At 73.1% G+C, this 55822-nt stretch carries 49 protein-coding genes and 1 pseudogene (1 of these 50 cut by a window edge); 17 read left to right on the top strand and 33 right to left on the bottom strand.

Features of this window, described 5'->3' with window-relative positions:
* The first annotated feature begins 25 nt into the window (after positions 1-25).
* The gene (locus tag SMD11_RS19405) at positions 26-673 is read left to right on the top strand and encodes a TetR family transcriptional regulator (RefSeq protein WP_087927647.1); all 648 of its coding nucleotides are present in this window, start codon (positions 26-28) and stop codon (positions 671-673) included.
* A 99-nt stretch (positions 674-772) separates the two neighbouring features.
* Here the strand turns inward: SMD11_RS19405 and SMD11_RS19400 are convergent, their stop codons facing one another.
* Positions 773-1279: a nitroreductase family deazaflavin-dependent oxidoreductase gene (locus SMD11_RS19400; RefSeq protein ID WP_418952458.1), complete on the bottom strand. Its 507-nt coding sequence runs from the start codon at positions 1277-1279 to the stop codon at positions 773-775.
* Positions 1280-1308: 29 nt separating this feature from the next.
* Entirely contained in the window at positions 1309-2541 is a 1233-nt protein-coding gene (locus SMD11_RS19395) for an acyl-CoA dehydrogenase family protein (protein ID WP_087927645.1), read from the bottom strand.
* 84 nt (positions 2542-2625) lie between these two features.
* On the opposite strand from SMD11_RS19395, the gene SMD11_RS19390 reads away from it, so the two are divergent.
* Complete coding sequence (locus SMD11_RS19390; RefSeq protein WP_087927644.1) at positions 2626-3801, top strand: thiolase C-terminal domain-containing protein; 1176 nt, start codon at positions 2626-2628, stop codon at positions 3799-3801.
* A 26-nt stretch (positions 3802-3827) separates the two neighbouring features.
* Here SMD11_RS19390 and SMD11_RS19385 read toward each other — a convergent pair whose 3' ends face one another.
* On the bottom strand, positions 3828-4247 hold the full coding sequence (locus SMD11_RS19385) for a Zn-ribbon domain-containing OB-fold protein (RefSeq protein ID WP_087927643.1): 420 nt from the start codon (positions 4245-4247) through the stop codon (positions 3828-3830).
* Between the two features lie 185 nt (positions 4248-4432).
* Between SMD11_RS19385 and SMD11_RS19380 the strand changes: the two genes are divergently transcribed.
* The 3 genes from SMD11_RS19380 (at position 4433) to SMD11_RS19370 (ending at position 8418) form a co-directional block, all read left to right on the top strand.
* Positions 4433-6658, top strand: coding sequence for an acetate--CoA ligase family protein (locus SMD11_RS19380; protein WP_087927642.1), 2226 nt, complete (start codon positions 4433-4435; stop codon positions 6656-6658).
* A gap of 55 nt (positions 6659-6713) precedes the next feature.
* Complete coding sequence (locus tag SMD11_RS19375) at positions 6714-7598, top strand: enoyl-CoA hydratase/isomerase family protein (RefSeq protein ID WP_087927641.1); 885 nt, start codon at positions 6714-6716, stop codon at positions 7596-7598.
* A 163-nt stretch (positions 7599-7761) separates the two neighbouring features.
* Complete coding sequence (locus SMD11_RS19370) at positions 7762-8418, top strand: flavin reductase family protein (RefSeq protein ID WP_087930604.1); 657 nt, start codon at positions 7762-7764, stop codon at positions 8416-8418.
* Between the two features lie 57 nt (positions 8419-8475).
* On the opposite strand, the gene SMD11_RS19365 is transcribed toward SMD11_RS19370, so the two are convergent.
* Complete coding sequence (locus tag SMD11_RS19365) at positions 8476-9483, bottom strand: hypothetical protein (RefSeq protein WP_087927640.1); 1008 nt, start codon at positions 9481-9483, stop codon at positions 8476-8478.
* A 63-nt stretch (positions 9484-9546) separates the two neighbouring features.
* Positions 9547-10929, bottom strand: coding sequence for an MFS transporter (locus SMD11_RS19360; RefSeq protein WP_087927639.1), 1383 nt, complete (start codon positions 10927-10929; stop codon positions 9547-9549).
* A 150-nt stretch (positions 10930-11079) separates the two neighbouring features.
* Here SMD11_RS19360 and SMD11_RS19355 point away from each other — a divergent pair, with 150 nt between their 5' ends.
* Positions 11080-12117, top strand: coding sequence for a GlxA family transcriptional regulator (locus tag SMD11_RS19355; RefSeq protein ID WP_087927638.1), 1038 nt, complete (start codon positions 11080-11082; stop codon positions 12115-12117).
* Between the two features lie 6 nt (positions 12118-12123).
* Here the strand turns inward: SMD11_RS19355 and SMD11_RS19350 are convergent, their stop codons facing one another.
* The 4 genes from SMD11_RS19350 to SMD11_RS19335 form a co-directional block, all read right to left on the bottom strand.
* Entirely contained in the window at positions 12124-13191 is a 1068-nt protein-coding gene (locus tag SMD11_RS19350) for a Zn-dependent alcohol dehydrogenase (protein ID WP_087927637.1), read from the bottom strand.
* 87 nt (positions 13192-13278) lie between these two features.
* A complete protein-coding gene (locus SMD11_RS19345) occupies positions 13279-14742 on the bottom strand; it encodes an aldehyde dehydrogenase family protein (protein WP_087927636.1) in 1464 nt (487 codons plus the stop codon).
* Positions 14739-15896, bottom strand: a complete 1158-nt coding sequence (locus SMD11_RS19340) for an acyl-CoA dehydrogenase family protein (RefSeq protein WP_087927635.1) — start codon at positions 15894-15896, stop codon at positions 14739-14741. The genes SMD11_RS19345 and SMD11_RS19340 overlap by 4 nt, the downstream gene beginning before the upstream one ends.
* A gap of 21 nt (positions 15897-15917) precedes the next feature.
* Positions 15918-16838: an SDR family NAD(P)-dependent oxidoreductase gene (locus SMD11_RS19335; RefSeq protein ID WP_087927634.1), complete on the bottom strand. Its 921-nt coding sequence runs from the start codon at positions 16836-16838 to the stop codon at positions 15918-15920.
* A 97-nt stretch (positions 16839-16935) separates the two neighbouring features.
* Here SMD11_RS19335 and SMD11_RS19330 point away from each other — a divergent pair, with 97 nt between their 5' ends.
* The gene (locus SMD11_RS19330; RefSeq protein ID WP_087927633.1) at positions 16936-17862 is read left to right on the top strand and encodes a cyclase family protein; all 927 of its coding nucleotides are present in this window, start codon (positions 16936-16938) and stop codon (positions 17860-17862) included.
* 261 nt (positions 17863-18123) lie between these two features.
* On the opposite strand, the gene SMD11_RS19325 is transcribed toward SMD11_RS19330, so the two are convergent.
* The 5 genes from SMD11_RS19325 to SMD11_RS19310 form a co-directional block, all read right to left on the bottom strand.
* The gene (locus SMD11_RS19325) at positions 18124-18597 is read right to left on the bottom strand and encodes an ATP-binding protein (RefSeq protein WP_087927632.1); all 474 of its coding nucleotides are present in this window, start codon (positions 18595-18597) and stop codon (positions 18124-18126) included.
* Between the two features lie 413 nt (positions 18598-19010).
* Positions 19011-19511: an acyl-CoA dehydrogenase family protein gene (locus SMD11_RS37340; RefSeq protein ID WP_418952457.1), complete on the bottom strand. Its 501-nt coding sequence runs from the start codon at positions 19509-19511 to the stop codon at positions 19011-19013.
* A complete protein-coding gene (locus SMD11_RS37335; protein ID WP_418952456.1) occupies positions 19508-20053 on the bottom strand; it encodes an acyl-CoA dehydrogenase family protein in 546 nt (181 codons plus the stop codon). Before SMD11_RS37335 ends, SMD11_RS37340 begins: the two co-directional genes overlap by 4 nt.
* A 2-nt stretch (positions 20054-20055) precedes the next feature.
* Complete coding sequence (locus SMD11_RS19315) at positions 20056-21225, bottom strand: acyl-CoA dehydrogenase family protein (RefSeq protein WP_087927631.1); 1170 nt, start codon at positions 21223-21225, stop codon at positions 20056-20058.
* A gap of 4 nt (positions 21226-21229) precedes the next feature.
* A complete protein-coding gene (locus SMD11_RS19310) occupies positions 21230-22429 on the bottom strand; it encodes an amidohydrolase family protein (RefSeq protein WP_087927630.1) in 1200 nt (399 codons plus the stop codon).
* Between the two features lie 129 nt (positions 22430-22558).
* Between SMD11_RS19310 and SMD11_RS19305 the strand changes: the two genes are divergently transcribed.
* Positions 22559-24145 carry a class I adenylate-forming enzyme family protein gene (locus tag SMD11_RS19305; RefSeq protein WP_087927629.1) on the top strand — a complete coding sequence of 529 codons (1587 nt, stop codon included), beginning with the start codon at positions 22559-22561 and terminating at the stop codon, positions 24143-24145.
* A gap of 1 nt (position 24146) precedes the next feature.
* Here the strand turns inward: SMD11_RS19305 and SMD11_RS19300 are convergent, their stop codons facing one another.
* Positions 24147-27014, bottom strand: coding sequence for a protein kinase (locus SMD11_RS19300; RefSeq protein ID WP_087927628.1), 2868 nt, complete (start codon positions 27012-27014; stop codon positions 24147-24149).
* 196 nt (positions 27015-27210) lie between these two features.
* Positions 27211-28467 (bottom strand): annotated as a pseudogene (locus tag SMD11_RS19295) (protein kinase domain-containing protein); the annotation flags it as partial.
* A gap of 115 nt (positions 28468-28582) precedes the next feature.
* On the opposite strand from SMD11_RS19295, the gene SMD11_RS19290 reads away from it, so the two are divergent.
* Entirely contained in the window at positions 28583-29779 is a 1197-nt protein-coding gene (locus tag SMD11_RS19290) for a serine hydrolase domain-containing protein (protein ID WP_087927626.1), read from the top strand.
* Between the two features lie 62 nt (positions 29780-29841).
* Here SMD11_RS19290 and SMD11_RS19285 read toward each other — a convergent pair whose 3' ends face one another.
* Complete coding sequence (locus SMD11_RS19285) at positions 29842-31548, bottom strand: glycerol-3-phosphate dehydrogenase/oxidase (RefSeq protein ID WP_087927625.1); 1707 nt, start codon at positions 31546-31548, stop codon at positions 29842-29844.
* A gap of 248 nt (positions 31549-31796) precedes the next feature.
* Here SMD11_RS19285 and SMD11_RS19280 point away from each other — a divergent pair, with 248 nt between their 5' ends.
* Positions 31797-33062: a nucleotide sugar dehydrogenase gene (locus SMD11_RS19280; RefSeq protein WP_087927624.1), complete on the top strand. Its 1266-nt coding sequence runs from the start codon at positions 31797-31799 to the stop codon at positions 33060-33062.
* Between the two features lie 183 nt (positions 33063-33245).
* Here the strand turns inward: SMD11_RS19280 and SMD11_RS19275 are convergent, their stop codons facing one another.
* A complete protein-coding gene (locus SMD11_RS19275; RefSeq protein ID WP_087927623.1) occupies positions 33246-34397 on the bottom strand; it encodes a rod shape-determining protein in 1152 nt (383 codons plus the stop codon).
* Positions 34398-34495: 98 nt separating this feature from the next.
* Between SMD11_RS19275 and SMD11_RS19270 the strand changes: the two genes are divergently transcribed.
* The gene (locus SMD11_RS19270) at positions 34496-35107 is read left to right on the top strand and encodes a hypothetical protein (protein WP_087927622.1); all 612 of its coding nucleotides are present in this window, start codon (positions 34496-34498) and stop codon (positions 35105-35107) included.
* An 82-nt stretch (positions 35108-35189) separates the two neighbouring features.
* On the opposite strand, the gene SMD11_RS19265 is transcribed toward SMD11_RS19270, so the two are convergent.
* The 4 genes from SMD11_RS19265 to SMD11_RS19250 form a co-directional block, all read right to left on the bottom strand.
* A complete protein-coding gene (locus SMD11_RS19265) occupies positions 35190-36317 on the bottom strand; it encodes a GuaB3 family IMP dehydrogenase-related protein (protein ID WP_087927621.1) in 1128 nt (375 codons plus the stop codon).
* Positions 36318-36424: 107 nt separating this feature from the next.
* Entirely contained in the window at positions 36425-37927 is a 1503-nt protein-coding gene (gene guaB / locus SMD11_RS19260) for an IMP dehydrogenase (protein ID WP_087927620.1), read from the bottom strand.
* 226 nt (positions 37928-38153) lie between these two features.
* The gene (locus SMD11_RS19255; RefSeq protein WP_087927619.1) at positions 38154-38756 is read right to left on the bottom strand and encodes a sigma-70 family RNA polymerase sigma factor; all 603 of its coding nucleotides are present in this window, start codon (positions 38754-38756) and stop codon (positions 38154-38156) included.
* Positions 38757-39043: 287 nt separating this feature from the next.
* A complete protein-coding gene (locus SMD11_RS19250) occupies positions 39044-39655 on the bottom strand; it encodes a response regulator transcription factor (RefSeq protein WP_003948568.1) in 612 nt (203 codons plus the stop codon).
* Positions 39656-40106: 451 nt separating this feature from the next.
* Here SMD11_RS19250 and SMD11_RS19245 point away from each other — a divergent pair, with 451 nt between their 5' ends.
* Positions 40107-40418 carry a WhiB family transcriptional regulator gene (locus SMD11_RS19245; protein WP_087927618.1) on the top strand — a complete coding sequence of 104 codons (312 nt, stop codon included), beginning with the start codon at positions 40107-40109 and terminating at the stop codon, positions 40416-40418.
* 186 nt (positions 40419-40604) lie between these two features.
* On the opposite strand, the gene SMD11_RS19240 is transcribed toward SMD11_RS19245, so the two are convergent.
* Complete coding sequence (locus SMD11_RS19240) at positions 40605-41516, bottom strand: LysR family transcriptional regulator (RefSeq protein ID WP_087927617.1); 912 nt, start codon at positions 41514-41516, stop codon at positions 40605-40607.
* A gap of 88 nt (positions 41517-41604) precedes the next feature.
* Between SMD11_RS19240 and SMD11_RS19235 the strand changes: the two genes are divergently transcribed.
* Together SMD11_RS19235 and SMD11_RS19230 are read left to right on the top strand one after the other, a co-directional pair.
* Positions 41605-42318 (top strand): MOSC domain-containing protein, encoded by a 714-nt coding sequence (locus tag SMD11_RS19235; RefSeq protein WP_087927616.1) that lies wholly within the window; start codon positions 41605-41607, stop codon positions 42316-42318.
* A 72-nt stretch (positions 42319-42390) separates the two neighbouring features.
* Positions 42391-43164 carry an SDR family NAD(P)-dependent oxidoreductase gene (locus SMD11_RS19230; RefSeq protein ID WP_087927615.1) on the top strand — a complete coding sequence of 258 codons (774 nt, stop codon included), beginning with the start codon at positions 42391-42393 and terminating at the stop codon, positions 43162-43164.
* Positions 43165-43254: 90 nt separating this feature from the next.
* On the opposite strand, the gene groL is transcribed toward SMD11_RS19230, so the two are convergent.
* From groL to SMD11_RS19215, 3 genes are all read right to left on the bottom strand, one after another.
* On the bottom strand, positions 43255-44877 hold the full coding sequence (gene groL / locus SMD11_RS19225; protein WP_087927614.1) for a chaperonin GroEL: 1623 nt from the start codon (positions 44875-44877) through the stop codon (positions 43255-43257).
* Positions 44878-45008: 131 nt separating this feature from the next.
* Positions 45009-45317, bottom strand: a complete 309-nt coding sequence (gene groES / locus SMD11_RS19220) for a co-chaperone GroES (RefSeq protein ID WP_087927613.1) — start codon at positions 45315-45317, stop codon at positions 45009-45011.
* 403 nt (positions 45318-45720) lie between these two features.
* A complete protein-coding gene (locus SMD11_RS19215; RefSeq protein WP_199843909.1) occupies positions 45721-46629 on the bottom strand; it encodes a polysaccharide deacetylase family protein in 909 nt (302 codons plus the stop codon).
* A 74-nt stretch (positions 46630-46703) separates the two neighbouring features.
* Between SMD11_RS19215 and SMD11_RS19210 the strand changes: the two genes are divergently transcribed.
* Both SMD11_RS19210 and SMD11_RS19205 read left to right on the top strand, forming a co-directional pair.
* Positions 46704-47912: a THUMP-like domain-containing protein gene (locus SMD11_RS19210; protein ID WP_087927611.1), complete on the top strand. Its 1209-nt coding sequence runs from the start codon at positions 46704-46706 to the stop codon at positions 47910-47912.
* Positions 47913-48056: 144 nt separating this feature from the next.
* Positions 48057-49673: an MFS transporter gene (locus tag SMD11_RS19205; RefSeq protein WP_087927610.1), complete on the top strand. Its 1617-nt coding sequence runs from the start codon at positions 48057-48059 to the stop codon at positions 49671-49673.
* Positions 49674-49722: 49 nt separating this feature from the next.
* On the opposite strand, the gene SMD11_RS19200 is transcribed toward SMD11_RS19205, so the two are convergent.
* Genes SMD11_RS19200 through tsaB form a run of 4 tightly spaced genes read right to left on the bottom strand, consistent with a single transcriptional unit; the run spans position 49723 to position 52784 of the window.
* Positions 49723-50364: a hypothetical protein gene (locus tag SMD11_RS19200; RefSeq protein ID WP_087927609.1), complete on the bottom strand. Its 642-nt coding sequence runs from the start codon at positions 50362-50364 to the stop codon at positions 49723-49725.
* A complete protein-coding gene (gene tsaD, locus SMD11_RS19195; RefSeq protein ID WP_087927608.1) occupies positions 50361-51488 on the bottom strand; it encodes a tRNA (adenosine(37)-N6)-threonylcarbamoyltransferase complex transferase subunit TsaD in 1128 nt (375 codons plus the stop codon). The genes SMD11_RS19200 and tsaD overlap by 4 nt, the downstream gene beginning before the upstream one ends.
* Positions 51472-52119: a ribosomal protein S18-alanine N-acetyltransferase gene (rimI, locus tag SMD11_RS19190; RefSeq protein WP_087927607.1), complete on the bottom strand. Its 648-nt coding sequence runs from the start codon at positions 52117-52119 to the stop codon at positions 51472-51474. The genes tsaD and rimI overlap by 17 nt, the downstream gene beginning before the upstream one ends.
* The gene (gene tsaB, locus SMD11_RS19185) at positions 52116-52784 is read right to left on the bottom strand and encodes a tRNA (adenosine(37)-N6)-threonylcarbamoyltransferase complex dimerization subunit type 1 TsaB (protein WP_087927606.1); all 669 of its coding nucleotides are present in this window, start codon (positions 52782-52784) and stop codon (positions 52116-52118) included. Before tsaB ends, rimI begins: the two co-directional genes overlap by 4 nt.
* A gap of 129 nt (positions 52785-52913) precedes the next feature.
* Here tsaB and SMD11_RS19180 point away from each other — a divergent pair, with 129 nt between their 5' ends.
* Positions 52914-53489 (top strand): hypothetical protein, encoded by a 576-nt coding sequence (locus SMD11_RS19180; protein WP_087927605.1) that lies wholly within the window; start codon positions 52914-52916, stop codon positions 53487-53489.
* Positions 53490-53758: 269 nt separating this feature from the next.
* Here the strand turns inward: SMD11_RS19180 and SMD11_RS19175 are convergent, their stop codons facing one another.
* From SMD11_RS19175 to SMD11_RS19165, 3 genes are all read right to left on the bottom strand, one after another.
* Complete coding sequence (locus SMD11_RS19175; protein WP_087927604.1) at positions 53759-53965, bottom strand: hypothetical protein; 207 nt, start codon at positions 53963-53965, stop codon at positions 53759-53761.
* A 178-nt stretch (positions 53966-54143) separates the two neighbouring features.
* On the bottom strand, positions 54144-54701 hold the full coding sequence (gene tsaE / locus SMD11_RS19170; protein ID WP_087927603.1) for a tRNA (adenosine(37)-N6)-threonylcarbamoyltransferase complex ATPase subunit type 1 TsaE: 558 nt from the start codon (positions 54699-54701) through the stop codon (positions 54144-54146).
* Positions 54702-54721: 20 nt separating this feature from the next.
* A protein-coding gene (locus tag SMD11_RS19165; RefSeq protein WP_087930603.1) for an alpha/beta fold hydrolase crosses the window boundary here: on the bottom strand, positions 54722-55822 show its 3' portion. Its footprint extends 111 nt past the window's final position; 1101 of the gene's 1212 nt are visible here — the last part of the coding sequence; its start codon lies beyond the right edge, outside the window; it ends in the stop codon at positions 54722-54724.

The following is a 55822-nucleotide window of genomic DNA, read 5'->3' as shown; positions in this document are numbered from 1 at the left end:
GATCACCCCTCGGTAAGCTGACGGCATGACAGGACAAGTACGCACCGTCGACGGCCGCGTGGCCGGCCGACGCGGCCAGGCGACGCGGCAGAAGCTGCTCGACTGCCTCAGCGAAATGCTCAGCTCCTCGCCCTACCGCGACGTGAAGGTCATCGACGTCGCGCGCAAGGCCGGCACCTCCCCCGCCACCTTCTACCAGTACTTCCCCGACGTCGAGGGCGCGGTGCTGGAGATCGCCGAGGAAATGGCGAAGGAAGGCGCAAGCCTGACCGATCTCGTCGCAGGACGTTCCTGGGTCGGCAAGTCCGGCTGGCAGGCGGCCGAGGAGCTGGTCGACGGCTTCCTCGGATTCTGGCGCAAGCACGACGCCATCCTGCGCGTCGTGGACCTCGGGGCGGCCGAGGGCGACAAGCGGTTCTACAAGATCCGCATGAAGATCCTCAACGCCGTCACCAGCTCCCTCACCGACTCCGTCAAGGAGCTCCAGACCAAGGGCAAGGTGGACAAGGACGTCAACCCCGCGGCCGTCGCGGGCTCGCTCGTCGCGATGCTCGCCGCGGTGGCCTCGCACCAGAAGGGCTTCCAGAGCTGGGGCGTCAAGCAGGCCGAGCTGAAGCCGAACCTCGCGCTCCTCGTCCACCTCGGCATCACCGGCAAGAAGCCCACCAGGTAGCGCCTCGGCGCCTCGCACGTCCTGTCATCGCAGCGGCGGGCCGCACCGGCTCGGGCCGGAGCGGCCCGCCGCAGTGACATCCACGCCCGGCGACCGGGCTCAGCGATCAGGGCCCTCCCCCGAAGCCCCCGTGGCCCCTGCGGCCCCCGGATCCTCCGAATCCCTCGGCACCAGCCTGAAGAGCCGGATCTCCCGCTCCACCCGCGCCTGATAGCGCGCGTACGGAGGCCAGAACCTCACCACCGCCGCCCAGGCGGCGTCCCGCTCCGCCCCTCGCAGCAGCCGCGCCCTGACGGGGATGTCCCGTCCCTTCCAGCTGATCTCCACATCCGGGTGCGCCAGCAGATTCCCCGTCCAGGCGGGGTGCCCCGGCCTGCCGAAGTTGCTGCCGACCACCACCCAGGCGCTCGCCGGATCGCCCTCCCGCATGCACGCGAGCGGTGTCCGACGAAGCTGCCCGCTCTTCGCGCCTCTCGCCGTAAGGACAAGACTCGGCAGCAGTTTCCCGCTGAGCAGCCTCCTGCCGTGCGTCAGTCTGTGCACGGCACGGTCGAGTGCCGGTACGAAGTGCGGTGCGACCCTCGCGAACGTACGGGTCGAGGACACTCTTCTCACGATGCGCTCCACAGCGGTCGTCACAGGGCCACCGCTTCCCTGGCCACCCGGCCGGCAAACAGCCCGGCCTCGTCCGCCGCTCGGGCTCTCAGCCGGTGGACGGGACCGAACAACAGCTCGTCCGACGCTGCCCGTTTGAAGTACAGCTGCACTTCGTGCTCCCACGTCACCCCTATGCCGCCGTGCAGTTGCACGGCCTCCCCCGCGACCTTGCGCAGCGCCTCCAGGGCCTGCGCGAGCGCGAGCCCGCCGACCGGCCCGTCGTCCGCGGCGCCTCCGCCGGCGGCCCACGCCGCGTAGTACGCGGCCGAACGCGCCGCCTGCACCGCCACGTACAGATCGGCCAGCCTGTGCTTGACCGCCTGGAAGGACCCGATCGGCCTGCCGAACTGCACCCGGGAGCGGGCGTGGCCGACCGTCCGCTCCAGGGCCCGGTCCGCCGCGCCGACCGCCTCCGCGGCGAGGACGGCGGCCACGGACCGGCCCAGCCGTGCCAGCTCGCCCGGCACCTCGGCCCCCGCGTCGCCCAGGAGGGCGGCCTCCGCGTCCCGCAGCTCGACGCGGGCCTGCGGGCGCGTCTCGTCCAGGGCGGTCTGCCGGGTGCGGGTCACGCCGCGCGCTCCGGCGGGGCGCAGGACGAACAGCAGCGTCCGGCCCCGGACGTAGCCCCCGGTGCGGGCCGCCACCAGCAGCAGGTCCGCGCTGTGCCCGCCGAGCACCTGGGAGGCCTCCCCGTAGAGCCGCCAGCCGGACCCGTCCGGGGCCTGCCCGTCCGGGCCGGGCCGGGCCTGCACGCCACCGGCGCGGCCGCCTCCGGACCATTCCCCGTCGTTGGGCGCCGTCAGCCCGAGCGCGGCCGGCAACGCCCCGCCAGGCACCGCGAAGGCGCACGTCAGCTCGCCGGAGGAGATTCCCGGCAGCAGCTCGGCGCGCTGCGCCTCCGTACCCAGCGCGGCGATCAGGGGCGCCACCAGCCCGGCGGTGCCCAGCAGCGGGGACGGCAGCAGCACCCGGCCGGTCTCCTCGCAGGCCAGCGCCAGTTCCGTGGGGCCGCAGCCGGCACCGCCGTAGCGGGCCGGAACGGCCAGTCCCGCCAGCCCGACCCGGCCGGCGAGCAGGCCCCACAGCTCCTCGTCGTAGCCGGCCTCCGTGCGGACCGCGGCCCTGACCTCGCCCGGGCCGCAGCGTTCGCGCAGCACGTCGCGCAGGGTGCGGCGGATCCTCTCCTGTTCCTCGCTGGGTGCGGCGTCCACGACAGACCTCCCATGCTGACGGATCGTCATATTAAGTTCGCCGACGCCACTTTCACAGCCCTGAGCTGATGTACCGTCAGATTCATGAGTCCAGGCAGCACCCGCAAGGTGGCCGTCGTCGGCGTCGCCCTCTCGGACTGCGGAAGGATCGACCACGCCACCTCCTTCGCCCTGCACGCGCAGGCCGCCCGGCGCGCCCTCGCCGACTCCGGCCTCGGCAAGGGCCTCGTCGACGGCCTCGCCTCCGCCGGGGTCGGCACCCTCGCCCCCATCGAGATCGCCGACTACCTGGGCCTGCGGCCCACCTGGGTCGACTCCACCACGGTCGGCGGCTCCACCTGGGAGGTCATGGCCGCCCACGCGGCCGACGCCATCGCCGCGCGCCACGCGAACGCCGTCCTCCTCGTCTACGGCTCCACCGCCCGCGCCGACCTCAAGGCCGGGCGCCGCACCGCCACCCTCTCCCTGGGCGCGCACGGCCCCGCGCAATTCGAGGCGCCTTACGGTCACACCCTCGTCGCCAAGTACGCCATGGCCGCACGCCGCCACATGCACCAGTACGGGACGACGCTGGAGCAGTTCGCCGACATCGCCGTCCAGACCCGCGCCAACGCCCTGCACAACCCGCACGCCATGTACCGCGCCCCGATCACGGTCGACGACGTCCTCGGCGGGCCGGTGATCGCCGACCCGTTCACCAAGCTCCACTGCTGCGTACGCTCCGACGGCGGCTGTGCCGTGCTGCTGGCCGGGGAGGAGTACGTGGCGGACGCGGTGAAACCACCCGTATGGGTGCTGGGCTCCGGCACCGCCGTCTCGCACGCGACGATGTCGGAGTGGGAGGACTTCACGGTCTCCCCCGCCGCGGTCTCGGGGGCCCGGGCCTTTCGCCGCGCGGGCGTCACGCCCCAGGACATCGAGGTGGCGGAGCTGTACGACGCCTTCACGTACATGCCCCTGGTGGCGCTGGAGGACCTCGGATTCTGCGCGAAGGGCGAGGGCGGCGCGTTCGTGGCGGACGGCAGGCTGACGATCGGCGGAGAGCTGCCCGTGAACACGGACGGTGGCGGGCTGTCGGCTTGCCATCCCGGCATGCGCGGCCTCTTCCTGCTGGTCGAGGCCGTGCGGCAGCTGCGGGGCGAGGCGGAGGAGGGCCGGCAGGTGCGGGGCCGCGACGGCGGGCCGCCACGGCTCGCGCTCGCGTCGGGTACGGGCGGCTGGTTCTGCTCCTCGGGGACGCTGGTGCTGGGCCGCGACTGAGCGCCGGGCGGGGCCAGGAACCCGGCTCACTCCGGACCGAACACCGGTGCTCTCAACGACGTTTCGGGTATCGGCCGGAAGCGGACCCGCAGCTCCATCCCTACCCGCAGGGCGCTCTCCGGGCAGTCCACGATCTCGGTCATCATGCGCGGCCCCTCCTCGAGGTCCACGACGGCGGCGACATAGGGCAGGCGCGCGCCGAAGGGCGGCAGGTCGTTCATGTGGACGACCGACCAGGTGTAGAGCGTGGCCCGGCCGCTCGCCTCGGTCCAGACGACGTCCTCGCCCCAGCAGCGCGGACAGAACTCGCGCGGATAGTGGTGGACCGCACCGCACCTCTCATCCCGGCACCGGCGCAGCAGGAGCCGCCCCTGGGCGGCGGCGTCCCAGTAAGGGCGGGTGAAGTCGTCGACCCCGGGCACGTCGAAGCGGGCGGACACGGTCATGGCGGCAGCCTCCCAGCACCGTCGGGGCATCCGACTCCCGTCCGTCCAGGGCCACTCGGGACGGGGCATGGAACCAGCCGATTCACGCCACCGCCCTGAGCCCGCACCATTCCTGACGTGACGTCAGATCGGTAGCCTGACTATACGTCAGCGTATCGGCCATTGAGCAGGAGTGGACGAGAACGATGCTTGGATCGACTCACGGCACCCTCACCACCACCTCCCGTCCGGCCCGCGTGGTGGCCTGCGGCGAGCGTCCGGGCCCCGCCGTCCACGGCCTGGCCACCGACATCGCCGACGTCGACGTCAGCGGCCGCCCGCTGCACTCGGACGTCCCCGACCTCGACCGGCTCTTCCGCCCCGAGACCGTCGCCGTCATCGGCGCCTCGGACGCCGAGGGCCGTCCCAACACCGGCATCACCCGTCAGCTCCTCGCCTGGTGCGAGCGGGTCGGCGCCCGCCTCCACCCCGTCCACCCCACCCGGAGGACCGTCTTCGGCCTCCCTTGCCATCCTTCCGTCGCGGATCTCCCCGAGCGGGTCGACCTCGCCGTCCTCCTCGTGGGCGACCCCCTGCCTGTCATGGCCGAACTCGGCGGCTCCAAGGCGGCGTTCGCCGTCGCCTTCGCCTCCGGGTTCGCGGAGACGGGCCCGGAGGGGGCCGCCGCCCAGGACCGGCTCGCCGCCGCGGCCCGCGCGGCCGGGGTCCGGCTCCTCGGACCGAACACCAACCTCAACGCCTTCGAACGCTTCCGTGACGACCTCGAAGGACCGGCCATCGCGCTGATCACCCAGTCAGGCCACCAGGGCCGGCCCGTCTTCGCCCTCCAGGAGCTGGGCATCCGGCTCTCCCACTGGGCGCCGACGGGCAACGAGGCGGACCTGGAGTGCGCGGACTTCCTCTCCTACTTCGCCACGCGCCCCGAGGTCGGCGCCATCGCCGCGTATGTGGAAGGGCTCAAGGACGGCCGCTCCTTCCTGCTCGCCGCGGACCGCGCGGCACGGCACAAGGTGCCGGTCGTCGCCGTCAAGGTCGGCCGGACCGAGGCCGGCGCCCGCACGGCCGCCTCCCACACCGGCAAGCTCACCGGCGCGGACGAGGTCGTGGACGCGGCCATGCGGCAGTTCGGCGTGATCCGGGTGGACGGGCTGGACGAGCTCCAGGACACCGCGGCCCTGCTCGCCCGCGCCCGGCCGCCACGGGCCGACGGCGTCGCCGTCTATTCGATCTCCGGTGGCACGGGGGCCCACTTCGCGGACCTGGCCGCGGCGGCCGGCCTTCCCCTCCCCACCCTCTCCGCCGCCAAGCAGCACGAGCTGCACCAGTGGATACCGGAGGACCTGAGCGTCGAGAACCCCGTCGACAGCGGTGGGCACCCCGTCGGCGACGAGCGCGGGCGAAGGATCATCGACGCCCTGCTCGCCGACCCCGCCGTCGGCGTACTCGTCTGCCCGGTCACCGGCCCCTTCCCGCCCATGAGCGACCGGCTCGTGCGCGACCTCGTGGCCGCCGCGGAGGAGACGGACAAGCTGGTCTGCGTGGTGTGGGGATCGCCCGTCGGCACGGAGGACGCCTATCGCACCACCCTCCTCGGCTCCTCGCGCGTGGCCACCTTCCGGACCTTCTCCAACTGTGTGACCGCCGTGAGCGCCTATCTCCGCCACCACCGCTTCACCGCCGGCTACCGCTCCCCCTTCGACGAGGCGCCGCGCGTCCTCTCCCCCTCCGCGCGCAAGGCCCAGGAGCTGATACGCCCAGGCGAGCAGCTGAGCGAGCACGCGGCCAAGCAGCTGCTGCGCGCCTACGGCATCCGCGTGCCCCGGGAGCAGCTGGTGACCAGCGCCGCCGCGGCCGTACGCGCGGCGGGACTGGTCGGCTACCCCGTCGTCATGAAGGCGTCCGGCCCCCGGCTGGCCCACAAGACCGAGCTCGGGCTGGTCAAGGTCGGGCTGACCTCGGCCAGCCAGGTCCGGGACGCCTATCGCGAGCTCACCGACATCGCGCGCTACGAGGGGCTGCCCCTGGACGGCGTGCTGGTCTGCCAGCTCGTCGGGCGGGGGGTGGAGATGGTCGTCGGGGTCTCCCCCGACCCGCTCTTCGGTCCCACCGTGACGGTGGGCCTGGGCGGGGCGCTGGTGGAGGTGCTGCGCGACACCGCCGTGGGCGTCCCGCCGTTCGGCGAGGACCACGCGCGCACGATGCTCACCGAGCTGCGCGGGCGCGCCCTGCTCGACGGTGTGCGGGGCGCGCCCCCGGCCGATGTGGACGCGCTCGTCGAGACCGTCCTGCGCGTCCAGCGGATGTCGCTGGAGCTGGCCGGCGACCTCGCCGAGCTGGACATCAACCCTCTCGTGGTGCTGCCGCGCGGCCAGGGCGCGGTGGCCCTGGACGCCTTGGCCTACTGCCGCTGAACCGCGCGCGACGCCCCGTGGCACCGCTACGGCCCGTAGAACCAGGAGCTCCCCCATGCCCGTATCCCCCCGTGCGAACCCCGTCGGCCCCACCGGTCCCGAGGACGCGGCGCGGCCCGTCGAGCCCGTGGGGCCCGATGACTCAGTGATACTCCACACCACTGACAACGGCGTCTCGTGGATCACTCTCAACCGGCCCCGGGCGAGCAACGCCCTCACCCCTGACCAGCGGGAACGCCTGATTTCACGGCTACTTGAGGACTCCGCCGACCCGGCCGTGCGAGCCGTGGTCCTCACGGCCACGGGCCGGGCGTTCTGCGCCGGGGCCGATCTGCGCGTGGCGGCCGCGCACCGTCCCGGCCCGCCCGCCGAGCGCGCCGCGGGCGATGTGGCCCGGGTGATCCGGCGCGGCGCCCAGCGCCTGATCGGCGCGGTCCTGGACTGCGAGAAGCCCGTGATCGCCGCCGTGAACGGCACCGCGGCGGGACTCGGCGCCCATCTGGCCCTCGCCTGCGATCTCGTCATCGCGACCGAACACGCCACGTTCGTCGAGGTGTTCGCCCGCCGGGGGCTGGTCCCCGACGGCGGAGGCACCTACCTCCTGCCCCGGCTGGTCGGGCCGCGCCGGGCGAAGGAGCTGATGTTCTTCGGGGACGCGCTCACGGCCGCCGAGGCGGAGCGGCTGGGGCTGGTGAACCGCGTGGTGCCGGAGGCGGAGCTGGCGGGCGCGGCCCGCTCCTGGTCCGACCGCCTCGCGGCCGGCCCGACCCGGGCGTTCGCCCTGACGAAACAGCTGGTCAACACCTCGCTTGAGATGGACCGTGCGGCCGCCTTCGCCGCCGAGGCGGCCGCGCAGGAGATCAATATGACGACGGAGGACGCACGGGAGGGCGTGGCGAGCTTCGTGGAGCGCCGCACCCCGACGTACCGCGGGCGCTGAATCGATGCACCGTCGCCAGCGCCTTCCTGACCCGCGCCTTTCGTCCCGCACCCCCTCGCCCGGCGCCTTCCGTCCCACGCGCTCCATCCCACACCTTCCTGTGCCGCACCTTCCGAATTGACGGTTCGTCAGATTCAATGGAGGCATGATGGGACACGCGGGGATGGCGGCCGTCGCCGTGCGCTATCTGCGGTCGTCCGGCGCGCCGACCGCCGCGGCACCCCGCCACGGGCCGGGACCGGCCCGGGTGGTCCGGGCGCTCCGGACGGACGAGCGGCCCCCACCGGCCCCGGAGGACTTCCGGCGCGTGCTCGGGCACTTCGCCAGCGGCGTCACCGTCGTCACGGCCCCCGGCACGGACCTGCCCGGAGCCCCGGAGCCGCCCGCCGGTTTCGCCTGCCAGTCCTTCGCCGCGCTCTCCCTCGACCCGCCGCTGGTCGTCTTCATGGTGGCCCGGACGTCCACCAGCTGGCCGCGCATCGCCCGCGCCGGGGTCTTCTGCGTCAATGTGCTCGCCGTCGGCCAGGAGGCGCTGTGCCGCGCCTTCGCGGTCAGCGGCGCGCGGACGGCGGACAAGTTCGCGGGCGTGCCGTACGCGCCCGCGCCCGTCACCGGCTCACCCCTGCTCACCGGGGTGCCCGCCTGGGTCGACTGCGCGGTCCACGCCGTGCACACGGGCGGGGACCACCTCATCGTCGTCGGGCGGGTCGAGGCACTGGGGGCGGACGAGGCCGCGGCGCGACCGCTGCTCTTCCACCGGGGCGCGTTCGGGGCGCTCGCCCCTGAGGGGCTGCCCGGCTCCGAGGGTGCCCGGCCCTGACGGCCCCGCACCGAGGCCCGCCCTGAGGGGCCACCCGCTCCCCGGTGGCCCGCCCCCCTACTCCTCGCGCTCGGAGCCCTTCACGAGCACGTAGCGCTTCCCGGAGCCGGGCTTGCCGACCTCGTGGAAGATCCGCGGCTCCTTCGCCGTACCGCCGACGTTCCAGTTCCGGGCGAGCTCGCAGCCGGCGATGGTCAGGGACACGCCCTCGACCTTGCCGTCCCGCTTGATCGGCGCCCACTTGCCGGAGCCGTCGCACTCCTTGGGCTTGGCGTTGCCCGTTCCGTCCCACACGTAGTTGTCGAGGCCCTTGGCGACCGCGGCGCCGTCGGAGGTCAGCTCGACCTTGCCGCCGTGCCCGTCGCTCCAGACGCCCGCGAGGTCCTCCCTCTCCAGCCGGGGCGGCTCGTAGACCTTCACCAGGCCGGTGCCGTACGCCCCGGCGCCCAGCGCGCCGACCGCGAGCCAGGCGAGCAGTCCGTCGCGCACCACCCTGCGGGCCATGCGTACGGGGCGGCCGTCGCGGACCCGGCGGCCCGCCGCTCCGGCGACCAGGGAGGCAGGCAGCAGTGCGGCCGTAAGGGCGCCCCACCACAGCGGGTACGTCAGGGGCGGGGACAGGGCGAGGCTGCCGAGAGCGACCACACCGCCGAACACCACCACCGCCGCGGCGGCCACCACCGGCACCGCGGCCAGGGTCCACCACCCGCGCTCGGCCCGTCCGGCACGCCGCGCGGCCCGGCGGGCGAGGGCCAGAGCGGGCATCACCGCGACGGCCGTGACGAAACCACTGACAAGTACTGCGAGAAGCGCGACGCCGACGACCACCCCGACGATCATGATGAGGTTGCCCGGCAGGCTGTCGTGCTCGCGCGAGAGCATCACCAGGAGGGCGCCCGTCCCGCCGATGACCGCCTCGGCGCACAGGGCGGCCATGGACGCGCAGAAGGCCGCCCCGAAGCCGTCCGCGTGCACCACGCGCCGCGGCGCCCGAGGGGTCTCCTCGGGCGCGGCGTCCTTCTCGTCGTCGGCCGGAGTCGCGTCCGGCTCGGCGTGCTGTGTCATGACCAGCCCCTCTCCCCCTGAAGGATTCCCCCGGGGGCCGCAGGGTTGCCTGGGCGAGGGGGATCACACAGTGACCGCCGCGCCGGCCGGGGCCGGGGTGGCGGCGGACCGCCTGCGGATGACCAGTGCCATCAGCGCCGCCACCGCGCACAGCGCCCCGGAGGCGTACCAGACCAGGTCGTAGGAGCCGAGCGCGTCCCGCGCCACGCCGCCGAGGAAGGCGACCAGGGCCGCGCCCACCTGGTGGGAGGCGAGCACCCAGCCGAAGACGATCGCGCTGTCGTCGCCGTAGTGCTCCCGGCACAGCGCGATGGTGGGCGGCACGGTGGCGACCCAGTCCAGGCCGTAGAAGACGATGAAGAAGATCATCGGCGGGTGGACGGTCGGCGCCATCAGCATCGGCAGGAACATCAGGGAGACGCCGCGCAGCGCGTAGTAGACGGCCAGCAGCCTGCGGGCCTCGAACCGGTCGGTGAACCAGCCGGAGGCGATCGTCCCGACGACGTCGAAGACGCCGATCACCGCGAGCAGGCCGGCGGCGGCCGTGATCGGCATGCCGTGGTCGTGGGCCGCCGGCACGAAATGCGTCTTGACCAGGCCGTTGGTGGAGGCCCCGCAGATCGCGAAGGTGCCGGCGAGCAGCCAGAAGGGCCCGGTGCGGGCCGCGTCGGCCAGGGCCTTGAGCGCGCGTCGTGCCGCGCCCGGCGAGGGCGGCGGCTTGGGGGCGTACGTCTCGGCGCCGTACGCCTTGAGGCCGACGTCCGCCGGGTGGTCGCGCAGCAGCAGCCAGACGAAGGGGACGACGACCAGGGCGGCCACGGAGACGGTCACCGCGGCGGGCCGCCAGTCGTGGTGCTCGACGATCCAGGAGAGCAGCGGCAGGAAGACGAGCTGCCCGGAGGCTCCGGCGGCGGTGAGGATGCCGGTGACCAGGCCGCGCCGGGCGACGAACCAGCGGTTGGTCACGGTGGCGGCGAAGGCCAAGGCCATCGAGCCGCTGCCGAGGCCGACGAGGACGCCCCAGCACAGGACGAGCTGCCAGCTCTCGGTCATGAAGACGGTGAGACCGGAGCCGATCGCGATGACGGTCAGGGCGAAGGCGACGACCTTACGGATGCCGAAACGGTCCATGAGGGCGGCCGCGAAGGGCGCGGTGAGCCCGTAGAGGGCGAGGTTCACGGAGGCGGCGAGGCCGATCGTGCCCCGGGACCAGCCGAACTCCGTGTGCAGGGGTTCGATCAGCAGTCCCGGCAGGGAGGCGAAGCCCGCCGCGCCGATGATCGTCACGAAGGTGACGGCGGCGACGGACCAGGCACGATGGACACGGCGTCGCCGACCGGCGGGCGCCGGTCCGCGTGCGGAGAGAGCGGGAGGTCGGGTCGTCTGGGTCACACGGTCAGCATCGGGCGGGCCGCTCCGGGCATCGAGTGGCCCGAAGGACAGCATTCGTCAGGATCGGGCCACGGCGGTTTCGGCGGTGCGGTAGCGGGACCCCTGGGATCGCGGTCGCGGGCTCCCGGGAATGCACCGCTCCGGGGCAGCCTTGTCAGACACAGGCCGACAGGCATCGGGTATCGCTTGAGGGGGCGTACACACATGTCGCAGTCCATCGGGGCCCGGCGGAGCGAGCAGCATCCCGACGCGCCGCCGCACCGCGTCGTCGTTCTCGCCCTGCCCGGTGTCATCCCGTTCGAGCTGAGCATCCCGTACCGCATCTTCGGCAAGGCCACGACCTCCGCCGGGGACCCGCTGTACGAGGTGGTCACGTGCGGGCTGGCGCCGGGCAGCGTCCGTACGGACGCGGACTTCGACATCACCGTCGACCGGGGGCCGGAGGCCATGGCCGAGGCGGACACCGTCGTCGTGCCGGCCTCGTACGAGCTCGGCCCGGCGTTCTCGGAGGGGCGGCTGGACGAGGATCAGGCCGCCGCGCTGGCCTGGATACGCCCCGGCACCCGCATGGTGTCGATCTGCACCGGCTCGTTCGTGCTCGCGGCGGCGGGGCTCCTGGACGGGCGCCCGGCGACCACGCACTGGAGCAGCACGGACCACTTCCAGCGGCTGTACCCGTCGGTCCGGGTGGACGCCGATGTGCTGTTCGTCGACGACGGCGATCTCCTGACGTCGGCGGGGGTGGCCTCCGGCATCGACCTGTGCGTGCACATCGTGCGGCGCGACCACGGTTCGGCGGTGGCCAACGAGGTGGCCCGGCGCAGTGTCGTGCCGCCGCACCGCGACGGCGGCCAGGCCCAGTACATCCAGCGCCCGGTTCCGGAGCCGCAGGTGGCGACGACCACGGCGGCGCGGGCCTGGGCGCTGGGACGGCTGCACGAGCCGATCCAGCTGCGCGACATGGCGGAGCGGGAGGCGATGAGCGTACGGACCTTCACCCGCCGCTTCCGTGAGGAGGTGGGCATCAGCCCCGGGCAGTGGCTGACCCAGCAGCGGGTGGAGCGCGCGCGTCATCTGCTGGAGGACACCGACCTGTCCGTGGACCAGGTGGCGCAGGACGCGGGCTTCGGGACGGCGGCGTCGATGCGGCAGCACCTCCAGGCGGCGCTCGGGGTGTCGCCGACGGCGTACCGGCGTACGTTCCGCGCGGTGCCCGCGCCCCCGGCGCACGCGCGGCGCTGAGCGCGCCTAGAGGAAGGTGAGGACGGCGCGGGCCACCCGGCCGTGGTGCACGTCCTCGGCGGCCTTGGCGAAGTCCTCGACGGGGTAGGTCCGGGTGACGAGCTCGTCCAGCAGGAGCCGTCCTTCGCGGTAGAGGCGCGTGTACAGGGCGATGTCGTGCTGCGGGCGCGACGATCCGTAACGGCAGCCGAGGATCGATTTGTCGAGGTAGAGCGAGGAGACGAGGAAGGACGCCCGCGCGTCGGCGGGCGGTACGCCGAGGAGGACCGCCTGGCCGTGCCGGCCGAGGAGGTCGACGGCCTGCTGGATGAGGGCGGTGCGCCCGACGCACTCGAAGGTGTGGTCGGCGCCGTCGGGCAGGATCGCGCGGACGGCGGCCAGGGTGCCGGGGGCCGTGGCGTCGACGAAGTGGGTGGCTCCGAACCGCCGCGCCGTGGTCTCCTTCGCGGGGTTCGCGTCGACGGCGACGACGGTGGAGGCCCCGGCGATCCGGGCGCCTTGCAGGACGTTGAGGCCGATGCCGCCGGCCCCGATGACCACCACCGTCTCGCCGTGCCGGACGCGGGCGCGGTTGAGGACCGCGCCGACGCCGGTCAGCACGCCGCAGCCGATGACGGCGGCCGAGGTCAGGGGCACCTCGGCCGGGATCGGGACGGCTTGGACGGCCTTGACGACGGTGCGTTCGGCGAAGGCGGAGTTGGCCGCGAACTGGTGGAGCGGGGTGCCCCGCCGGGAGAAGGGCCGGCCGGGCCGGCCGATCGACAGGCGGCACATGGTCGGGCGGCCGCGGTCGCATTCGCCGCAGGTCCCGCAGTTGGCGAGGGTCGACAGCGCGACGTGGTCACCGGGGGCGACGTGCGTGACGCCCGGCCCGGTCTCCGCCACCACTCCGGCGCCCTCGTGGCCGAGTACGGCGGGCAGGGGGTAGGGGATGGTGCCGTCGACGACCGAGAGATCGCTGTGGCAGAGCCCGGCGGCGGCGATCGCGACGAGGACCTCGCCGGGGCCGGGCGGGCGGACCTCCAGATCGTCGACGACCTGCGGTCGCTCGCCGTCGAAGATGACGCCTCTCATGGCGGTTCCGCCTCTCATCCGGTCAAGAACGGTCTCGTGCCGCAAGGTTCCGATCCGACGCCCAGCTCCTGCTGAACGTGTTCGGGCTCAGGAGGGCCAGACGAGGGACTGGAGTTCGCTGTAGGCGTGCAGGCCGAAGGAGCCGCCGTCGCGGCCGATCCCGCTCTCCTTGAATCCGCCGAACGGCGTCTCCGGATGCCGCTGGACCGTGTTGACGCCGACGTTTCCGCTGCGCAGGCGGGCGGCGAAGGCCCAGGCGTGGGCGGTGTCCGCGCTGAAGACGTAGTCGTGGAGGCCGTACGAGGTGCCGTTGGCGATCCGTACGGCCTCGTCCTCGTCGTCGAACGGGAGGGCGACGACGACGGGACCGAAGAGTTCCTCGCGGGCGACGGCCATGTCCGGGGTGGCGTCGGTGATGAGCGTGGGCGCGACGTAGAAGCCCGGTGCGATCTCGGGGCGGGTGCCGCCGACGGCGATACGGGCGCCCTCCGCGCGGGCTCCGGCGATGTACGCCTCGACGCGGTCGCGTTGGGCGGCGGAGATCAACGGGCCGACGACCGTGGAGTTATCCACAGGGTCCCCGACCTTCAGCGCCCGGGCGTAGTGTGTGAGGCCGGTGACGACCTTCTCGTACAGCGATCGATGAACGAGGACCCGGGTCGGCGCCGTGCAGATCTGTCCGCTGTGGAAGGACCAGACCGAACCGACCGCCCCGATCGCCGACTTGACCGTCTTCTCGTCGGCGTCCCCCAGGACGATGGCCGCGCCCTTGCCGCCCAGCTCCATCAGGGTGCGCTTCATCGACCTCCCCGCGGTCTCGGCGATCTGTTTTCCGACAGCGGTGGACCCGGTGAAGCTGATCATGTCGACGCCGGGGTGTTCCACGAGCGCTCGGCCCGCGTCGGGGCCCGATCCCGTGACGATGTTGAAGACGCCGTCCGGCAGGCCCGCCTCGCGGAGCAGCGGGCCGAGCGCGAGTGCGCAGAGGGGATCCTGCGGGGCCGGTTTGGCGACGACGGTGTTCCCCATGGCCAGAGCGGGGGCGACCTTGCCCGCGAGGTTGACGATCGGGAAGTTGTAGGAGGTGATGCAACCGACGACGCCCACGGGGCGCCGGACCGCGGCGGCGCCGATGAGGCCGCCCGGAGCGAGCGGACTGCTCTGAACGGTGCGTGGCGCGAGCGGGATGACGGCCGGCTCGAGGGCGCCCTGTGCGTAGCGGCGGAAGCGGTCCGCCGCCACGGGCACCTGAACGGTGGAGGTCAGGCGCAGCGTCGCGCCCGTCTCGGCCTGGAGCAGGGGTATGAGCTCGGATTCGTGTGCGTTGATCAGATCCGCCATCCGGTCCAGCACGGCCGCGCGCTCGCGTGGTGAGGTGCGGGACCAGCCGTCCTGAGCGGCCCGCGCGGCGGTCACGGCCAAGGCGACTTCGGCGGGAGTCGCCTCCGGGGCCTCCCCGACGACCTTCTCGGTCGCCGGATTGACAACTGGATAGTGCCCTTTCTCCGGCGAGTGCCAGGAGCCGTCGATCCAGTGTCCGTACGTGGTCATGGGCGCGGCTCCTTCGGCAGGCCGAGCACGCGCTCGGCGATGATGGTGCGCTGGATCTCGTCCGACCCGCCGTAGATGGTGTCGGCGCGCGAGAAGAGGAACCGGCCTTGCAGGGAATCGAGTTCATACGGCAGGTCCGCGCTCCAGTCGTACGGGCCCAGGGCGGCGCCCGGGCCGCGGACCTGCATGGCCAGCTCGCCGAGCCGCTGGTGCCAGCCGCCCCAGAGCAGCTTGGCGACGCTGGGCGCTCCGGGGTCCCCCGCCGTCCCGAGGGTCCGCAGGGCGTTCCAGCGCATCGTGCGCAGCTCGGCCCATTGCCGTACGAGCCGGTCGCGGGTCACCGGCTCCTCTGCGGCACCCGTCTCCAGGGCCAGCCGGAGCACCCTGGAGAGTTCGGCCGCGAAGCCGATCTGCTGGGCGAGGGTGGAGACGCCCCGCTCCCGTCCGAGGAGGTCCATGGCGACCTGCCAGCCGTTGCCCTCGCCGCCGACGAGGTGCTCGGCCCGGGCTTCCGCGCCGTCGAGGAAGACCTCGTTGAAGTCGGCGGTTCCCGACATCTGGCGTATGGGCCGGACCTCGATCCGGCCGGGCTGGTCCATCGGCACGAGCAGGAAGGAGAGCCCGTGGTGCCGGTGCGAGCCCTTGGTGGTGCGGGCCAGCAGGAAGCACCAGTCGGCCTCGTGGGCGTGCGAGGTCCAGATCTTCTGCCCGGTGATCCGGTAGGCGCCGCGTCCGTCCGGCACCGCCATGGTCCGCAGGGAGGCGAGGTCGGAGCCCGCGCCGGGCTCGCTGTACCCCTGGCACCAGAGCTCCTCGCCGCGGGCGATCGCGGGCAGGAAGCGGGTGCGCTGGGCCGCGTCGCCGTGGGCCAGGAGGGTGGGGGCGAGGAGTTGCTCGCCCATGTGACCGAGGCGGGCGGGGGCCTGCGCCCGGGCGTATTCCTCGGCCCAGACGACCTGGCCGGTCAGGGTGGTGGTGCGGTTGCCGTAGGTGCCGTGGGCGGGGTCCCAGCCGAGGCCGATCCAGCCGTCGGCGCCGAGCCGGCGCTCCCAGGCGCGGCGGTCGGGGGCGGGGTCGGAGGCGAGGTGGCGGGTGAGCCAGTCGCGGGCCTCTTCCCGGAGCGCCTCGTCCTGTGGCCCGAATGCGAAGTCCACGCGCTTCTCGCTCTCTGCCCGTCAGGCGTCGGTGCGCTCTCCGGACGGTTTGGACTCGTTCGGCCCGGTCGCGGCCTGCGGGCGGGTGAGCAGGGGCATCGGGTCGGTGCCGACGGTGCCGGGCAGGAGCTCGGCGATCCGTTCGGGTGTCCAGGCGCCGTCCGCGTAGGCGGCACGGAGTTCGCGGGGCTGCGCCCAGACGGCGATCTTGGGTCCGGCGACGGTGTAGACCTGTCCGGTGACGCCGTCGGCGTGGGCCCGGTCGCTCAGCAGATAGACGACCAGCGGCGCGACGTCCTCCGGTTCGCCGATCTCGGTCAGCTCCATGGGCACATTGGCGGACATACGGGTACGGGCGACGGGGGCGACGCAGTTGGCGGTGACGCCGTACTTGGCGAGGCCCAGGGCCGCGCTGCGGACGAGGGAGATCACGCCGCCTTTGGCGGCGGCGTAGTTGGCCTGGGAGAAGCTGCCCTGGTGGCTTCCGCTGGTGAAGCCGATGAGGGTGCCGTGCCGCTGTTGCCTCATGGCGGCGGAGGCGGCCCGGAAGACGGTGAAGGTGCCCTTGAGGTGGGTGGCGATGACGGGGTCCCACTCCTCCTCGGTCATGTTGAAGAGCATGCGTTCCCGGAGGATGCCGGCGACGCACACGACTCCGTCGAGCCGTCCGTAGCGGGTGAGGGCCGTCTCGACGACGCGCCGGCCTCCGGCCATCGTCGAGATGTCGTCCGCGAGTGCCACGGCGGTGCCGCCGGCGGCCTCGATCTCCTTGGCCACGGCCGTGGCGATGTCGCTCGTCGGTTCTCCGCCGTCGAGGGAGACCCCGTAGTCGTTGACGACGACCCGCGCGCCTTCCGCCGCGCAGGCGAGGGCCACCGCGCGTCCGATGCCCCGGCCCGCCCCCGTGACGGCGACGACCTTGCCGGCCAAGAAGTTCCCCACGCGGCACCCCTCCCCATCATCTGACGGACCGTTAGATTTTTGAGCAGAGTGGGCGCGGGCACAAGACCCGCACGACTCCTGATCCGGAAGGGATCACATGACGCTGCCGCCGGAATTCCACGAGATCGCCAAACGAGTAAACAACTGGGGCCGTTGGGGCGATGCCGATGAGATCGGCACGCTCAACCTCATCACCGGCGCGGTCGTCCGCGACGCCGCCGCGACGGTACGGACCGGTCGCCGCGTCCCTCTGGCGGTGCCCTTACGGCAGGACGGGGTGCAGACGGGGCTGATCCCCGGGAGAGTGAACCCTCTGCACACCATGATCGCGGTCAATCAGGAGATGTTCGGACCGGACACGGTCGCCACGAGCGACGACGCCGTGACGATGGGGCTCCAGGCAGGCACCCACTGGGACGCCCTGCCGCATGTCTCGCACGGCGGGCGGATCTACAACGGCCGCCCGGCGGACTCGGTCACCGTGCACGGCCGGGCCGGCCGCAGCGGGATCCAGACGGTCCGGCACCTCGTCTCACGCGGCGTGCTCCTCGACGTGGCGCGCGTCCGGGGGGTCGAGCGGCTGGACGCGGGCCATGTCGTCACCCCCGAGGATCTCGACGCCGCGGAGGAACTGGCCGGGACCACCATCCGGTCCGGCGACATCACGCTCGTCAGGACCGGTCAGATCCAGCGGTATCTGGCGGGCGACAGGGAGGCGTACGGCTATCCGTCGCCCGGGCTGTCGATCCGTACGCCGGAGTGGTTCCACGCCCGCGACGTCGCCGCGGTCGCGACCGACACGCTGACCTTCGAGATCGTCCCGCCCGAGATCGACGGGCTCTGGCTCCCGGTGCACGCCCTCCACCTGGTCGAGATGGGGATGCTCCAGGGTCAGAACTGGGATCTGGAGGAGCTGTCGGCGGCCTGCGCCGAGGAAGGACACCACGCCTTCCTGCTGACCGCCACACCCGAGCCCTTCGTGGGCGGCGTGGGATCCCCGGTCGCGCCGGTCGCGATCCTCTGACCGGAACAGGCCGGGCCCTCGGAGCCGGCCGACCCATGACAGGACGGGCAGGCGGCGACGCGCCGATGCGCACCCCGAGCACGGCACCGCACGTCGCCGCCGGCTCCGGCGCTGTAACCCTGTACGCGCCGGACCGCGACCCGCACTCGCCAAGGCAGCCCAATACGAACGGGCCTCTCGACGTCCCCTCGCAACGAATCGCTGCGTCCAAGGGTGATCACGTGGACACTTCACGTCAACACCTGGTCTGGACTTTGTCGACTAAGCCCTATTTGTCACGGCGCGCGGAGCCTCGAAAGCGCCGACCCAGGAGGCGGCGCCGCGGTCGACCTCACACCAGATGCGCTTGCCGTTGCCCTCGGGCTGCCAGCCCCAGCGGTCGGCCAGACCGTCCACCAGCTCCAGGCCCCGGCCGCCGGTGTCATCACCCTCGGCACGCCGTCGGCGGGGCGGGCGTGAGCTGATGTCGGCGACCTCGACCCGGACCGTCCCCGCGCAGCACTCGGCGGCACCGGCGGGCCCCACGTCCGGGAAGAGCATGCGCAGGACGGCGGGACAGCCGGTGTGCACCACGGCGTTGGTGACCAGCTCGGAGATCAGCAGGATCAGCGTCTCCGCGAGGGGCTCGTCGACACCTATCCCGGAACCCGCGAGGCGCGACCTCGCCCACTTGCGGGCCCGCCCCACCTCCGCGGGGTCGGCCCGGACCTCCATCTGCATCTGAAGCACCTGCACCGCTCACACCATCCGAACCGGCGGACACAACGCCTCGCGTCTCCGAGGGGTCACGGAACGTGATCCCTTTCCGAGACAGCATGGTTGACGCTCAGTCACCTCAACAAGCGCTTCGGGCATATTCCGGCGCAAAGGAGTATGCGTACTGCATACTGTGCGACGCGCGCTGCGGAGACTCGAACATCGGGGGACCACGGGCCCCGTTCCGACACGAGTGCCAGACATTTTCCCGCCCGACGTCGCCACATGGACAACACCTGGCTCGCTGCGCCTCTGAACCACTCGCATCCAAGGGAGAGTACCGGAGGGCGAGGCCGACTCCACCCAGTAACGAGTAACGCGCAGGACACAGCCTGATATCGACGGCCTGTGATGGGTTATGTATGACATGCCCGGCATTTCACCCATGCCGATTACAGGCCGACATTGTCTCCATCCAAACCTCCGGCCAAAACATCCGAGGGGGTTTCCGAGAGACCACTCATGAGCAGGCTGTTCGCCAGGAATTCCTCGCCTTCGGCAACCGATTTCCACTGACCCGCGTGAATCCAGGCGCGTTTGAGATGCAGATGGACGTCGACTTCCCAGGTGAAGCCCAGGCCCCCATACACTTGCAGACAGTCACGGGCGTTGCGGATAGCAGCACTGTCCGCAAGCAGCTTGGCGCCGGCGATCTCGGCCGGATCCGCGGTGAGCGAGGCCGCATAGACGCTCACGCGAGCGAGTTCCGCGCGTACGTGCATATCGGCACAGAGGTGTTGGACGGCCTGGAAGGCTCCGACGGGGCGCCCGAACTGGAAACGGTGCCGGGCGTGCGCGACGGCCGACTCGACGGTGCGGCGGGCGCTGCCCAGTTGCTGTGCGGCGGTCAGCAAAGTCGCTTCCCGGTGCAGCCGGGCCGCGTCGGCGGTCACTTCAAGTGAGCTTCCCCCCAAGGGCGGAGGGAGGTGCCGCACCCGGTGCAGCGGCGTCGCCGGGTCCACGGACCGGAGGGGGATCGCGCCCAGGGCGTCCGGGCCGTTCCCCTCCCCGGGGTCAGCACGCGGGCGGTGGTGCCGTCGAGCAGCAGCACGGCGTCGGCCCGGGCGAGGTGGGGGACGGCGCCGGGGCGGTCCAGGGCCGTGACGAACCGACGGCCCTCGGCGGCGCCGGGCACCAGGCCCGCCGCGAGGTGCGTGGCGGCCAGCGGGCCGGGCACCAGGGCCCGCCCCAGCTCCTCGAAGAGGAGCACGGCCTCCGGCAGCCCGAGACCCGCCCCGCCGTCGCCCCCGGGCAGCCGCAGGGCGAACAGCCCGGCGTCCCCGAGCGCCCGCCACAGCTCGCGGTCGGGCCGGGCCGCGGCCCGCGGGTCGCCGTCCACCAGGGCGCGCAGCCGCTCGCGGGGGAATCGCGCGGCGAGGAGCTCGCGCATTCCCGCCCGGAGCGCGCGCTGGTCCTCGGTCAGCCGGAAGTCCATGGTCACCGCGCCTTGGGGAGGCCGAGGACGCGCTCGGCGACGATGTTCCGCTGGATCTGCGAGGTCCCGGCCGCGATCGTGTACGAGAGCGACGAGAGGCGGTCCACGGTCCACTCGTGACCGCCGTCGAGGGAGTCGGGGCCGAGGACCTCGGCGGCGGCCTCGTAGAGCTCCTGGCGGGCGTGGGAGTAGCGCAGCTTGAAGACGGAGCCCGCGGCGCCCGGCACACCTCCGCGGCCGCCGGGCGGGGCGTGCTCGGCCTCGCTCACGTTCCACTGGGTCAGCCGCCACAGCGCCGAGAACTCGGCGTTCAGCAGGCCGAGGCGGCGGCGCAGGACGGCGTCGTCCCAGCGGCCGTTCTCCCGGGCCGTGCGGGCGAGGCGGGCCAGTGTGCGGCGGCAGGCGACGACCTCGCCGACGAAGGCGGTGCCGCGCTCGAAGGACAGGGTGACCATGGTGACCCGCCAGCCGTCGTTCTCGGCGCCCAGGCGGTGGGTGACGGGCACCCGCACGTCGTCGAGGAAGACCTCGGCGAATTCCGCGGAGCCCGCGAGGGTCCGCAGCGGGCGGACGGTGACGCCGGGGGCGTCCATGGGCAGGGCGAGCCAGGACAGGCCCCGGTGCCGGGGGGCCGAGGGGTCCGTGCGGACGAGGAGTTCGCACCAGTCGGCGACCTCGGCGTGCGAGGTCCACAGCTTGCTGCCGGTGACGACGTAGGAGTCGCCGTCGCGGACGGCCCGGGTGCGGAGGGCGGCGAGGTCGGAGCCGGCCTCGGGTTCGGAGAAGCCCTGGCACCAGATCTCCTCGCCGCGCAGGATCGGCGGCAGCCAGCGGGCCCGCTGCCCGGCGGTGCCCTCCGCCGCGATGGTGGGGCCCGCGTGGAGCAGTCCGACGAAGTTGGCGCCGACGTAGGGCGCGCCCGCCCGCTCCGTCTCCTCCAGGAAGATCAGGTGCTGGGTGGGGGTGGCGCCCCGGCCGCCGACGTCGGCGGGCCAGTGCAGTCCGGCGTATCCGGCGTCGTGGAGGGCGCGCTGCCAGGCGCAGTCGTAGGCCCGCCGGCCGGGCCAGTTGGTGGCGGCCGGTTCGGGCGGCAGCGTGGGGAGTATTTCCCTCAGCCAGGCGCGGAGCCGGTGCCGGAATTCCTCCTCCTCGCGGGTCTCGGAAAGGTCCATGGCGTCAGGCGGCCGTCCGGTCGAGGTCCAGGCCGAGCATGCGGATCGCGTTGCCCCGCATGAGTTTGTGGACGGTCTCGTCGTCGAGTCCCCGCACATGGTCGAGTGCCACTTCCCGGGTGTGCGGGAAGGTCGAGTCGACATGGGGATAGTCGGTCTCGAAGGTGGCGTTGTCGCGTCCCACGACGTCCAGTGAGGCGACCCCGTGTTTGTCCCGGAAGAAGCAGCAGAAGATCTGCCGGTAGTAGTAGGTGGAGGGAGGTTCGGGGATCAGATCGCGCACTCCGCCCCAGGCGCGGTGTTCCCGCCATACGTCATCGGCGCGTTCGAGCGCGTAGGGAATCCACCCCATCTGCCCTTCGCTGTAGGCGAGTTTGAGGTGGGGGAAGCGCACCAGGACCCCGCTGAAAAGGAAATCGGCCATCGAGGCCATGGCGTTGTTGAAGGACAGCGTCGCCTGCACGGCCACCGGGGCGTCCGGGGAGGCGGCGGGCATCTGCGAGGACGACCCTATGTGCATGTTGACGACGGTGGCCGTCTCCTGGCAGGCGGCGAAGAAGGGGTCCCAGTAGCCGGAGTGGATGCTGGGCAGGCCCAGGTGGGTGGGGATCTCGCTGAAGGTCACGGCCCGGACGCCCCGGGCGGCGTTGCGCCGGATCTCGGCGACGGCGAGGTCCACGTCCCACAGGGGGATGAGGCAGAGGGGGATGAGCCGGCCGCCGCTGTCACCGCACCATTCCTCGACCATCCAGTCGTTGTACGCGCGCACGCAGGCGAGCGCGACGTCCTTGTCCCGTGCCTCCGCGAAGGTCTGGCCGCAGAAGCGGGGGAAGGTGGGAAAGCACAGGGACGCCTCCACGTGATTGAGGTCCATGTCCTTCAGCCGCTCCACGGGGTCCCAGCAGCCGGGCCGCATCTCGGCACGGGTGATGCCCTCCAGGGTCATCTCGTCGCGGTCGAAGCCGACGGCGGCGATGTTGCGCTTGTACGGGAAGGCGAGGTCCTCGTAGACCCACCAGTCGGCGGGCGGACCGTCGGGGTCCATGGCGGTGACGTACTTCCCCCCGGTGTAGCGGAGTTCACCGATCCCGGTGGTCAGCGCGCGGGGTCCGTGGTCGCGGTAGCGGGCGGGGAGCCAGGTGGCGAAGAGGTGGGCAGGCTCGATCACATGGTCGTCGACGCTGACGATGCGCGGAAGTTCCACGGCGCCCCTCCCAGGAATCTGACACTACGTCAGAACTGAGGCTAGACCCGGCCCCCTGGACCGACAAGGCGCGGCGCCCTACGCTTCCCGCCCACCCTGACACCCAGTCAGGTCAAGTCGGGAGCCCTCATGACCGGTACCGCCGACGACCTCGCCGCCTCCCGGACCCTGTGGGAGCTGCTCGACCGCCGCGCCGCCCGCACCCCCGGCGCCCTCGCGCTCGTCCAGGCCGACGACCCCGGGCCCGGCGGCGCCGACCGGAGCCTGACCTTCGGCGCCCTGCGGGACCGCGCGGAGCGGGTCGCGGCGGGCCTGCACGGGCTCGGGGTGCGGCCCGGATCCCGGGTCGCCTGGCAGCTGCCGACCCGCCTGGAAACGGTCGTCCTGACCTTCGCGCTGGCCCGGCTCGGGGCCGTGCAGACACCGCTCATCCCCTATTACCGCGACCGGGAGGCCGGTCACGCGCTCCGGGCCACCGGGGCCGGGTTCTTCGCCGTGCCCGGGGTGTGGCGGGGCTTCGACCACACGGCGATGGCCTTCCGGCTCGCCCTGTCCCTCCCGGCCCCACCCCTGGTGTTCACCGCCTACGACACCCTCCCCGAGGGTGACCCGGCGGTCCTCCCGGCCCCGCCCGCCGACGGAACCTCCGTGCGCTGGGTCTACTGGACCTCCGGCACCACCTCGGACCCCAAGGGCACCCTCCACACCGACCGCGGGCTCATCGCCGCCGGCGCCTGCCTCGCCCGCGCCCTGCGCCTCACCCCGGACGACGTCGGTTCCATGGCCTTCCCCTACGCGCACGTCGCCGGGCCCGACTACACGGTGATGCTGCTCCTGTGCGGCTTCCCGGCCGTGCTCCTGGAGCACTTCGCGCTCCCCGGTTCCCTCGACGCCTACCGGCGCCACGAGGTGACCGTCGCGGGCGGCTCCACCGCCTTCTACGCGATGTTCCTCGCCGAACAGCGCAAGGCCCCCGGCCGGCCGCTGCTCCCGGCCCTCCGGCTGATGGCGGGCGGCGGCGCCCCCAAGCCGCCCGAGCTGTACCACCAGGTCGTCCGGGAGCTGGGCTGCCGGCTCGTCCACGGCTACGGGATGACCGAGGCCCCGATGATCACCATGGGCGATCCGGACGACACCGACGCGCACCTGGCGGGCACCGAGGGACGGCCGCCGGAGGGCATGGAGATCCGCGTGGTCGACGGGGCCGGCCTGCCCGTGCCGGCCGGGACGGACGGGCACGTCCGGCTGCGCGGCGAGGCGGTCTGCCGCGGCTACCTCGACCCGGAACAGCACGCCGGGGCCTTCGACGACGACGGCTTCCTGATCACCGGGGACCTCGGCCGTCTCACCGACGACGGGTACCTCGTCCTCACCGGGCGCGCGAAGGACATCATCATCCGTAAGGGCGAGAACATCTCCGCGCAGGAGGTCGAGCGGCTGCTCCACGGGCACCCCGGCGTGGCGGACGTCGCCGTCATCGGCCTCCCCGACGAGGTGCGCGGCGAGCGGGTCTGCGCGGTCGTCCAGCAGCCGGCCGGAGCCCCGCCGCTCACCCTTACGGACGTCGCCGCCTTCCTCCGGGAGGCCGGTCTGTCCGTGCACAAGGTGCCCGAGCAACTGGAGCTGGTCGACGCCCTGCCCCGTAACGAGACACTCCGCAAGGTCCTCAAGCACAAGCTGCGGGAGCGCTACGGGCCCGAGGGCGCGGCCCGCTGAGTCAGCGGAACCGGTAGGTGGCAAGGGCCTTGTCGAAATAGCCGTCCACCGTGCGCTGTTCGTTCATCGGGCCGATGACCTGGAGGACATGGTAGGCGCCTTCCAGGAGCATCGCGGAATTGCGCACGTAGACCTGACGCCCGCTGCTGTCGTTCCAGTTGAAGGCGCCCTCCGCGGCCGCCGTCCGGCCGACGTCGCTGCGGCTCAGGCCGGAGGCGCCCGACCAGGAGGAGGTGCGGTAGGCCTCCAGCTCCGGCTCCCTGTCCTGCTGGTAGGCCATCGGGTCGGTGCCGAACTCCGCGGCCTTGTCCCGGCCGGGCACGACGATCAGCTGGATGTCGCCGCCGGCGTAGACGACCTGGCCGCGGTCGTTCTCCCCGCGGCGCTGCCAGTCCTTGGCGACGGCCAGGGTGAAGCCCTTGGGGTCCTGGCGCAGGACGAAGCCCTTCGCCACCTCGGCCGTCCCGGCCGCCGGCGCCTCGGCCGGCCCGGCGGGCGAGGGCCGGCCCGCTCTCCCGGAGGTGGCGGGCGCGCTGGGCGCCGCGCTCAGCACCCCGGCCGCACCGGTGCGCTCGGCGGACTCGCCGCCGGCGCTCTCGTCCGCGCCCGGCATGAACAGCAGGGCATAGAGCACCGCGCCGATCAGGAGGAGCAGGATCAGCCCGAGCATCAGCCTGCCCAGGCTGCGGGAGCCCCGCCGGGTGCGGATGTGCTGCTCCTGGAGGTGCCCTGTCGTATGGGCCCGGACGCGCGGCTGCACCTGGTCCTTGGCGGACTTCTTGTGCCGGCCGTGCGCGGACGCCGTCCCGGAGGGGTCCGCCGGAGCGGTCGTACGGGGCCGTCTGCGGCGCACCAGTTCGCCCTTACGGCGGACGATGGGCAGCCGGTGCTGGTCGGCGGGCGCGCTCGGCCCGATCGAGGGCACGGTGACGGTGCGGCTGCCGATCTCCGGCTCCGGAGCCGACCGGATCAGGGACCGCAGCCAGCCGCGGAGCTCCTCGAACTCGGGGCGCTCGGCGGGGTCCTTGCGCATCAGCGACTCGACGACCGGCCGCAGCGCACCGCACTCCTCGGCGTACGCGGGCGGCTCGGCGCACACGACCTGGACGAGCTCGGCGACGCTCTCCTCCGGGTACGGGGCGTGGCCCTGCACCACGCGGAAGAGCAGGGCGCCGAGCGCCCAGAGGTCGGCGGCGGGGCCGACGGGCGGCGCCAGCTGCCAGCTCTCCCGCACCGGCCAGGCCTGCTCCGGCGCCCATCGCTCGGTGACGGCCCCGACGACGGCCATGCGCGCCTGCCGGGCCCGCTCGGCGGCGAGCCCGCCCGCCGGCTGACCGTCACCACCCCAGCGGGCGGACGGGCCGGGCGGACCGGCAGCCCCGCCCGGCGCCGGCGGGCCGGGCTGTCCCGTCCGGGCGTTCGGACCGGAGGGGGTGGCGGGGGCGGGAACGTCGACGGAGACGTGGCCGGTGTACGAGGCAGGGGCCGCGCCGCCCTGAGGGGCCGGGGCGGTACCGGGCCCCGTGGGAGCACCGGGCCTCGGGGGCTTCTGGGGGCTCTGGCGGCTCTGCGGGGCCGGCACCTTCTGCGGGTTCGGGGAGCGGTGGGCGCGGGACGGCGGGGGCATCGTCCAGGGGGAGGGCGCGGGCGCGGTGCCGCTGGCGGCGCTGCCGCCGCCCCAGGTGGAGGCTCCCGTGGACGTGGCCGGGGCACCCTCCACGGCCGCCCGTGCGGCGGCGCGGGCCCCCGCGCGATACGCGGCGATGGCACCGGCCCGGGCGGCGCGCGGGTCCTGCGTGCCGTCCCGCCCGTCGGTCCCCGCGCGGGGCGGGCGGCTTCCGGACGGCGCGCCGGGCGCGGCCGGGAATCCGCCGGCGGCGCCCTGGTCCCGGTAGCCGGGCGTGCCGGACGCCCCTCGCGGGGCCGTGCCCGGCCCGGGCGGTGGAGCTCCGGGCCCTCCGGGCGGGGTCCGCCCCGGCCCGCGGACCGGGGCGCCCTGCGGCGCGCCCGTCCCCGGCGGCACGGTGCCACCCGGCGGACGGCCCGCACCGCCCTGCGGCGGCGCGCCCGCGCCCCGCTGCCCCGGAAACCCGGCCCCGGGCGGTCTGCCGGCTCCCCCGGCCCCCGGCCCGGCCGCCGTACGCGCGCCCGGCACCGATCCCGGCGCACCCGACGCCGACGCACCGGATCCCGCCGTACCCGTACCCGGCCCCGGCACAGGCGTGCCCGGCGTCAGGGACATGCCTTCCGGCACAGGGTCGTAGCCGCAGAGCGCCTCCTCGGCGGCGCCGGCCGCCAGGCCGGTCAGTATGGCGCGCCCGTCGTCACAGATGAGGACCGTGCGGGTGGTGATGTTCCGGTGCGTCCAGCCATGGGCGTGCAGGGCCCTGAGCGCGGTGAGGACGTCGGCGGCGACCTCGGCGGCGCGGTGGGGCGAGAGGGCCCGCTCCGCGAGGAGCGCGGCGAGCGGACGGGCCGAGACCAGCTCGCTGACGATCCACAGGCTGCCCGACTCGGCGAAGACGTGGAAGACCTGGTCGAGCCGGGGGTGATCGGGGATCCGCGCGGCGGCCGTCGCGGCCGCGAGCGCGCGCCGCACGGCGGGGTCGGCGGCCCCCTGCCCGGCCCGGCCCGGGCCTCCGGCACCGCCCGTCGCGCGCGCCCCGGCGGCAGACCCGGCCACGCCCGGCGCGCCGTCAGGGCCGACGACCTCCGCCTCGACCACCTCGGGCAGGGGCACCTGCCGGACGATGACCTCCTGGCCGCTGTAGGTGTCGAACGCCCGTGTCTCCACGAGCTCGAAGACATCGGACGGCGGCAGCGGAAGGCGGTAGCGGTCGGCGAGCACCCGTCCCGCGTAGTCGTCCACGACGCCTCCCCAAGCGCGCGATCCACCCCATCGCCCGAACACCCGTCAGCGCCGGTCGCCGTTCCGTCGCGCACCTATGGCGCTGTCGGCGGCTCTTGTTGCGGCGCTTCTCCCGGCTGCGCACGGTCCACGACAACTCACGATACGTGGCGAACCCACCCCTACGGGCCCGTACGGCTCAGTACGTCTCGGCTCAGTCCCCGCCGCCCAGGACGAACGCGAGGACGACGGCGACGACGATCAGCAGCACGACGAGCGCCGCGATCACCTTGGTGCGGCGCGGGACGACCTCCATGACCGAGGCCCGCTCCCACGTCACCCGGTGGATGCCGGGCACGGCGGACGGCTCGCCCAGCGCGGGGCCGTGGGTGGAGTGTGTGGCGGCGGAAGCGCCGCCGCCCTGCGCGGGCTTGGCCGACGACGGGCCCGACGTGCCGGGACCGCCGGCGCCCTTGGCCGCCGGCTTCGAGGAGGAGTGCGAGGAGGCGGCCGGTCTCGCGGGGGAGCCCGACGGCTTCCTGGGCGCCGGGCGCTCCGGGATCACCGGCACCGCTATGGCCTGCGTCGCGTCCAGGTCCGGCGCCGGGGCCGGGGGCTTCGGCAGGCGCTCGTCGGGGGCGTTGACCGCGCCGTTCAGCAGGGCGCGGGCGCCCGCTTCGTTCAGCCGCTTCTCGGGGTCCTTCGCCAGCAGCCCGTACATGACCTCGGCCAGCGGGCCCGCGTTCTTCGGCGGGCCCAGCGGCTCCGTCATCACGGCCGTGAGGGTGGCTATGGCCGACCCCTTGTCGTACGGCGGGGCGCCCTCGACGGCCGCGTAGAGCAGGCCGCCCAGCGACCACAGGTCCGCCGGGGGGCCGGGCTTGTGGCCGCGCGCCCGCTCCGGGGATATGTACGAGGGGGCGCCCACCAGCATGCCGGTCGAGGTGACCGAGGGGTCGCCCTCCACCTGCGCGATGCCGAAGTCGGTGAGGACGACCCGGCCGTCCTCGGCGATGAGGACGTTGGACGGCTTCACGTCCCGGTGCAGGATCCCCTGACGGTGCGCCGCGCCCAGCACGTCGAGCACGGCCAGCCCGACCTCGGCGGCCCGCCGCCACTTGAGCGGTCCGTCCTCGCGGATGACGTCGGCGAGCGAGCGGCCCTCGATGAGCTCCATGACGATCCACGGCCGGTCGTCCTCGTGCACCACGTCGTAGACGGTCACGGCGCCGGCGCTGCGGATCCGGGCGATGGCCTTCGCCTCGCGCAGCGTCCGGGTGATGAGACGGCGCTTTTCGTCCTCGTCGATGTTGGCCGGGAATCGCAGTTCCTTCACCGCGACCGTACGGCCCAGGGTCTCGTCGGTCGCCCGCCAGACCGTGCCCATGCCGCCCCGGCCGAGGACGTCCCCGAGGCGGTACCGCCCGGCCAGGAGGCGCCCTGCCGTGCCCTGCGTCTGCTCCGCCTCCGACATGCGTCCCCTCTGGCAATCAGCTCTGCGACCAACCCACCCTGGCAGAGCCACCATTGTCTCTCATCCGCGGACCGGTGGAAGGCCAGGGTCCGTGGCACCCGTGGATGATGAGCCCATGTCCACGCATACCGCCGCCCCGCGCCGGGCTCCGGCCACCGTCGCGCTGGCCTGGCTGACCTGCGCCGTCCTGGCGCTGACCGGGACGGCGTGCGGCAGCGGCGACGGAGGCGCGCCGGTCCGCTCTCCAGTACAGGACCTGGTTTCGCGCGGGACGGTTCCCGGCGCGGCGAAGCTGTCACAGGACGCTCATGGGGTGGCCGGATTCCGCACGGCGGGCGTCGCCGACGTCCGCACCGGGCGCCGCATCGGCCTCACGGACCGCTTCCGCGTCGGCAGCATCACCAAGACGGTCGTCGCCACCGTCGTGCTCCAACTCGTGGCCGAGCACCGGCTGGGCCTGGACGACCCGGCCGCCGGCCACCTGCCCGCGAGGACCGCCGCGCTGCTGCGCGGCAACGGCGAAAACGGTCACGAGCGCGGCCCGGCCTCCGTGGGCGACACCGCCCGAAACGCCGATAAAAGCGGCATCACCGTCCGTCAACTCCTGGACCACACCAGCGGTCTGTTCTCGTACACCGACGACCGCGCCTTCCACCGAGACTTCTTCGGCACGGGGTTCGCCGCGCACCGCTTCGAGAGTCACGATCCCGGCGCACTGGTACGAACCGCCCTCGCCCACCCGCCGTACGCCCCGCCGGGCACCCGCTACCGCTACTCCAACACCGACTACCTGCTCCTCGGCATGGTCATCCGTCAGGTGACCGGACACTCGTACGCCACGGAGGCCCGACGGCGCGTCATCGAACCGCTGCACCTCACCGGCACCAGCTTCCCCGGCACCCGCACCGGGCTGCCCACGCCGCACGGGCGCGCGTACACGGGCTCCCGGGACGTCACCGAGCTCAATCCGTCCGCCGCGGGCGCGGCCGGCGAGATGATCTCGACCCTGCCCGACCTCAACCGTCTCTTCGGCGCGCTGCTGCGGGGTGAGCTGCTGCCGGCGCGGGAGCTCCGCCTGATGCGGGACACGACGGCTTCCCGGGGGCGGTACGGGATGGGGCTGTATCCCGTACGGCTGCCGTGCCGGCGCACGGTGTGGGGACACGACGGGGTGATCAACGGGTCCTACGTGCGGGTGCTGGGGACGGCGGACGGGGGGCGGGTGGTCAGCTACCGGGTGAACGGGGACGCGGGGGTGCCGGCCGGGGGCGAGCGGCGGCTGGTGCGGGCGGAGTTCTGCGCGGGGCGGTAGCGCCCCGCCGAAGGGGCCTCACCCTGCCCTTCCCTCACCGGGGCCCCACGTCCCACGCCGCGCTACAGCGGCTGGATGTCCGGCGCACCCAGCCGGGCCGCGTCCGCCGTCAGGTCGTCCGGCTGACGCTGCGACTCCCGTTCCGCCTCCACCCGCTTCTCGTAGTGCTGAACCTCCTTCTCGATCTGCGCCTCGTCCCAGCCCAGGACGGGCGCCATCAGCCCGGCGGCCTCCCGCGCGCTGCGCGTGCCCCGGTCGAAGGTCTCGATCGAGATCCGGGTCCGGCGGGTGAGGACGTCGTCCAGGTGACGCGCGCCCTCGTGCGAGGCGGCGTAGACGACCTCCGCCCGCAGATAGTCCTCGGCGCCCGTGAGCGGCTCGCCCAGGGAGGGGTCGTCGGTGACGAGGGCCAGCAGCTCGTCGACCATCGAGCCGTAGCGGTTGAGCAGGTGCTCGACGCGGGCCACGTGCAGGCCCGTGCGCTGGGCGATCTGGGCGCGCCCGTTCCACAGCGCCTTGTACCCCTCGGCGCCCACCAGCGGCACGTCCTCCGTGACGCAGTCCGCGACCCGCTGCGCGAGCCCGTGCACCGCCTCGTCCACCGCGTCCTTCGCCATCACCCGGTACGTCGTGTACTTGCCGCCCGCCACGACCACCAGGCCGGGCACGGGGTGCGCCACGGTGTGCTCGCGCGAGAGCTTGCTCGTCGCGTCCGACTCCCCGGCCAGGAGGGGGCGCAGCCCCGCGTACACCCCCTGGACGTCGTCGCGGGTGAGGGGCACCGCGAGCACCTCGTTGACGTGCTCCAGCAGATAGTCGATGTCCGCGCTGGAGGCGGCCGGGTGCGCCTTGTCCAGGTCCCAGTCGGTGTCCGTGGTGCCGATGATCCAGTGCCTGCCCCAGGGGATCACGAAGAGCACGCTCTTCTCCGTGCGCAGGATCAGCCCGGTGGTGGAGTGGATGCGGTCCTTCGGCACGACCAGGTGGATGCCCTTGGAGGCCCGTACGTGGAACTGGCCGCGCTCGGCGATGAGCTTCTGGGTGTCGTCGGTCCACACTCCCGTGGCGTTGACGATCTGCCGGGCGCGGATCTCGAACTCGCCGCCCTGCTCGACGTCCAGGACGCGGGCGCCGACCACCCGTTCACCCTCCCGGAGGAAGCCGACCACGCGCGCCCGGTTCGCGGCGTCCGCGCCGTAGGCGGCGGCGGTGCGCACGAGGGTCGTCACATAGCGGGCGTCGTCCATCTGGGCGTCGTAGTACTGGAGCGCGCCGATCAGGGCGTCCTTGCGCAGGCAGGGCGCGACCCGCAGCGCGCGCTTGCGGGAGAGGTGCCGGTGGGTGGGCAGCCCGCGCCCGTGCCCGGAGGAGACCGACATGGCGTCGTAGAGGGCGACGCCCGAGCCGGCGTAGACGCGCTCCCAGGCGCGGTGCTGGAGGGGGTAGAGGAAGGGCACGGGCTTCACCAGGTGCGGTGCCAGCCGCTCCAGCAGCAGCCCGCGCTCCTTGAGCGCCTCGCGTACGAGCGCGAAGTCGAGCATCTCCAGATAGCGCAGCCCGCCGTGGATCAGCTTGCTGGACCGGCTGGAGGTGCCCGCCGCCCAGTCCCGCGCCTCGACGAGCCCGGTCGTGAGCCCCCGGGTGGCCGCGTCGAGCGCGGTACCCGCGCCGACGACGCCGGCGCCGACCACCAGGATGTCCAGTTCCCGCTCCGCCATCCGGGCGAGCGCCGCACCGCGCTCCGCCGGACCGAGTGTCGCCGTCCTCATCGCTGCCTCCCGCTTGACCGCTCTCGCTGCCGTCCACGAAGACGCTGATCGCCGCCGCTGTCGCCACTGCCCGTGCCACGGGCAGGCACACGTTCCCCTTCGATGCTGCCCCAGATCGGCCACTTTGGCCGCGCCGGCGACAGGTGTTCGCGAGCCACGCCGCGACAATCCCGAATAACAGTCATATATCCCCTTAACCTGAAGTAACTCGTCCAGGGATCGGCTCTCCGGGGAAGGACCGGCACGCCATGCCCGCAGATCTCGCCGTCATCGGACTGGGGCGGCTCGGTCTTCCCCTCGCCCAGGCCGCCACCGCCGCCGGCATCGACACCATCGGCTACGACCCCGACCCGCACACCGTCGCCGAGCTCCGCGCCGGCCGCCTGCCCTCGGAGGGCGCCGGCCTCACCGCCGCCGACGTCCGCCGCATGCTCGCGGCGGGCTTCCGCCCCACGACCGCGGACGCCGAGCTCGGCCGGGTCCGCACGGCCGTGATCTGCGTGCCCACCCGGCTCGGCGAGGACCGGGCCCTGGACCTGAGCGCGGTCGCCGCCGCGGCCGGGGCGCTCGCACGGCGGCTGCGCCCGCACACCACGGTGCTGCTGGAGTCCGCCGTCTACCCCGGCGCCACCGAGGAATACCTGCGTCCGCTGCTGGAGACCGGCTCCGGCCTCTGCGCCGGGCGCGACTTCCACCTCGCCTACTCCCCCAGCCGCGTCGACCCCGGCGACCGCCGGCACGGCTACGCCACCATCCCCAAGGTCATCGGAGGCCTCACCCCGGCCTGCACGGAGGCCGCCGCCACGTTCTACGGACGGATCTGCGAGAAGGTCGTACGCGCCCGGGGGCCGCGCGAGGCCGAGGCCGTCCGGGTCCTGGAGAGCAACTACCGGCACGTCAACATCGCCCTCGCCAACGAGATGGCGGTCTTCTGCCACGACATCGGCGTCGACCTGTGGGACGTCGTGCGCTGCGCCGAGACCAAGCCCTTCGGCTTCCAGGCGTTCCGCCCCGGGCCCGGCGTCGGCGGCCACGGCGTGCCCGTGGACCCCAATTACCTCTCCTACAAGGGCCGCAGCCTCGGCTACCCGCTGCGCATGGTCGAGCTCGCGCAGGAGGTCAACGGACGGATGCCGCGCTACGTCACCCAGCGCTGCGCCAAGCTCCTCAACGAGCACGGCAAGTCGGCGCGCGGCGCCCGCGTGCTCCTGCTCGGCGTCAGCTACAAGGCCGACACGGGCGACCAGGAGGGCTCACCCGCCCGCGAGATCGCCTCCCGGCTGATGGAGCTCGGCGCGCAGCTCAGCTACCACGACCCGTACGTGGCGCAGTGGAACCTGCTCGGGCGGCCGGTGCCGCGGGCGGACAGCCTCTACGAGGCGGCCGCGGCGGCGGATCTGACGGTGCTGCTCCAGCACCACCGGACGTACGACTTGCAGGGGCTGGCGGTGAAGGCGCAGCTGCTGCTGGACACGCGGGGGGCTACGCCGGCGGGGGCGGCGCATCGGTTGTGACGTGAGGGGCGGGCCAGGTGGGGTGCCGCCGCGCGGGGCCTTTTCCCCTACCCGCCCCTTCCCGCCGCATCCGATGTGCGGCTCCGCCGCGTGGCGGGGCTCCGCCCCGGACCCCGGTCCTCAAACGCCGGACGGGCTGAAGACCAGCCCGTCCGGTGAAAGCGGCTGCGGTCCGCCCGTCGCCTACAGCCTGCCCGTCCCCAGCAGACGGCTCGGCTGGGCGTCCAGGACCGTCTTCAGGGACGCGAAGTCCTCCACGCAACGGCCCGTGCCGATGGCGACGCAGTCCAGGGGTTCGTCCGCGATGATGACCGGGATGTCGAGCTCCTTGCTCAGCCGGACGTCCAGGCCGCGCAGGAGCGCGCCGCCGCCGGTGAGGACGATGCCGCGGTCCATGATGTCGCCGGCGAGCTCCGGCGGGGTCTCGTCCAGGGTCTGGCGGACCGCCATGACGATGGCGTCGACCGGCTCCGTCAGCGCGTGCCGGATCTCGTCCGCCGTCAGCTCCAGCGTCTTGGGCAGACCGCTGACCTGGTCGCGGCCACGGATCGTGAAGCGGTCCGGGGGCAGCAGGCCCTGGGTCTCCTCGGGGTCGCCCGCGTCCTCCAGGCCGTCGTTCTTCTCCAGCTGCTTGGCGAGCGCGGTGAGACCGGCCGCCGTCCAGGAGCCCGTCGGGGAGGCCGATCCGATGCTCATCTTGATCTCCTCGGCGGTGCGTTCACCGATCGCGAGGGAGAACTTCTTCTTCACGTAAGAGGTGATCGCCGCGTCCATCGCGTCCCCGGCGGTGCGCACCGAGCGCGCCGTGACGATGCCGCCCAGCGAGATCACCGCGACCTCGGTGGTGCCGCCGCCGACGTCGACGACCATGCAGCCGGTCGGCTCGCTGACCGGCAGCCCCGCGCCGATGGCCGCCGCCATGGGCTCCTCGACGAGGTGCACCTGACGTGCCCCGGCCTGGGACGCCGCCTCGATGACGGCTCGCCGCTCGACGCCCGTGATGCCCGAGGGCACGCACACGACGACGCGCGGGCGGGAGAAACGGCGGTTGCCCTGGACCTTCTTGATGAAGTGCCGCATCATGCGTTCGGCGATCTCGAAGTCGGCTATGACGCCGTCGCGCAGCGGGCGGACCGCGACGATGTTCGAAGGGGTGCGGCCGATCGTCTCCTTGGCCTCGAAACCCACCGACAGCACACTGCCGTCCTCGGCGTTGACGGCGACAACCGATGGCTCGTTGAGCACTACCCCCTTACCCCGGACGTACACCAGCGTGTTCGCCGTGCCGAGGTCGATCCCCATGTCCCTGCCGCTGAACGACTTGCTTTGCGCCATAAGTTGCCATTATTCCTTACGGTCGAACTTTTATACGGAGTTCACACCGGCGTGCTCGCTGTCGGTGACACCGCACCACCTATCCCGGGGGAACCCACATGAGCCAGCCCTGGCAGCAGCCGCAGCAGCCGAACCCGTACGGCCAGCAGCCGCCGCAGCAGCCTTACGGACAGCAGCCCGGCCCTCAGCAGCCGTACGCGCAGCCCCAGCCGCAGCCCTACGCCCAGCCCCAGCCGCCTTACGGCGCACCCCAGGCCCCCTACGGCGCCCCCGGCGGCTTCCCGCCGCCGCCCGCCCCCGTCCGCCGGGGCAACCCGGGCCTCGCCGTCGTCCTCGCGATCGTCGCGATGCTGGTCGGCTCGGGCGTGTACGGCGCCGTCCTGAAGGCGACCGACGGCGGCCAGATCGGTTACATGGCCGTGGTGACCGGTGCCCTCATCGGCCTGGCCCTCGGCAAGGTCGGCGGCCGGGCGCCCGCGCTGCCCGCCGTCGGCGCGGTCCTCGGCGCGGCCGGCGTCTACCTCGGGCAGGTCTTCGGCATCTCGCTGGCCCTCTCCGACGCCGCGAACATCCCGCTGATGGACGTGCTCGTCGACCACTTCGACGTCGTGAACCGGGCGTGGAAGGAGAACCTGGAGCCCATCGACGCGCTCTTCTACTTCCTCGGCGGCGCGGGCGCCTTCCAGGTGACCCGCAAGCTCGCCGGCTGAGCCCCGCTGTCCCGGCGGCCGCCGGGACAGCGCGAAGGGCCCGGACCGCGATGCGGTCCGGGCCCTTCGTGTCGCTACGGGATCAGCGGTTGTCGTGCTGCGACGGTGCGACCGTCACCTCGACCCGCTGGAACTCCTTGAGCTCGCTGTAGCCCGTGGTCGCCATGGCGCGGCGCAGGGCGCCGAACATGTTCATCGACCCGTCGGGGGTGTGCGAGGGACCGGTGAGGATCTCCTCGGTGGAGCCGACCGTGCCCAGGTTCATGCGCTTGCCGCGCGGCACGTCCTCGTGGACGGCCTCCATGCCCCAGTGGTAGCCGCGGCCCGGCGCGTCGGTGGCGCGGGCGAGCGGGGAGCCCATCATCACGGCGTCGGCACCGCAGGCGATGGCCTTCGGCAGGTCGCCGGACCAGCCCACGCCGCCGTCGGCGATGACGTGGACGTAGCGGCCGCCGGACTCGTCCATGTAGTCCCGGCGGGCGGCGGCCACGTCGGCGACGGCGGTCGCCATCGGGACCTGGATGCCCAGGACGTTACGGGTGGTGTGGGCGGCGCCGCCGCCGAAGCCGACGAGGACACCCGCGGCGCCGGTGCGCATCAGGTGCAGCGCGGCGGTGTACGTGGCGCAGCCGCCGACGATCACCGGGACGTCGAGCTCGTAGATGAACTGCTTCAGGTTCAGCGGCTCGGCGGCGCCGGAGACGTGCTCGGCGGAGACCGTGGTGCCGCGGATCACGAAGATGTCCACGCCGGCGTCCACGACGGCCTTGGAGAACTGCGCGGTGCGCTGCGGGGAGAGCGCGGCGGCGGTCACGACACCGGAGTCGCGGACCTCCTTGATGCGCTGCCCGATCAGCTCCTCCTTGATCGGAGCCGCGTAGATCTCCTGGAGGCGCTTGGTGGCCGCGGTCTCGTCCAGCTCGGCGATCTCCGCGAGCAGCGGCTCGGGGTCCTCGTAGCGGGTCCAGAGGCCCTCGAGGTTGAGCACGCCCAGGCCGCCCAGCTCGCCGATGCGGATGGCGGTCTCGGGCGAGACGACCGAGTCCATCGGGGCGGCCAGGAACGGCAGCTCGAAGCGGTAGGCGTCGATCTGCCAGGCGATCGAGACCTCCTTGGGGTCGCGGGTACGGCGACTCGGGACGACGGCGATGTCGTCGAACGCGTACGCCCGGCGGCCGCGCTTGCCGCGCCCGATCTCGATCTCAGTCACGTGTGTGGCCTTTCCTTCTACGTCCTGCCGCATCCAGTATCCCCGACGCGGCGGAGCCCGCGGCCTGAGCGGTCGCGGGCTCCGTAAAGCGCTTGAAACGCGGACTACTACCGGCGGGAGTAGTTCGGCGCCTCGGTGGTCATCTGGATGTCGTGCGGGTGGCTCTCCTTGAGGCCGGCCGCGGTGATCCGGACGAAGGTGCCCTTGTCCTTGAGCTCCTGGACGTTCGCCGAGCCGACGTAGCCCATGGAGGCGCGGAGGCCGCCGATGAGCTGGTGGGCGACGGACGCCAGCGGGCCGCGGTACGGGACCTGGCCCTCGATGCCCTCGGGGACGAGCTTGTCCTCGGAGAGGACGTTGTCCTGGAAGTAGCGGTCCTTGGAGAACGAGCGGGCCTGGCCGCGGGACTGCATCGCGCCCAGCGAGCCCATGCCGCGGTAGGACTTGAACTGCTTGCCGCTGATGAAGACCATCTCGCCCGGCGACTCCTCGCAGCCCGCGAGCAGCGAGCCGAGCATCACCGTGTCGGCACCGGCGGCGATCGCCTTGGCGATGTCGCCGGAGTACTGGAGACCGCCGTCGCCGATGAGCGGCACACCGGCCGCGTGGCACGCCTGGGCGGCCTCGTAGATCGCGGTGACCTGCGGGACGCCGATGCCGGCGACGACGCGGGTGGTGCAGATCGAGCCCGGGCCGACGCCGACCTTGACGCCGTCGCAGCCGGCGTCGATCAGCGCCTGGGCGCCGTCGCGGGTGGCGACGTTGCCGCCGATGACGTCGACGGCGATGTTGGACTTGACCTTGGCGATCATGTCGAGGATGCCGCGGCTGTGGCCGTGGGCGCTGTCCACGACCAGGAAGTCGGCCCCGGCCTCCACGAGCGCCTGGGCGCGCTCGTAGGCCTCGGCACCGACGCCCACGGCGGCACCGACGACCAGGCGGCCCTCGGAGTCCTTGGCGGCGTTCGGGTACTTCTCGGCCTTGACGAAGTCCTTGACCGTGATGAGGCCCTTGAGCACACCGGCGTCGTCGACCAGCGGAAGCTTCTCGATCTTGTGCCGGCGGAGCAGCTCGATGGCGTCCTCGCCGGAGATCCCGACCTTGCCCGTGACCAGCGGCATCGGCGTCATGACCTCGCGCACCTGGCGGCCGCGGTCCAGCTCGAAGGCCATGTCGCGGTTGGTGACGATGCCGAGCAGCTTGCCCGCGGGGTCGGTGACCGGGACACCGCTGATGCGGAACTTCGCGCACAGCGCGTCCGCCTCGGCGAGCGTGGCGTCCGGGCGGACCGTGATCGGGTCCGTGACCATGCCGGACTCGGAGCGCTTGACCAGGTCGACCTGGTTGGCCTGGTCCTCGATGGAGAGATTGCGGTGCAGCACGCCGGCGCCACCCTGGCGGGCCATGGCGATCGCCATGCGCGCCTCGGTGACCTTGTCCATCGCCGCGGAGAGCAGCGGGATGTTCACCCGGACGTTGCGCGAGACCCGGGAGGAGGTGTCGACGGCGTTCGGCAGGACCTCCGAAGCGCCCGGCAGCAGCAGGACGTCGTCATAAGTCAGACCGAGCATCGCGAATTTCCCGGGCATTCCGTCGACGTTGTCAGTCATGACACCTTCCCAAATGGTCTTGCCCCAGCGCGGACTCCCATGCTAACGGCCGCGACACGTGTCCCATTCCACGACGGCTGAGTCCCGCGTCACTTGGACGTTCGCACCAAACAGGCCGCGCACCGCCCCCGGCACCCACACGGATCACCGAGCGGATCACGGGCCCGGACGCCGCCCGTGACACCTTCCGGGCACCGCCCTCCCACCGCTCGGATCACCGCGCCGGTCACTGCTCGGCGAGCGCCCGGAGCCTGCTCAGCGCCCGGTGCTGGGCGACCCGCACGGCACCCGGCGACATGCCCAGCATCTGGCCCGTCTCCTCCGCCGTCATGCCGATGGCGACCCGCAGCAGGACCAGCTCGCGCTGGTTCTCCGGGAGATTGGCCAGCAGCTTCTTGGCCCACTCGGCGTCGCTGCTGAGCAGCGCGCGCTCCTCGGGGCCGAGCGAGTCGTCCGGCTGCTCGGGCATCTCGTCCGAGGGGACGGCCGTGGAACCGGGGTGGCGCATGGCGGCCCGCTGGAGATCGGCGACCTTGTGCGCGGCGATGGCCACGACGAAGGCCTCGAAGGGGCGCCCGGTGTCGCGGTAGCGCGGCAGGGCGCAGAGCACGGCGAGGCAGACCTCCTGCGCGAGGTCGTCCACGAAGTGGCGGGCGTCACCCGGGAGCCGGGAGAGCCGGGTGCGGCAGTAGCGCAGCGCGAGGGGGTGGACCAGGGCCAGCAGATCGTGCGTCGCCCTCCGGTCGCCCTCGACCGCGCGGGCGACGAGGGCGCCGATCTCCCCGGGAGCGGTGGCCGCGGGGGGTCCCGTCGTATCGTCGTCGCGCATCGGTCCATGGTGCCTTGAAACCGGACTTTCCGCGGCACCGAGTCCGCTCTCCCGTCCGTGGTCCCGTCCGTAGTCCTGTACCGATGCGTTGTGAGCGGGTGCGCCGGCAGTCATCTCCCGCGCCCTCCCATCACGCCCGACCGAGCCGTCCCCGAGGAACTCCATACTCCAAGGATGCGGCAGCGCGCGGGAAACGTGCAGCGGACCGGACGGCCGCAGTGGTCCGCCCCGTCCGTCGCGCGACGGACGGGGTGCCTCACTCCCCCGCTGCGCTGCACGTCAGGCGCCTAGCGGACCAGGCCCCAGCGGAATCCGAGCGCCACGGCGTGCGCCCGGTCCGATGCACCCAACTTCTTGAACAGACGTCGCGCGTGGGTCTTCACCGTGTCCTCGGAGAGAAACAGCTCACGGCCGATCTCGGCGTTGGACCGGCCGTGGCTCATTCCTTCGAGGACCTGGATCTCCCGCGCGGTGAGCGTGGGCGCCGCCCCCATCTCGGCCGACCGCAGCCGGCGCGGGGCGAGCCGCCACGTCGGGTCGGCGAGGGCCTGCGTCACGGTGGCCCGCAGTTCGGCACGCGAGGCGTCCTTGTGCAGATAGCCCCGCGCCCCGGCGGCGACCGCGAGCGCGACACCGTCGAGGTCCTCGGCGACCGTGAGCATGATGATGCGGGCGCCGGGGTCCGCGGAGAGCAGCCGGCGCACCGTCTCCACACCGCCGAGTCCGGGCATCCGTACGTCCATCAGAATGAGGTCCGAACGATCGGCGCCCCAGCGGCGGAGGACTTCCTCGCCGTTGGCCGCCGTCGTCACACGCTCGACGCCGGGCACGGTCGCCACCGCACGGCGGAGCGCCTCTCGGGCAAGCGGGGAATCGTCGCAGACGAGGACGGATGTCATGACCGTCCTCCGCAGCTGATGCGCGTCACCTTGAGCCTCCAGGCTGGTACTGATCGTCACCTGTGCGATCGACGACTCTCGGGTCAGTTCGGACATCTGCCCGACTGCTTCATCCGTCAACCGCCTCCGCCCTCTCAACGACGGTCACCCGAAAGAGTTACGGGCTCGGTCGGCCACCTTCGGCACTCTACGTGAGGGCGCGGACACGGAGCAGGGCGCATTGGGGGCGCCCTTCCCGGCGCGCAAGCGATGCCCCATTTGCCCACGCGGAGCAGTTTTTCTTCCCATTTGCCGGTGTCTATGACTAGATTCGCAATCAGTCATATTTACATCCGCTTGCTTGGCGGTTGTAAGGGCACAGGTAGTGCGTCCGCATCTGATCGCTCGTACCGGGTCACCGCGCCGGATCCTCCGGCGGGTCGCCCCGGAGGATCGCTTCGAGGGGATAGCAATGGCAGATTTCTCCCGCCTTCCCGGTCCCAACGCCGACCTGTGGGACTGGCAGCTCCTGGCCGCCTGCCGCGGGGTCGACAGCTCTCTGTTCTTCCATCCCGAAGGCGAACGCGGCGCGGCCCGCAGCGCGCGCGAGACCTCGGCCAAGGAGGTGTGCATGCGCTGCCCGGTACGCGCCGAGTGCGCGGCGCACGCCCTGGCCGTACGGGAGCCCTACGGCGTGTGGGGCGGCCTGACCGAGGACGAGCGTGAGGAGCTCATGGGCCGCGCGCGACACCGGGTCATCGCCGTGAGTACGACCGGTGCCTAGCCGCCACCGGGACACCGCCATAAGTGCCACCGGTGCCTGACCGTCACCGGGGCCTCGTCATGAGCACCACCGGTGCGTAGCCGGCACCGGGACCTCGGCACGACCGCCGCCGCCGCGTAGCCGCTGACAGGACCGGCGCCGGAGCCGGTCACAGAGCCGCCGCCGGAGCCGCCGGGCGCGCAGCCGCTAGCGCGCGGCCGCCGCCACCAGTTCGTCCAGCATCGCCGCGACCGCCGGCACCCTGGCCAGGTCCGGCAGGGTGAGGGCCACGATCTCGCGCTGCACCACCGGCTCGACCGGTACCGTCCGGGCGCCCTTCGGCCGGACCGCCGCCAGCGCCAGCTCGGGCATCACCGCGACCCCGAGACCCGCCCCGACCAGCCCGAACACCGACGGATAGTCATCGGTCGCGAAGTCGATCCGCGGGGTGAAGCCGGTGCTCTCGCACACCTCCACCAGGTGCCGCCGGCAGCGCGGGCAGCCCGCGATCCACGACTCGTCGGCCAGCTCGGCCATCCCGATCCGCTCGGCCCCCGCCAGCCGGTGCCCCTCCGGCACCACGCCCACGAGGCGGTCGGTCAGCAGCGGCCGGACGACCAGGTCCTCCCACTCCGTGCCCGCGGCCGGGTCCGAGCCGCGCACCTCGGGGTAGCGGAAGGCCAGCGCGATCTCGCAGTCGCCCTCGCGCAGCATCTCCACCGACCGCGGCGGCTCGGCCTCGACCAGGGAGACCCGGGTACCCGGGTGCGCCGCCCGCATCTGCGCCAGCGCGCCGGGCACCAGCGTCGAGCTGCCGCTGGGGAAGGACACCATCCGCACCCGCCCGGCCCGCAGCCCGGCGATCGCCGCGACCTCCTCCTCGGCCGCGGTGAGCCCGGCCAGGATCCCGGAGGCGTGCCGCACCAGGGCCTCGCCGGCCTGGGTCAGCCGCATCTCCCGGCCCGTGCGGATCAGCAGCGGGGTGCCCGCGGACTGCTCCAGGGCCTTCATCTGCTGGCTGACGGCGGGCTGGGTGCAGCCCAGTTCGCGGGCCGCGGCCGAGAACGAACCGGTGGCGGCCACCGCGCGCAGCACCCTCAGATGACGAGCCTCGATCATGCCTTGAGCATAAGACCACCTTGGACCCGGAGTGAAATGACGCCAAATACCTTTGAGACCCTGTACGGGTCTCCCCTAGCCTTTGGCCATGTCTTCGCCTTCCGTGTCCTTGCCCTCACCCTCGCCTTCTCCCGCGCCCTCGCTGCTCTCCGTGAACGTCGGCCGTGACACCACCGACGAGCTCACCGGCTTCACGCCCGGTCTGCGCACCGGCATCGACAAGCGCCCGGTGGCCGGACCCGTCGCCGTGGCCGCGCCCGGCCCCCGGGGCGTGGGCGGCAGCGGACTGGCCGGCGACACCATCACCCACCTGCACCTGCACGGCGGCGACGACCAGGCCGTCTACGCGTACGCCCGCGAGGACCTCGACCGCTGGCAGCGGGAGCTGGGCCGGGCGCTGCCCGACGGGACCTTCGGCGAGAACTTCACCACCCAGGGGATCGACGTCAGCGGCGCGCTCGTCGGCGAGCGCTGGCGCGTCGGCCCGGAGCTGGTGCTGGAGGTGACGTCACCCCGCATCCCCTGCCGGATGTTCGCCGACTGGCTGGGCGAACAGGGCTGGATGAAGCGCTTCACCCAGGCCGCGGTCCCCGGCGCCTACCTTCGGGTGATAACCCCCGGGGAGGTCCGTGCGGGTGATCCCGTCACGGTCGTCCACCGCCCCGCCCACTCCGTCACGGTCTCCTTCCTGTTCCGCGCGAGCACCACGGAACGGACCCTGCTGCCCGACGTTTTGGCTGCTGGTGACGCGCTCCCCGAGGCGACTCGGGAGAAGGCGCTGGCCTACCGGGCGAGCGCCTGACGATGGCTTGAAGATCCACCCCGAAGGGACCGCGGCGGCACGCCCGGCGCCGCCGGGCTCTAACGTGCCGGTATGACGACTGTATTGATCACAGGCGCGACCGCCGGGATCGGCGCCGCGTTCGCCCGCCGGCTGGCGGGCGAGGGCCACGACCTCGTGCTGGTGGCCCGTAACGAGGAGCGGCTCGGCGAGCAGGCGACCGAACTCCACGACCGGCACGGCGTGGAGGTGGAGGTGCTCGCCGCGGACCTGTCCGAGGACAAGGGCATCGAGGCGGTGGAGGACCGGCTCCGTGACCCCGCGCGCCCGGTGCACCTGCTGGTCAACAACGCGGGCTTCGGCAACAAGGGCCGCTTCCTCGAGGTCTCGATGGCCGACGAGCTGAAGATGCTCAAGGTGCACTGCGAGGCGGTGCTGCGGCTGACGGCCGCAGCGACCGAGGCGATGCGCGAGCGCCACCGGGGCGCGGTCATCAACGTCGCCTCCGTGGCGGCGTTCGTGCCGCGCGGCACGTACGGGGCGAGCAAGGCGTGGGTCGTGCAGTTCACCCAGGGCGTGGCGCGGGACATGGCCGGCAGCGGGGTGCGGCTGATGGCGCTGTGCCCCGGTTTCGTGCGGACGGAGTTCCACGAGCGGGCCGGCATGGGGACGGACAACGTGCCCGGCTGGCTGTGGCTGGACGCGGACAAGCTGGTGGGGGCGGCGCTGCGGGACCTGGGCCACGGCAAGACGCTGTCCGTTCCGGACCCCCGGTACAAGGCGATCACGGGCCTGATGAAGCTGGCGCCGCACCGGGTCGTGTCGCGGGCGTCGTCCACGACGGGCCGTAAGTACGGACCGAAGTAGCCGGTACGGGAAACGGCCGAGGCCCGGCACCCCCCGAAGGGGTGCCGGGCCTCGGTGCGTCAGGCGCGCGACCAGCCGGGGGTACCGGAACTAGTGGGCGTGACCGTGGCCGTGACCGGCCTCGGCCTCCTCCTCGGCCGGCTTCTCGACGACCAGGGTCTCGGTCGTGAGCAGCAGGGAGGCGATGGAGGCGGCGTTCTCCAGGGCGGAGCGGGTGACCTTGACCGGGTCGATGACGCCGGCCTTCACCAGGTCGCCGTACTCGCCGGTCGCGGCGTTGAAGCCCTGGCCCTTGTCGAGCTCGGAGACCTTCGAGGTGATGACGTAGCCCTCGAGGCCGGCGTTCTCGGCGATCCAGCGCAGCGGCTCGACGGCGGCGCGGCGGACCACGGCGACACCGGTGGCCTCGTCGCCGGTCTTGTCGAGGTTGCCCTCGAGGACCTTGACGGCGTGGACGAGCGCGGAGCCACCACCGGAGACGATGCCCTCCTCGACCGCGGCGCGGGTCGCGGAGATGGCGTCCTCCAGACGGTGCTTCTTCTCCTTGAGCTCGACCTCGGTGGCCGCACCCACGCGGATGACGCAGACGCCACCGGCGAGCTTGGCGAGGCGCTCCTGGAGCTTCTCGCGGTCCCAGTCGGAGTCCGTGGACTCGATCTCGGCCTTGATCTGGGCGACGCGGCCCTCGACGTCACCGGAGTTGCCGCCACCGTCGACGATGGTGGTGTCGTCCTTGGTGATCGTCACGCGGCGGGCGGTGCCCAGCACGTCCAGACCGGCCTGGTCGAGCTTGAGGCCGACCTCCTCGGCGATGACGGTGGCACCGGTGAGGGTGGCCATGTCGCCGAGCATCGCCTTGCGGCGGTCACCGAAGCCGGGGGCCTTGACGGCCACGGCGTTGAAGGTGCCACGGATCTTGTTGACGACGAGGGTGGAGAGCGCCTCGCCCTCGACGTCCTCGGCGATGATCAGCAGCGGCTTGCTGGCGCCGGCCTGGATGACCTTCTCCAGCAGCGGCAGCAGGTCCTGGATCGAGGCGATCTTGCCCTGGTGGATCAGGATGTACGGGTCGTCGAGGACGGCCTCCATACGCTCCTGGTCGGTCACCATGTAGGGGGACAGGTAACCCTTGTCGAAGGCCATGCCCTCGGTGAAGTCGAGCTCCAGGCCGAAGGTGTTCGACTCCTCGACGGTGATGACGCCGTCCTTGCCGACCTTGTCCATCGCCTCGGCGATGAGCTCGCCGACCTGCTTGTCCTGGGCGGACAGGGCGGCGACGGCGGCGATGTCGGACTTGTCCTCGATCGGACGGGCGGTCGCGAGCAGCTCGTCGGAGACGGCCTTGACCGCGGCGTCGATGCCCTTCTTCAGGGCGGCCGGGGAGGCGCCGGCGGCGACGTTGCGCAGACCCTCGCGGACCAGCGCCTGGGCCAGCACGGTCGCGGTGGTGGTGCCGTCACCCGCGATGTCGTTGGTCTTGGTCGCCACCTCCTTGACGAGCTGGGCGCCCAGGTTCTCGTACGGGTCGTCGAGCTCGACCTCGCGCGCGATGGTGACACCGTCGTTGGTGATGGTCGGGGCACCGAACTTCTTGTCGATGACGACGTTGCGGCCCTTGGGGCCGATCGTCACCTTGACCGTGTCGGCCAGCTTGTTGACGCCGCGCTCGAGGGCGCGACGGGCATCCTCGTCGAACTTCAGGATCTTCGCCATGAGTTGCTTCAAGTCCTCTCAAACGAACTGCGCCCTGGTGCCCAATTGTCGAAATGACACGGGGACCAGGGCACAGATCACATCAAACGGGGTGCAGCACCGGCCCGGGGAGCGACCCCCGGACCCCCGGCTTACTTCTCGATGATCGCGAGAACGTCGCGAGCCGAGAGAACGAGGTACTCCTCGCCGTTGTACTTCACCTCGGTGCCGCCGTACTTGCTGTAGAGCACGACATCGCCGACGGAGACGTCGAGCGGAAGGCGGTTGCCCTCCTCGAAGCGGCCCGGGCCCACGGCCAGGACGACGCCCTCCTGGGGCTTCTCCTTGGCGGTGTCCGGAATGACCAGGCCCGAGGCCGTGGTCTGCTCGGCGTCGAGCGGCTGGACCACGATGCGGTCCTCGAGCGGCTTGATGGCAACCTTGGAGCTGGTGGTCGTCACGATCCGACCTCCCCCTTCGGAGATCTCACGGGGTTATCTGTCTGAGGTGGCGACCAGGAGCATCCGTCGTCGCGGGTGCCGGATCCTGCCCGTCGCTGCGGCTGGCACTCCCGAGTGGAGAGTGCCAACGGAGCCGAGACTATGACGCGGTTAGCACTCGGTCAAGCGGAGTGCCAATTCGCCGTGCGGCGGGCTCGCATTTCACCCCTGGGGGTAAGCACCCGCCGGGCGGGTTCCGGAGCGGGCCCGGCCGCGTCGCGCGGGGTGCGCGCACGGCGTTCCGGCCGGTCGGGGCGGCGCGCCCCGGCGTCCCGGCGCGGAGGTGGATCTGCCCGCGCGCCGGGGGTCGTAATCCTCCGGATTCCCCGCACGGCGCCCACGGCGCCGCTCCGTGCGCCCGGCCCTACACGTAATCCTCCAGGCGGGCCACCGTGAACCCCTGCCGCTGGATGCTGCGCAGCATGTTGGTGACGTGCTCGGTCATGGACGTGCCCTTGAGCTCCCGCGGCCCGCGGAAGTGCGCCAGCACGATGTCGCCCGCGCGCAGCTTGCCGCCGTCCGCGTAGCGCATGTCGTTGATCTGCATCGTCGCCTCCCACAGCACGACCGCCTTCACACCGCAGCCGCCCGCGGCCGTCAGCGTGGCGTCGTCGAGGTTGCCGTAGGGCGGGCGGAAGAGGGGCGGGCGCGTGCCGAACCGCTTCTCCAGCGCCTCCTGCTGCCCGCACACCTCCCGGCGCTGTGCCTCGGGCGACAGGGTGCGGAGGTTGGGGTGCGAGAGGGTGTGGTTGTGCACGCCGTTGCGCTTCCCTCCGGCGCCCGCCTCGCCCCGCAGCTGCTCGAAGTAGTCGTAGCCGCGGCCCGCGCGGGCGATGTCGTCCGTGAGGAACATGGAGAACGGCAGCTTGAGGTCCTTGGCCATCTTCACGAATTCGGGGTCCTTCTCGGCCCCGTCGTCGAAGGTCACGAAGACGACCTTGTCCTGGGTGGGCACCCGCTTGACGACCTTGGGCGCGTCGCCCGGCCGCATCCCGTCCGTCAGCTTCGCCGCGGGCGGCTTCGGGGGCGCGGCGAGCGGCTTGTCGAGCCCCCAGCGGCGGTAGGTCTCCGGATCCGGCGCGGCGCTCGGGGAGGCCGCGCCCGTGCCCGTACGGGAGGGCGAGCCGGCCGCCTCGTCCGGGCCGGAGGAGGATCCCGGCGACCCCGAGCAGCCCGCGAGCAGTCCGGCCAGGAGCAGGGCCGCGGCGCAGGCGGGACCGGTGGTACGGAGACGGCGGCGGGGGGCCCGGAGGCCGGATATGGAGGGGCTCACCCTTCCGATTGTTGTTCATGTATTCGAGTGACGATCCCGTCCGGTCCTCCGTCCGGGGCGCGCCGTCGGCGAGAATGAGACACGTGCCCGCACCGAACACGCAGACCGCTGCCAGCCTCGACGCCTTCGCCGCCCTCCGCACCGACGAGGGCCGGCAGCTCCTCGCGGGGCTCCGCGACCACGACCCCGCCCAGGAGCTCGCCACGGCGACCCGGCTGCGCCGGGACCACCCCGCCGAGCTGGTCTCGGCGGCCCTCGGGCAGGCCCGGCTGCGGCAGCGCGCGGTCGCGAAGTTCGGCCCCGAGGACGCGTACCGCATGTTCTTCACCCCGAACGGCGTCGAGCAGTCCACCAGGAAGTCCGTCGCCGAGTACCGCGCCGCCCGCTTCGCCGGGCTCGGCATCCGTTCGGTGGCCGATCTCTGCTGCGGCATCGGCGGCGACGCGATCGCCCTGGCCCGGCTGGGCATCCGCGTCCTGGCCGTCGACCGCGACCCGCTGACGTGCGAGGTCGCCCGGGCCAACGCCGAGGCGCTGGGGCTCGCGGAGCTGATCGAGGTGCGCCGCGCGGATGTCGCGGAGATCGACACCGCGGGGTACGACGCCGTCTTCGTCGACCCCGCGCGGCGGGGCGGCCGGGGCCGGATCTTCGACCCCGAGGCGTATTCGCCGCCGCTCTCCTGGGCGGTCGGGGCGGCGCTCAAGGCCCCGCACGCCGCCCTCAAGATCGCCCCGGGTGTCCCCCACGAGGCCGTCCCGGAGGAGGCCGAGGCCGAGTGGATCTCGGACGGCGGCGATGTGAAGGAGGCCGTGCTCTGGTTCGGCACGGCCCCGGGCACCCGGCGCGCGACGCTGCTGCCCGGCCCGCACACACTGGTGGGCGCCGGGCTCCCGGACCCGGCCGTGCGCCCCGTGGGCCGCTATCTCTACGAGCCGGACGGCGCGGTGATCCGCGCGCACCTGGTCGCGGACGTCGCGGAGCGGGTGTCGGGCGGGCTCGTCGACGAGACGATCGCGTACGTGACATCGGACCACCTGGTGGAGACGCCGTACGCCGCGGCGTACGAGATCACCGACGTCCTGCCCTTCAACCTGAAGAAGCTCAAGGCGCTGCTGCGCGAGCGGAAGGTCGGCGTCGTGACCGTGAAGAAGCGCGGCTCGGCGGTGGAGCCGGAGGAGCTCCGCAAGAAGCTCAAGCTCGACGGCGCGAACTCCTGCACGATCCTGCTCACCCGGGTGGCCGGTGCCCCGACGATGCTGCTGGGGCACCCGGCGCGCGCGTAGCGCCCACCCCCGTCACTCGAATGGCCGCCTCCGGGTAGCGGCCTTACGGTGGACGAAGGGTGCGAACCGCACCCTTCCGCGGGCCCACGAAGTCTTCGTGGGCCGGGCCACGGCGCGCTCGCGCGCGCAGGACGCACCACCGCCATGACGAACTCCCAGCCGACACCACTTCCGGCCACGGGCCCCGGCGATCCGGGGCCCGGCACCGCACACGCGCGCGGCAACGGCGCCGCGCTCCTCGTCATCGCCTCGTGCCAGCTGATGGTGGTCCTCGACATCACCATCGTGAACATCGCCCTGCCGCACATCCAGAGCGCACTGCACTTCTCCACCACCAGCCTGGCCTGGGTGGTCAACGCCTACACCCTCACCTTCGGCGGACTGCTGCTCCTCGGCGGCAGGGCCGGTGACATCCTCGGCCGGCGCCGGGTCTTCGTCTTCGGCGTGCTGCTGTTCGTCCTCGCCTCCCTGCTCGGCGGCCTGGCCCAGGACTCCCACCAGTTGCTCGCCGCCCGCGCGCTCCAGGGCGTGGGCGGCGCGATCGCCTCACCGACCGCGCTCGCCCTGATCACCACCACCTTCACCGAAGGCCCCGCCCGCAACAGGGCGTTCGGCGTCTTCGCCGCGGTGTCCGCGGGCGGCGGCGCCATCGGCCTGCTGGCGGGCGGCATCCTCGTCGAGTGGCTGGACTGGCGCTGGGTGCTCTTCGTGAACGTCCCCATCGGCCTGCTCATCGCCCTCGCCACGCCCCGCTGCATCAGCGAGTCCGAACGCCACCCCGGCCACTTCGACCTCACCGGCGCCCTCACCTCGACCTGCGGCATGGCCCTGCTCGTCTACGGCTTCATCCGCGCCGCCCAGGAGGGCTGGCGGGACGGCATCACCCTGGCCTCGTTCGGCGCGGCGCTCCTCTTCCTCGCGGCGTTCGTCCTCGTCGAGTCGCGTTCGAAGCAACCGATCACCCCGCTGAGGATGTTCGCCGACCGCAACCGGGCGGGCACCTACGGGATCATGCTGAGCCTCGCCGCCGCGATCTTCGGCATGTTCTTCTTCCTCACCCTGTTCGTGCAGAACGTCCTGGGCTTCAGCCCGCTGCGGGCCGGGCTCGCCTTCCTGCCGGTCAGCGCGGTCATCGCCGTCGGCGCGGGCATCGCCTCCCAGCTCCTGCCGCGCTACGGGCCGAAGCCCTTCATGGTGGCCGGCGCGATCCTGGCGGCCGGCGGACTGAGCTGGCTGACCCTCACCGACGTCCACTCCACGTACCTGGGCAGCGTCCTCGGCCCGATGCTCGTCTTCAGCCTGGGCATGGGCATGCAGTTCGTCTCGCTCACCCTGATGGCCGTCTCCGGCGTCCCCGCACACGAGTCGGGCGCGGCGTCCGGCCTGCTCAACGCCACCCAGCAGGTGGGCGGTTCGCTGGGCCTGTCCATCCTGGTCACGGTCTTCGGCACGGCCAGCCGCGACGAGGCCCGCACCCAGGTCCCCCGCTTCCTCGAAACCGCCACCCCACCGGAGCGCCTGGCCTTCCAGCGCACGGGTCAGCTGCCGCGCCCGTGGTCGGACGAGGTGCTGACCTCCGGGGTCTCGGCGGCCTTCGTCGTCGCGGCGGCGTTCACGGTGGTCGCGGCGGTGATCGCGCTGCTGGCGATCCAGGTGCGGCCGTCGGACCTGCGACGCCTGCGGGGCGGCCCGTCCGAGGCGGAGGCCGGGGCCGCGGAGACCATGGACGCGACGGGGATGAGCGGATGGCGGCCGGACTAGCGGAAGACGCCCGCCGGAACCGCGTCCGGCCGGTCCGCCGCCCGGCGGCTCACCCGTGGCGCGGGACCGGGCCGCCGTTCACGCTCTCCATCCCCCGCGTCCACCGCCGGTGTGCCAGCGCCTTCGCCACCCCCTGCGCCCCCGCCACCGCCAGCGGCCCCGTGCAGCCCACCGCGTAGGCGTACGTCGACCCGTCGATCTCCCCCGGCGGCCGCGAGAGGACCTCCGCCACGTAGGCGCAGCCGACGACCACCGCGCCGGCCGACGGCAGCAGCGACATCAGCAGCCAGAACCAGGTCAGGCCCGCCGCCCGGTACGCCTGGTCGCCGTACGGGTCGCGGTCCAGGGCCGTCCAGCGGCGCAGCCGGTCGCGGGCCCGGCGGTCCTCGCGGAGGCCGGAGGCGATGCCGAGGACCGCGGGGACGGCCGCGCAGCCGGCCAGGAGGAGGAAGGCCGCCGCGTGGGCGTAGCGGACCACGCCGCCGTCCGCCGCGGCTTCGAGGCCCAGCACGGCGAACACCCAGCCGAGGATCGTCAGGGCGGTCAGCAGCCACAGGAGCAGCAGCCGCTGCGGTGCCAGCTGGGCGTGGACGAGGTGGCCGATCGCCCGGGCCCGGTCGGCGAGCAGGGACGGGCGGTCGGGCCAGGTGCGTATGTGCGCGGGGGGAGGGGGCGGCGGCAGGGCGGTCATGCGTCGTAGAGGTTCCTCTTGCTCAGTTCGTGTACGTGGTCGTGCGTGTGGGAGCCGTGCGGGTCGCCGGGGCCCGCGGGGACGTGCGGCTCCGTCACGGGCAGCGAGGAGTCGGCCGACAGCCCCCACGAGGACGCCGTGCGGCCCCGCGCGACCATCTCCGCGCCCAGCGCCGCGACCATGGCGCCGTTGTCCGTGCACAGCTTCGGGCGGGGCACGCGCAGCGTGATGCCCGCGGCCTCGCAGCGGCGGGCGGCCAGGGCCCGCAGCCGGGTGTTGGCGGCGACGCCGCCGCCGATCATGAGGTGGTCGACGCCGTTGTCCGTGCAGGCCCGGACGGCCTTGCGGGTGAGGACGTCGACGACGGCCTCCTGGAAGGACGCGGCGACGTCCGCGACCGGCACCTCCTCGCCGGCCGCCCGCTTGGCCTCGATCCAGCGGGCGACGGCGGTCTTCAGGCCGGAGAAGGAGAAGTCGTAGACGGGGTCGCGCGAGCCGGTCAGACCGCGGGGGAAGCGGATCGCGTCGGGGTCGCCCTCGCGGGCGTAGCGGTCGATGACGGGGCCGCCGGGGAAGCCGAGGTGCAGGACGCGGGCGACCTTGTCGAAGGCCTCGCCCGCGGCGTCGTCGACCGTCGAGCCCAGGGGCCGGACGTCGGAGGTGATGTCGGGGGCCAGCAGCAGCGAGGAGTGGCCGCCGCTGACCAGCAGGGCCATGGTCGGCTCGGGCAGCGCGCCGTGTTCGAGCTGGTCCACACAGATGTGCGAGGCGAGGTGGTTGACGCCGTAGAGGGGCTTGCCGAGGGCGTACGCGTACGCCTTCGCCGCCGCGACACCGACGAGCAGGGCGCCCGCGAGGCCGGGGCCGGCCGTGACGGCGATGCCGTCGAGGTCGCGGGCGCGGACGCCCGCCTCCTTCAGCGCCCGCTCGATGGTCGGGACCATCGCCTCCAGGTGGGCGCGGCTCGCGACCTCGGGGACGACGCCGCCGAAGCGGGCGTGTTCGTCGACGCTGGAGGCGACGGCGTCGGCGAGGAGGGTGTGGCCGCGGACGATGCCGACACCCGTCTCGTCGCAGGAGGTCTCGATGCCTAGGACAAGGGGTTCATCAGCTCTCAGGGCCATGGGGGGTACCTCGCACTGCCGAGTCGGGGTCGGTGAGGCGCATGACGAGGGCATCGACGTTACCGGGCTGGTAGTAGCCGCGGCGGACACCGACGGGTTCGAATCCGAAGCGTTCGTAGAGCCGCTGGGCGCGGGTGTTGTCCACCCGGACCTCCAGGAGCACCTCGCGGCACTCGAAGGCGGTCGCGGTGGCGAGCAGCTCGGTGAGCAGGCGGGCACCCAGGCCGGTGCCCCAGTGGTCGTAGGCGACGGCGATGGTCTGGACGTCACCGGTGCCGTCGATCGCGGCGAGGCCGGCGTAGCCGACGATCCGGCTGCCGGGGCCCGTGCCGGACGCGCCCGCGCCCGTCGGCTCGTCGGTGGCGCTCATATGGCGGCCCGCCACGCCCGCGGGGCCGGAGCCAGGGGCGCCGCCCTCGGCGGGGCCGGGGGCGGTCTCGGGCGCGGCGCCCGGGTCGGTCCACTCGGCCACCACGTAGCGGCGGTTGGCGCCCGCGCCGCGGGCGTGCGCCAGCTCGGACCAGAACAGGCCCTTCGACCAGGCGTCGTCCGGGAAGAGCGCCCGCTCCAGCTCCAGCACGGGCGCGATGTCCCACCAGCGCATCTCGCGGATCCGCACCGTGCCGGTCACTGCGGGGTGACCACCTTGTAGTTGGCCGGCACCTTGGCGTCCGGACGGCGCAGGTACAGCGGCTGGTCCGGCAGGAACTCGCCGCCCGCGCGGAGCTTCTCCGCGGCCAGGGAGGCCAGCGCGCCCGCGTACTGGTGCTCGGGCATGTCGGCCCGTACGTCCGTGAAGGCGTCGGGGTAGAGCACGGCGCCCGCGCCGATGGCGGTGAGGCCCGCGAGCGGCTCGGTGAGGTCGGCGGGGCGGTCCACGGCGGGCTCGGTGACCCGGGTGCGGGCGTCGGCGTACCGGGCCCAGTAGACCTCCTTGCGGCGGGCGTCCGTCGCGACGACGAATTCGCCCTCCAGCCCGGCCTGGCCGGCGGCGTAGGCGATGCCGTCCAGGGAGCACAGGCCGTGGACGGGGACGGACAGCGCGGCGCCGAACGTCGCGGCGGTCACGATGCCGACGCGCAGGCCGGTGTACGGGCCGGGGCCGACGCCGACGACGATGCCGGTCACGGCGTCCAGCGTGCGGCCGGCCTCGCCGAGCACCCGGTCGACGGCCGGGAGCAGCAGCTCACCGTGCCTGCGGGCGTCCACCTGACGCGATTCGGCGATGACTTTGTCGCCGTCGTGGAGAGCGACGGTGACGGCGGGAGTGGCGGTATCAAGAGCGAGCAGCAGCACACTGACAGCCTACGGCGCGCCACGGGGCGGGCGGTGCCCGCGCCCGCCCGCGCCGAGGGCGCGGCGGGGGCGTACGCGGGTGCTACGGTCAGCCGCATAGCCGTACGCAGGACGAAAGGGTGCGCAGCCGTGGCACGCAGTTCGGGGATCATCGTGGCCGCGCTCACCGCCGCGGCGCTGGGCGGCGTCGGTTTCCTCGCCTTCCAGGCCGAGGCCGCGCCCGACCGCCCGCGCCCGTCCGCCTCCTCGCCGTCCGGCAAGGAGAAGGACCAGGGTCAGGACGCGGCGGCCCAGGACAAGGCCGCCAAGGAGAAGGCCGCGACCGAGCTCCCCGCGAACTCCGGCACCGGCGCCCGCGTCGTCTACGCCCTCGCGCAGAAGCGGGTCTGGCTGGTCGGCCCCGACGGCAAGGTCACCCGCACCTTCGAGGTCGCCCCCAGCACCGTGAACCCCCCGGTCGGCCCGTACAAGGTCACTTCCCGTGACCCCACGGGCCTGGGCTCGGACGGCACCCGGGTCGAGCACATCGTGCGCTTCCACCGGGACGCGAACGGGGTGGTGTTCGGCTTCAGCGCGGCGGTGGACGGGTCCTCGCCGGACCCAGCGTCGACGAAGAAGACGGGCGGCATCCGGGAGAAGCCGGCGGACGGTCTGGCGCTGTGGAATGTGGCGGTGAACGGGGCGAAGGTGGTCGTGGTCCCGTAGGGACGGATCTTTCCCCTACCCGCCCCTTCCCGGAACCGGGGAGATCCCCGGGCCCCCGGCCGCGCTACGCGCGGTGGCCTCAATCGCCGGCCGGGCTGGATTTCGCCCCTGCCCGCGGCCCGCTTTCCCCTCTGCCAGGGGTGGCTTCCTGCCCGTTCCGGGCGACAGCTCAGCCCGTCCACCGGGGTCCGGGGCAGGGCCCCGGTTCAGGCAGGGGCGGGGTGAGGAAAAGGCCCGCCGCAGGCGTCACCCTTACCCCGTACGGGCGACTACGCCGCGTCCCGCTCCCCGTCCTCGGAATCCTCACGCGCCTCCGGCGCGCGCGGCGGCGTCGACACCGCGTCCGCCGCCGCACAGGCCGCCAGCAGATCCCTCATCGACATGGCCGGACGCCGCGCGCCACTCAGCTCCTCGGGGCGGCGGTTCTCGTGGGCCGCGGCGGCAGCAGGCTCGGCAGCAGGCTCGTGGGCCGACATGAATGCCTCCTGGGGCAGCTGGGCAAGGTTAGGTAGACCTAACCGTGTCTCTGCCTCCATGTGACCACGCCTGATACCACCCGCGCAACATCTTGCCGACGGCTTGTCGGAATACGGGGAGGCGCGCGGAGATCCCGTACACCCCGGGTGTCACCGCGTCACCCCACGTGATCCCACGTCACCCCAGCGGCGTCAGATCCACGCCCGCCCACCGCGGGCCCACGCCCGCCAGGGTCACCGTGCGGACGTCGTCGGCCTCGTCCAGCGCGAGCCCGTCCGCGCCCTCCGCGCGCTCGATGACGACGTGCAGCCGGTCCTCGGACAGCTCCTCGACCTTGCCGTCGCCCCACTCCACGACGATCACCGACTCGGGCAGCGAGACGTCGAGGTCCAGGTCCTCCATCTCGTCGAGGCCGCCGTTCAGCCGGTAGGCGTCGACGTGGACCAGGGCCGGGCCGTCGCCGAGGGGCGGGTGGGCGCGGGCGATCACGAAGGTCGGGGACGTCACGGCGCCCCGCACGCCGAGGCCCTCGCCGAGGCCGCGCGTCAGGGTCGTCTTGCCGGCGCCCAGCTCGCCCGTGAGGAGCAGCAGGTCGCCGGGGCGCAGCAGGGCCGCGAGCCGGCGGCCCAAGTCCCGCATGCCCTCGGCGGACTTGACGGTGACCTGGGCGGAGGTGGTGGAGATGGCGGTGGCGACGGTGGCTGCGGCGTCAGGCCGGGCGTTCGGGGCGTTCATACCCGCCGATGGTACGGGGCTCAGCCCCGGCGACGCGCTCCGGCCGCGTGCCGCAGCCCCGCCTGTACGCCACTCGCGCCGGCCGCCGCCAGCAGTTCGGCCAGTTGGTCGCCGACCGTCGCGGGCTGCTCCAGCATCACCATGTGGCCCGCGCCGGGGACACGGACGAGCCGGGCGGCCGGCAGGGCCTCCGCGATGGCCTCGCTGTGCTCGTACGGGGTGATCATGTCCCGCTCGCCGGCGAGGACGAGCACGGGCCGGTGGTCGAAGGCGCGCAGCGCCGTCATCTTCTCGTGCTCGGCGAAGACCGGGTAGAAGGCCGCGACCACGTCGACGGGGGTGGCCTCGATGAGCCGCTCGCCGAACCGGGCCACCCCGGGGTCCACGTCGTCCGCGCCGAAGGAGTAGCGCTTGATGATCCCCGCGAAGAGGTCGGCGGTGGCCCGCCGCCCCTTCTCGACCAGCTCCGGCTGCGCGGACATCAGCTTGAGGGCGCCCGGCAGGACGCGCCGCATCACACTCATCCCGACGGCCGGGAGACCGTAGGTGTTCTCGTCGAGCCGCCCGGCGGACGTGCCGATGAAGGCCGCGCCGACGACGCGCTCGGCGATCAGCTCGGGGTAGTGCGCGGCGAGCGCCATCATCGTCATGCCGCCCATCGAGTGCCCCACCAGCACCAGCGGTCCCTCGGGCGCGGCGGCGTCGATGACGGCCTTGAGGTCGCGGCCGAGGAGGTCGATGGAGACGCCGGGGGTGCGGGCGCGCTCGGAGCGGCCGTGGCTGCGCTGGTCCCAGAAGACGGTGCGGACGGCGCCGCGCAGGGCGGCGCGCTGGAAGTGCCAGGCGTCCTGCTGGAGGCAGTAGCCGTGACTGAAGATCACGGTGACGGGCGGCGCGGGGCGGCGCCCCAGGAACCGCCGGCCGGGCTCGGGGCCGACCTCGTCGACCTCGTAGGCCAGCCGGGTGCCGTCCTCGGCGACCGCGGTGCCGGGCGTGCCGCGCAGCGTCCCGTACGGACCGGCGGCGTCCAGCGCGAGACGTGCCTTACGGCGCATCCCCCGCCCCACGGTGAGCCGCTCCACGGCGACCCCGACGGCGGCTCCGGCGGCCACCACGCCGAG

Origin of the sequence: Streptomyces albireticuli, assembly GCF_002192455.1 — a bacterium.
Taxonomy (GTDB): domain Bacteria; phylum Actinomycetota; class Actinomycetes; order Streptomycetales; family Streptomycetaceae; genus Streptomyces; species Streptomyces albireticuli_B.
Note: the sequence above shows the minus strand (reverse complement) of the source record. Positions and strands in the feature narration are given on the sequence as shown.

Excerpts from the sequence above, each read along its gene's own strand:
- SMD11_RS19345 (WP_087927636.1), bottom strand. The coding sequence starts at position 14,742 with ATGACCACGTACGGACACTGGATCGACGGCTCCTGGCACTCGCCGGAG.
- SMD11_RS19375 (WP_087927641.1), top strand. The coding sequence starts at position 6,714 with ATGCCCGTATCCCCCCGTGCGAACCCCGTCGGCCCCACCGGTCCCGAG.
- SMD11_RS19305 (WP_087927629.1), top strand. The coding sequence starts at position 22,559 with ATGACCGGTACCGCCGACGACCTCGCCGCCTCCCGGACCCTGTGGGAG.
- SMD11_RS19315 (WP_087927631.1), bottom strand. The coding sequence starts at position 21,225 with ATGGACCTTTCCGAGACCCGCGAGGAGGAGGAATTCCGGCACCGGCTC.
- SMD11_RS19390 (WP_087927644.1), top strand. The coding sequence starts at position 2,626 with ATGAGTCCAGGCAGCACCCGCAAGGTGGCCGTCGTCGGCGTCGCCCTC.
- SMD11_RS19275 (WP_087927623.1), bottom strand. The coding sequence starts at position 34,397 with ATGGCGCAAAGCAAGTCGTTCAGCGGCAGGGACATGGGGATCGACCTC.
- tsaE (WP_087927603.1), bottom strand. The coding sequence starts at position 54,701 with ATGAACGCCCCGAACGCCCGGCCTGACGCCGCAGCCACCGTCGCCACC.
- SMD11_RS19245 (WP_087927618.1), top strand. The coding sequence starts at position 40,107 with ATGGCAGATTTCTCCCGCCTTCCCGGTCCCAACGCCGACCTGTGGGAC.
- groL (WP_087927614.1), bottom strand. The coding sequence starts at position 44,877 with ATGGCGAAGATCCTGAAGTTCGACGAGGATGCCCGTCGCGCCCTCGAG.
- SMD11_RS19350 (WP_087927637.1), bottom strand. The coding sequence starts at position 13,191 with ATGAGAGGCGTCATCTTCGACGGCGAGCGACCGCAGGTCGTCGACGAT.
- SMD11_RS19235 (WP_087927616.1), top strand. The coding sequence starts at position 41,605 with ATGTCTTCGCCTTCCGTGTCCTTGCCCTCACCCTCGCCTTCTCCCGCG.
- SMD11_RS19380 (WP_087927642.1), top strand. The coding sequence starts at position 4,433 with ATGCTTGGATCGACTCACGGCACCCTCACCACCACCTCCCGTCCGGCC.
- SMD11_RS19330 (WP_087927633.1), top strand. The coding sequence starts at position 16,936 with ATGACGCTGCCGCCGGAATTCCACGAGATCGCCAAACGAGTAAACAAC.
- SMD11_RS19355 (WP_087927638.1), top strand. The coding sequence starts at position 11,080 with ATGTCGCAGTCCATCGGGGCCCGGCGGAGCGAGCAGCATCCCGACGCG.
- SMD11_RS19175 (WP_087927604.1), bottom strand. The coding sequence starts at position 53,965 with ATGTCGGCCCACGAGCCTGCTGCCGAGCCTGCTGCCGCCGCGGCCCAC.
- SMD11_RS19230 (WP_087927615.1), top strand. The coding sequence starts at position 42,391 with ATGACGACTGTATTGATCACAGGCGCGACCGCCGGGATCGGCGCCGCG.
- SMD11_RS19205 (WP_087927610.1), top strand. The coding sequence starts at position 48,057 with ATGACGAACTCCCAGCCGACACCACTTCCGGCCACGGGCCCCGGCGAT.
- SMD11_RS19365 (WP_087927640.1), bottom strand. The coding sequence starts at position 9,483 with ATGACACAGCACGCCGAGCCGGACGCGACTCCGGCCGACGACGAGAAG.
- SMD11_RS19385 (WP_087927643.1), bottom strand. The coding sequence starts at position 4,247 with ATGACCGTGTCCGCCCGCTTCGACGTGCCCGGGGTCGACGACTTCACC.
- guaB (WP_087927620.1), bottom strand. The coding sequence starts at position 37,927 with ATGACTGACAACGTCGACGGAATGCCCGGGAAATTCGCGATGCTCGGT.
- SMD11_RS19255 (WP_087927619.1), bottom strand. The coding sequence starts at position 38,756 with ATGCGCGACGACGATACGACGGGACCCCCCGCGGCCACCGCTCCCGGG.
- SMD11_RS19280 (WP_087927624.1), top strand. The coding sequence starts at position 31,797 with ATGCCCGCAGATCTCGCCGTCATCGGACTGGGGCGGCTCGGTCTTCCC.
- SMD11_RS37335 (WP_418952456.1), bottom strand. The coding sequence starts at position 20,053 with ATGGACTTCCGGCTGACCGAGGACCAGCGCGCGCTCCGGGCGGGAATG.
- SMD11_RS19405 (WP_087927647.1), top strand. The coding sequence starts at position 26 with ATGACAGGACAAGTACGCACCGTCGACGGCCGCGTGGCCGGCCGACGC.
- SMD11_RS19240 (WP_087927617.1), bottom strand. The coding sequence starts at position 41,516 with ATGATCGAGGCTCGTCATCTGAGGGTGCTGCGCGCGGTGGCCGCCACC.
- SMD11_RS19210 (WP_087927611.1), top strand. The coding sequence starts at position 46,704 with ATGAGACACGTGCCCGCACCGAACACGCAGACCGCTGCCAGCCTCGAC.
- SMD11_RS19360 (WP_087927639.1), bottom strand. The coding sequence starts at position 10,929 with ATGCTGTCCTTCGGGCCACTCGATGCCCGGAGCGGCCCGCCCGATGCT.
- SMD11_RS19290 (WP_087927626.1), top strand. The coding sequence starts at position 28,583 with ATGTCCACGCATACCGCCGCCCCGCGCCGGGCTCCGGCCACCGTCGCG.
- SMD11_RS19285 (WP_087927625.1), bottom strand. The coding sequence starts at position 31,548 with ATGAGGACGGCGACACTCGGTCCGGCGGAGCGCGGTGCGGCGCTCGCC.
- tsaD (WP_087927608.1), bottom strand. The coding sequence starts at position 51,488 with ATGGCCCTGAGAGCTGATGAACCCCTTGTCCTAGGCATCGAGACCTCC.
- SMD11_RS19370 (WP_087930604.1), top strand. The coding sequence starts at position 7,762 with ATGGCGGCCGTCGCCGTGCGCTATCTGCGGTCGTCCGGCGCGCCGACC.
- SMD11_RS19270 (WP_087927622.1), top strand. The coding sequence starts at position 34,496 with ATGAGCCAGCCCTGGCAGCAGCCGCAGCAGCCGAACCCGTACGGCCAG.
- SMD11_RS19250 (WP_003948568.1), bottom strand. The coding sequence starts at position 39,655 with ATGACATCCGTCCTCGTCTGCGACGATTCCCCGCTTGCCCGAGAGGCG.
- SMD11_RS19200 (WP_087927609.1), bottom strand. The coding sequence starts at position 50,364 with ATGACCGCCCTGCCGCCGCCCCCTCCCCCCGCGCACATACGCACCTGG.